A 57671-nucleotide genomic window follows, 5' to 3' on the forward strand; every position below is an offset into this window, starting at 1 on the left:
TGGCGTAGAACACCGCCTGCTAATAAGCGTCGGGGGTCTGCTGTATATTTCAGTTGTAAACTTCATAAATCAGATTGCAGTAAGCTCGTCCGATTCAGTTTTCCCAACCACATCAGAAACTGCCGTTTTCAAAGTTGACACAAAGCAGACCTGGTATCCTGTTTCACTTAACGTAGGCACCGGGGATATTGCTGTTACCTTTACGCCTGTGTATACATTGCCTGCTGATGCGATTATATCGGTTTTAGGCTTTTACGTGTTTTCTGACCTAACCAGCAACAAGTTCAGGTATGATAGTTTTAAGGTAGATGTGTTGCCTTACGTGCCCGAGGCTGCGCCCGACCTGACGCCGGTGGCGCTTATGCTTGATCCGGTTATCAACAACACCGCCACGACAGCAGAGGTAACTTATACCGCCCGCCTGCTTTCACCTGCCCCTGCCGATACCCAAATAAAGTTTATTCTTACCAACGCTCCAGAGGCTGAAATTATAGCAACTATACTGAAAGGAGAAACACAAGTGTCATTTAGTGTCATATTCCAGAAACTTGCCTCTGCGTTTGAGGCGATGTGCAAAGTGCTAGGCGTTCCTTACACAGTCAACGTTGGTACCGCAAAGACTGCTACTGTGGCCATCCCGCAAACATCTACTATTCCGCCGCCGCCAGCGCCGACAAACATCAGGATAGACACGACAGCAGGAACAATGGACTTTGATTACATTGCAGGAATTCTGGATTTTAGCCTATATGAGTACAACATAGCTGGCGGACCCTATATAACCCTTACTGAGAAGCCGATTACTTTCGACTATGACACTGATGTTGCGGCAAATAGCGTATTGCTGCGCTCTAAGGCCACAGATACCCGCCTGCCATCTGCTACAGCTACTAACCCGGTTGCGATACCTGCCAGAACAGTCACGGGTATCATTATCCCTGAAACAATAGAAGAAATACCGGAGGGCTCTTTGGAGTCGTTTTCAACACAAATTACTTATTCAAGAGGGGAGGCAGAAGTTATTACTTCCGAATCGGTTTTCAACATTGTTTCCAAACCTGCAGCAACAGTAGCGACTTTTAACGGCAATGTGCTCGCAATTGACAACAATGCCACGTCCGGCGATGGTGGGCAACTGGTCATACGTGCAGACTTTGGCACCTTTTGGACAACAAAACAATTAACAGTTATAGATTCTACTGTGCCAATGGCGACAATGGAAGTAGTGGGTGCTTATCTGATTGACGCTGATAATGAGAAGCGATTAAGGGAAATTCAGGAGGGCGACACGATCAACCTGGCAGAGCTTTCGACCAGAAACCTAAACATAGAGTTTGTTACCAATCCGGCGAAGGTAGGCAGCCTGAAAATACAAGCGACATCACTGGGCAAGAATGTAACTGAATCGGGTGCGCCTTATGCATTATTCGGAGACATAAAAGGTGACTATAACGTAGGAACAGTGCCTACAGGCGCACACGTTATTACGCTGACACCATATTCTTTATCTGGTAGTACAGGTACTGCCGGCACTTCTAAAACAATAAATTTTAGTGTTACGGATGTTCCTGTCACGCAGCCGAGCAGCCTAAAATTCATGCTGCCTGAAGCATACCTAAGAACACAATGGGCTACGACAGGCCTGCCAGAATGGGTGGCGGATAACAAGATACCTACATTTGTTTACGTGCCTAACGTAATGTCACCATCCAGTCCCTGGATAATCGAAGAAAGTACAGATCCGAACGATTTCACAAAAGGCTTTACAATTAGGGAGGATCGGATTGAAGCATGGTTTAAGGGCGATAACGGCAAGCGTTTACCCCTTTCCACCTCAACTGGGTATTGCCTGCTCGATCTGGAAGATACTTCACTGTATAAGTATATTACATTGCTGCGGGATAATGCACGGGGAACGCTAAAATTTAACTTTGCGCGGGACAGATTCAAGGCTGTAATGGAAGCGGTAAGGAGACTTCGCCCAAATGCGAAATTCGGGTGGTACGACATTCCGCGAAGGGTATACAGCCAGAACCAGATGAATGCGCATAATGGCACTACGCACGACAAATTTGATGAAATAATCGGAGCCGGGCACTTCACCACAACCAGCTGTTATCCCTTCCTGTCTGACGCGCAGAAGTATGCAGGGTTCAACCTGGATTACCTACGCCTGAACATGCGCGAGTTGCTCAAATACAAGGAAAGGCTGGGCGTAGAAGTAGGCGTGTACATGAATGAACGCTATCATCGCGATAATACCATAGCCAACGGCTACGGCTATGATCCGGGCATCTATGCGGCCACAGGCTTGAAAGTTAGCTATCGGTACCTGTGGCCACACTACGAATATTTCGAGGCGGCTTTTAACGAAATGGCGACCTACAAAAGTCCTGATAATGGGCTTTCAATAGACCTTTCGATGTGGTGGAGTTACAGCGATACCAACAGCAGGAAATCACGCTATTGGGGAGAGGGAGCCCATCTGCATGTGCCTAAAGCATCAGATTTTACAGATCCGAACAACACAGATACGCTGCCTGACAAGGTGCTGTTATCTCAAGCAGAGCACGATTCTCAATACTTTGAGCTTATTACGCGTTCGTTTGGTGCAACTGGTGTAAGCTATCTATAGTCAACAAACCATTCCGGCAGGCTACGGTTTGCCGGAATGCTAATTGAGGAAAACTAAGGCCATAAGCTGGAGTTTTTCTATATAAATAACATAGGTCATAGCAGGATAAAAGTGTTTTAATCGAGGACTGTATGAAAACAGGACGCAGAAATATATACTTCAGAACCTACATGCTGGTAGGGGTAATTATTGCCGTCTTCTTCCTGCATAATGCCCTTGAAAATAAGTACTACGACGTGCTTCACATTGAAAAAACCTTACACTTGCTGGGGCAGACATTCTATATCCGCGACATTTTTCCCTACTATGATGCGCCGGATAAGGGCTATTATGGTAACACGGTGCGCTATGACTTGCAGGAATACATGTATCGGATAAGCCAAAAAATAATTATGCTGACTGGCGCCTGCTGCATTTACCTGCTGGTGCAGGCCTTTAATGTGTTGGCGGCTGATTTGCCGGGCCGCACATTTATCCGGATGCCAAAGATTATGGTGTTGGTAGTAGGCTTGTTTGCCTATGACCTGGCAGATTTCATATTCACTGCCGGGCAGACACCCTGGGAGATAGAGGTGATTATCTTCTATACTATTTTATCTACTATCGTTCTAAGCGGCAAGAAATAAGATGCCTGATTTAAAAGACAAAGGGTTTGACCCACGTGCATGGCTGTTCACGCTATTACAAATTACTGCAGGCGTCTTTCTGATGAGCCTCTATAACTCGAACATCCAGTTTCAGAAAGACCAGACAGACATTAACGCAGGTGTCACAAAACTGCTATATGGGTTGCAAAATCAGATAGACAAACGCGAGGCGGCGGAACCCTATAAGCAACAGCAGTTGAAAGATATGCAGGAAACGCTTAAACAGCTTTCACGTGATGTGGCCCGGTTGAAGAAAAAACACAACATAGATGAATAGAAAATATGAGGCCCATGAATGAAAAGGCATTTTTTGCCCAAATACGCGAAACGCTATTCCACGGCAAGTTAACCCAAGGCGTAGTAGAGACAGTGCAGGCCTTCGCTAAAGCTTACACTACTTACGGGCGCGGGGATTACCGGGACCTGGCCTACATCCTGGCTACTGCATATCATGAAGTGTACCATGCTGCGCTGAACTCCGATTGGGCGCCAATACGTGAAGGTTTCGCTCAGACAAACGAAGGAGCAGTACGGGCAGTAACGAGCTTGTATGAGAAGGAAAGAATCAGCAAGAATTACGCTCTGCCTGATGCAAATGGGAATAGTTGGTACGGGCGCGGATTTGAGCAAGTAACGCATTATGCCAATTATCTTAAGATGGAAGCGGTTACGGGTTTACCCCTGACGAAAGACCCTGATTTACTGCTGCAGCGTCCTATAGCTGCACAGGTGATAGTGCAGGGGATGATGGGCGGTTATTATACCGGCAAGGCCTTGCGGCACTACATCACGAATGTAGATACAGACTTTGTGCAAGCCAGGAGGATTATCAATCCAGGCGATGCCAGGACATTCCAGAAAGTGGCGGCCACGGCAGATAAATTTTATGCAGCATTAATTCAGAAATAATATGAAAAAAGCATTTAAACACCTGCAGGTATGGTTGTACGGATTATGGCTAAGGCTAAAGCTGCCCATGGCAACAGGCTGGAAGCGCACCCTTATATTCTTTTCCTCCCTAACCTTTATCGGTTATCTACCTGATATACTTTCTTTCCTTCTGGATTTATCCGGCGGCATTGTCAGCGCTGCAGATCAGCTGACAATCATCAACCATCTTTTTTCCACAGAGATATTAGAGATTATATCGAAGGCCCGGGCGGTGGCATTGGGTGCAACAATTATCATCCCATTTATCGTCCGCAGTTACGAAAACCTGACAGACAGACTGGATGCATACCGCGAAAAGAAAGGCATAACCGTGCAGAGCACATTTGATGAAAAGCTTCAAAAGGCAAATAGAGAATCCTAACAACCAATATATGAGAAAGCTATTTATATTTTGCTGCATACTATTGCTGGCCAGCTCCTGCGCGCCATCTTTGGAAAAGGCCATCAGCACTGCTACGAAAACGCAGGCAAATGCCACTACTACCCAGAACGCTATTCACGCGGCCTGGCCATCCGTCACGGCAGACTTTGCGCACCGGGTATACGCGCCTAAAGCCGGAGAAACGATAAAAGGCAAGGAACAGGTGAGCGAGAAAACCACTACTGAGCCGCCGGTGACCGTGCCCTGTAAAGACGAACAAGGTCAGCCCGTGCAGCAGGTGGAGTGCCCGCCGGCAAAGGTTACCATCCGGACCGTCTACCGAACTGATACGCTCAGAGTAATAGATACTGCAGCGCAGGCACTGGCACAGATAGAGGTTGATACTTTGGAAGCAAAACTTATCCGCGCGCAAACGTTGCTGCAAAATGAAACGTCCGAAAAGTTAACCTATAAGGAGGAACGCAATAAAGCTTACGGGGCCTTAGCCATTATAGCCGCCATATTTGTAGGGGTTATGATACTGGTGTTCTTCAGAAAAATGCGAATTACCAGCCCTCTTTTTTGAGGATCTGTTAATGATCCATTACACACATATTTTTAAATGGCAGTTTGGCTAAGCAAACAGATTTTACTTACCTTAGCAACTATGCAGTTAGATAAGATCAAGTACGAAGTGTCCGCTGAAGTTACGTTCACAAAGGAGGAATTTGACCTGATATACACTGCCTTTGAAAATGGGAGCATAACGAATAAGGTAGATGCAGAGCATGGTGGCTGGATGTTTGGGATGAAAAACCGCGTAACAAGAGCGTTGGACAATGGCAGAGAACCAAGCGACTGCATATCATACGACAGGCTTCTGAGTATAGCAGAAGCGCTTGCGGCGCATCATTACTTCAATAAAGATGATATTGATTTCAGTTCGCCGGTGTACATCTTCAAGCACGCTCTGCTCGATAAGATTAAAAAAATACTCCACACCCTAGACGAAGCTTATAATAAGGTGAACGAAGTAGAGTAGCAAGGTTTCCACCGTTCATTTGCTTACCTCACCTGACCCTTAGCAGGTCTGAGAGCCGGGTGGTATAACAGGGCGAGAGCCGCTCCTGACGCAACTTCCACCGCTGCTCTGTTCCCTGCGCAGCGTACCCGACAGCACTATGGCCAAAGCGCTCCCTTAGGCCGTCTAGTGTCTGCATCAGCATGGCATGCTTCTCCCGGTCTACCGTGTCGAGCAGGCTCAGCTGCAAAGAACTTGATGGCACTAAGTCCAGGAGCAGTAGGCCTGTTTTGCGGTAGCGGAAGCCAGGACGATAAATCTCCCGCAAGGCTTTGAGAGCGTAGCGGATGAGTTCGGGCTCTGAGTCGGTGGGCGTATCGAAATAGACGGTGCGGCAGTTGGAGTAAAGTTCTCCCTCCGCGGCAAAGCGGCTGGTCATGCAAAACACCGTCATCGCTCCCGCCCTACTCTTCTGTTTCCTGAGCTTTGTTGCACACCGGACGACATGCGTCGAGAGCGCCTCTTCGATTTCCTCTACCTGCGTAATGGCCGCTCCAAAGGAGCGGGAGGTACAGATATTCTTCTTTGGCGGTGGCACCATCTCCAAGTCCTGGCAGGGCTCCCCCCTAAGCTCTTTCACCGTTCGCAACCCCACCACGGTCAGGTGCTTTTTGGCAAAGGCATCTGTCACGTTCCGTAAGTCCCAGGCCGTGTGCACCCTGTAGCTCTGAAGCTTTTTAGCATAGCGATGCCCGATGCCCCACACATCTCCGGCTTCTGTCCGCTTGAGCGCCTCCCGGATGTGGTACTCGTCCGTGAGTACCAGCGCTCCGTCCGCCCGCTTCGACTTCTTGGATATACGATTAGCTAACTTGGCCAGCGTCTTGGTGGGGCCAACACCAACTGCTACTGGGATACCCGTCCACAGCTTAACGGTTTCTTTGATGGTACGGGCATAGGCCACCAAGTCTGTCTTGTAGAAGTCCCCAAGGTCCAGGAAGCTCTCATCAATGGAGTACACCTCTACATGAGGACTGAACTGGGAAAGGGTTTCTACCACGCGCGCCGACATATCCCCATACAATTCATAGTTGCTGCTGAAGACCTGCACGTGGTGCTGTTCTATGAGTTTCTGTACTTCAAACAAAGGCTTGCCCATCGGCAAACCGATGGCCTTTGCTTCAGCTGAACGGGCGATAATACAGCCATCATTGTTGGAGAGCACCACCACCGGTACACCCTCCAGTGAGGGATTGAAGACACGCTCGCAGGAAGCATAGAAGTTGTTGCAGTCTACCAAGGCAAACAGGGACGTCATACTTTGCTAGGAGGTAAATGTTCTGACCGTACCGACCACCACGCCCCAAATCCTGCCGGCGTCCGCTTCGGTAATATGGATAGGCATATAATTGGGGTTCTCGGCCAGCAGGTAAGCTCCGTCCGTTTTGAGTTCGAATCGCTTGATGGTAAACTCTCCGTTCACGTAGGCCAGCACGATATCGCCGCTTTTAGCTTTCCGGGCTTTGTTCACGACCGCCAGGTCTCCCGGTGCAATATGGGCGCCAATCATACTGTCCCCTTCCACTTTGACCAGGAAGGTGGAAGTAGGATTAGAGGAAACGTAGTTGTTCAGGTCAATGCGGCCGGCAATGTAGTCATCCGCCGGGCTCGGGAAGCCAGCCCTGACGGTAGAACCAACCAGGGGGATAAAGATACTGCTCTCCAGCTCCAGGTGAAACCCCTCGGGCCAGGGCATAGGGTGTAGGGGTATAATGTTCGCTTCTTTCATAGTGCCTCCTTTTACGGCACCAAATTAAGCAGTGTCTATATATTTAGCTAAAATATTTAGTAAAACTATTTATTTTAGCTTTATCAACTGAGCAAACTCCCTTGCTCAGGTGCCGGTTCCAGTACTTCAGGAGAGTCATTGACAGGAGAATTGACCAGGTGTGACACGGGATAGGCTTTCATCTCTTCGCTGGGGTACGGGCGCAGGAGCGAGAGCAGGTACTCATCTGCCCGCTCGTCCGAGAGCCACAGGCCCTCTTCCTCCGGGTGCAGCAGCACGGGCATGCGGTCGTGGATAGGGCGCATGAGTTCGTTGGGCTCGGTGGTGATAAGGGTGTAGCTTCTGATAACTTCGCCTGTCTCTTTGTCGGCCCATTCATCCCACAGTCCTGCAAAGCAGAAAAGGCCTTCGTCTTTCAGGAGGAAACGGTACGGCGTTTTGCCGGCCGAGGAGCTACGCCACTCGTAGAAGCTATCGGCCGGTACCAGGCAGCGCTTGCTGTTTACCAGTTGCCGGAAGGCAGGCTTTTCCGTCAAAGTTTCGGCGCGGGCATTGATGGTTTTATGCTTGTAGTTCTTCTCCTTTGCCCAGTGGGGCAATAAGCCCCAAGAGAAGAACTGTAGCTCATCCGGTGCTTCGTTGGTGATAACGGGCAAAAGCTGCGAGGGGGCTACGTTGTAGCGATTATCTACTTCGGCGTTTTTTAGCAGCCTGGCAGCCCTGATGGAGCCTTTGCTTTCTTTTTTTTTGGAGATGATGGAATATCGGCCGCACATAATAAATAACTTTAAGGTTGTCCTATGCGCTCTCTACGCAAAAATCACAGCATAGGTACTGAAAGGCTTAACGTGTGGGCCCGGCATCCACCCCGCTCTCTAAGGTCTGCTGCAGCTGTGTAGACAGCGCTGAAAGCAAATCATAGCCGGTGGCACTTTCTATGGCATCTACAGAGGTACGGTACGTGCCCCAATCGGCGTTGACCGTGTTGTTGTTTGGTGTATCAACTGCTATGACGCGGGTACTGGTGTTGATGCGCTGCAGGTCGTTGTCTCCCTGCGGCAGCACCACCAGCACTTTCCAGATACGGGCGGGCACTGTTACGTTGCCGTTGTCGATGCTGGTAGCACGGCCGTTGCTGCCCGTGCCGCCTTCGCCATAACTGCCCATCACCACGTATACTTCCATCCCCTGCTCTACCAGCTCACGCGTGTACTCTTCGAGGTTGGCCCAGGTCTGCTGGTTGTTTTCAGGCGCCTGCGGAATCATGTTCGTCATCAGGAAGGTAGCCGCATTGTCCTCTTCTGAACTGGTCCTGTCAGCCGATGGTGTGTTGTGCCCACGGTCAAAGCCGCTGTTCCTGTAGCTGTTCGCTGTTACATGGTACCAGCTTTCGGGCAGCGCCGGATCAGGGCGGAAGTTGTCCTGCCTGTCGGCCGTGCCCAGCCAGTCGGGGCTCACATGCCAGCTCACCCAGTTGGGCGTGCCCCTGTCGCGGCTGTAGGAGAGCGCGTACTGGGGCTTGAGCATCAGGTAATTGCCGGCATTGCTTTCGCTGGTGGTGGCTCCGCTGGGGTTGCCCAGCAGCAGGTGTTCCTGCTCCGGTTTGGTTGACTGTTGCGGAGCTACATCGGTATCCTTACACCCGGCCAGGACCATGAAGAGAAACAGGAGGTATTTGTAATGGCGGTTTAACATGATGAGGCGATAGATTACTTATTCAGGAAGCAAAGCTAATAAGACCTCTATTATATATGTTACAATTTAGGAACTTTGAAATATTGGAGGAACCAAAGCGGAGAAATATGTTTTATATTTGCAGCAAGCCGGAAGGATTAAAAATGCATAAAACAAGGTTCAGTTTTCCGATTGTTTTCCTGGAAAAACAAAAAGCCGAACATTTTAACCTATATAAAACTGACAATTAATCACTTATAAAAGTACAAACACTTAGCCGAAACTAAGCCGTTATGAACAAACCCTACAACATTTTACTATACTACTGCTACACACCGATAGCAGATCCGGAAGCATTCCGCGAAGAACACCATTTGCTGTGCCTGGAGCTGAACCTGCTCGGCCGTATCATCGTGTCTAAAGAAGGCCTGAACGGCACGGTGTCCGGCTCTGCCGAAGATTGTGCCACTTACATGGCTACCATGAAAGCCGATCCGCGTTTTGCCAAGATCGATTTTAAGGTTGATGCCTCCGACATACATGCTTTTGCCAAGCTGCACGTACGCACCAAAGCCGAAATTGTACATTCCGGCATGCTGCACATCGACCCGAACCAGCGTACCGGCCAGCATCTTTCTCCGCAGGAATTTAAAGCCATGAAAGACCGCGAGGATGTGGTGGTGCTGGATGTGCGCTCTGATTACGAGTACAGCGTGGGCCGTTTTAAAAATGCGGTTACACTGGACATTGGTAACTTCCGCGAGTTTCCGGAGAAGGTAAATGAGCTGAAAGAGAAGTATAAAGACAAAAAGATACTGACCTACTGCACCGGCGGCATTAAATGCGAGAAAGCGAGCGCTTTTTTGCTGGAGCAGGGTTTCGAGAACGTGTACCAGTTGCACGGCGGCATTATTAAGTATGGCATGGAGGCTGGCGGTGAAGATTTTGAAGGCAAGTGCTATGTGTTCGATAACCGCGTGGCGGTAGATGTGAACAAAGTAAATCCGCAGGTGATTTCGGAGTGCTACGTGTGCGGCACCAAGAGCGACCGGATGGTAAACTGTGCCAATCCTGTTTGTAACCTGCATGTGCCTATCTGTGAGGCATGTGGCTGGGGTATGGATGGTGCCTGCTCTCCTGCATGTAAAGAGCACCCGGAAAAGCGCCCTTACAACGGCACCGGCTACTACCAGAAAGAGATGAACGGCTATAACCCGCTGAAAGGATTTAACCGGCCGAAGAAAGCGGATGTACAAGTATAAATAACTCATTTGCGATGTGTAAGAGAAACCCACCCCTAGCCCCTCCAAGGAGGGGAATTCCTGAAAGAGTGATTTAAATTCCCCTCCTTGGAGGGGTTAGGGGTGGGTAAGTACTCTTGTGAAGGTATCAGCACGTAAGTAAATCGCAACATAAGTTAAATAACTAAAGCTAAAGAAAAGCGTGTGCTCCGAAGCCACGCTTTTCTTATTTATACCTTTTGTTGTATATTCAAGCAATAAAAGCAGGTTGGCCATGAGTTATATAAACACCTTAATAAGGGTTTCCGATGATTGCCCGGTTCAGGTAAGTGAAATTCCTGTTGCTAAAAACAACAAGAAGCCGGCGCACCTGATTCAATACGAGTTGCTGACCAGCAACCCGTACAGGTTCGGGCACGAAGAACTGATATATGAGGTTTTTGTAAGGCAGAAAGAAATCCCGGCTGCTGTGCTGGAAACTGACGCTGCCAAAATAAAGGATGAATTGTTTTCGAAAGGACATCCATGTATGCGGGCATCGGCGCTGGTAAAAAAGTATGGCTTTGGGGCTCATTACAACGAAGAGGGCAAAATAGCCATTTACCCCGTGGAGTCTAAGGCGTATCAGTCTTTTATGGAAGACAAAGACATTAAAGTGATAGCAGGTATGCGAACAAAGAAAGTATAAATCAAGTGTTTGCACAAAGCTTTACATCAATCTGAATCTACTGACAAAGTATAGAAATTAACGAGAAATGGCCATCATCCCCGAATCAGAACTTATCCTTAATCCCAACGGAAGCATTTACCACCTGAACCTGCTGCCCGAGCATATTTCAGATACCATCATCACGGTAGGCGATCCGGATCGGGTAGCCAGGGTAAGCCAGTATTTCGATGAAATTGAGATAAAAGTGGCCAAGCGCGAGTTTATCACCCACACCGGCTACTACAAAGGCAAGCGCCTGACGGTGATTTCGACAGGTATGGGAACCGATAACATCGACATTCTGATGAATGAGCTGGACGCGCTGGTGAACATCGATTTCGTGTCGCGGGAGCCCAACGGGGAAAAGATAAAGCTGAGTATTGTGCGCGTGGGCACCTCTGGATCGCTGCAGGAAACGGTGCCACTGGGCAGTCACCTGGTTTCGCGTTGTGCCGTGGGCCTGGATTCGCTGATGGAATTTTACCCGCTGGAGCAAACGGACGAAGAGCAAAGTATAACCGGTGCCTTGCAGCAGGAACTGGGCCTCAGTTTCCGGCCATACTGCGTAAACGGCTCCCAAAGGCTGGCTAAGAAAGTGGCTTACGATATGATTCCGGGCAACACCCTGACCTGCCCCGGCTTTTATGCCCCACAGGGCCGCGTGCTGCGCGCCGGGTTGCGGAATTCAGATTTACTGCAAACGTACCACGATTTCCGCCTGAATGATTTCAGGTTCACTAATTTTGAGATGGAAACGGCCGGTTACTATGGTATGGGCCGCCTGCTAGGCCACGAGGTGCTGTCGCTGAACGCGATGGTAGCCAACCGCATCACGCAAACCTTTGCCGAAAACGCCGACGATGTGGTGGATGATTTGATTGTGAAGGTGCTGGAACGGATTTAAGGAACTCTATAGAACAAGAAATCCGCTACCTGCGAAACAGCTTCGCAGGTAGCGGATTTTTATACTTACAGGGCCTCTTGCTTAAAAAGATTATCTTTTTAGAAGAACTCAATACCTATAATGGAAATAATCGGAAGGGCGCAGGAGGCTTTTAATATGATGTAGTTCTCGTCGAGCGTCCATACGGTTGTATCTACGCGTTTGAGCTCGCCATCAGCTGTCATAAAAGTGATTTCTACCTTTCCGTGGTAGACGTTGCCCAGCGAGGCAGCGCGATTCAGGTCCCACATGCGTTTTTTGCGGGCTTCCGGGTCAGTTAATACATCTTCATGTCCGAAGCGGAAGGCCGGGATTTGCTCTTTCGCCACTATCGGTATAGAATTTACAATTGGGTTCATGTATGGTAAGCCTCTAAAGTTTAAACATCAGTATAAATATAGGGAATGTACGAAGTGATAGCTATTATTGTGCCGTAAATTTTACAGCTTCTGCAGAAAGGCCAGTGTATCTACGCCATCGGCATAATCCCACACCATCGGGTGCTGGGCCTGGCCAAAGGGGATGCTGCCCTCCAGCCAGCCATGGGCCGACACCACACACTGTGTTTTGTCTTTTACATCGTTCAGTTTCTGGCGCAGATCTGCCAGCGAACTGAAAGTGTCATAAAACAGTACCGAAATGGGAGATACCAGCGCCTCGCTTTGCTGCACCAGCATAAAACCACTGTCGAAATGCGGCACACGATTTACCAGCAATATAGATTTATTATAGTCGTAGTTGTTCTGGTATTTATGGTGGTCTAACAGGGAGGCATAGGTTGTATTTGCCTCAAAAAATTTATCAAACCTATACCCCTCCGGCACAAATACTTTGGATACATTGCGGCAACCCAGGCCATAGTAGCGAAAAATATCCTCACCCAGCGCCTTCAGATCATCCGCCTCTTCGTGGCCGGTAAGTACGCCTATACTTGTTCTGTTTTTGCGGATAATGTGCGGCCGCTTGCCAAAATAATATTCAAAATAACGGGCGGTATTATCCGAACCGGTGGCAATAATGGCATCGGCATCTTTCAGCAAATCCACGAACTCAAACTGGTTGGCGAAGGCGGGCTCTATGCTTATCAGCATGTTAGCCAGGCGCCGCATCAGTGGCTCATCGCTGGTGCTGGGTTTGGCCAGCAGGTAATGCCCGCTGAGCAGCACGGCCAGAAAATCGTGGAAGCCCACCATCGGAATATTGCCCGCCATCACCACGCCAACTTTTTTAGGTGTAACCTGTTTGAGGTGATAGGGGTAAAGCCATTCACGGAGGTATTGCTCCTGCAGCATTACAATAATGCCGTCAATAGCATTAGAGACATTGGCCTCATCGAACCACGGATTACGCGATAATGCAAGCTGCGCCCAAGCCTTCCGATCCGCCGGAGTAAGGCGCTGAAGTTGTTTGCCCAGTTCTACAAAAGCTTCAATCCTGTTCTCTAATGTCATGACAAATGATGTGGCGGTGTAAAAATAATTTGATAAGGATACTTAATGTTTCTAATTTTGTTTTTTAGAAGAAACAAGAAGTACAAAAGTATAAAAAATATACAGGAGATACGACTATGGCTATAATGATAACGGACGAATGTATAAACTGTGGCGCCTGCGAGCCCGAATGCCCCAATACCGCTATTTATGAAGGCGGTATGGAGTGGACGTGGGGCGGCGGCACGGACCTGAAAGAGGTGGAAATTGACGGGGGCGAGGTAATCCCCGGTGATGCGCCGCAAACCCCTATTTCAGATGAGTTTTACTACATCGTTTCAGATAAATGTACTGAGTGTATGGGTTTTCATGAGGAGCCGCAGTGCGCCGCCGTGTGCCCTGTGGATTGCTGCGTAGATGACCCCGATTACCGTGAAACAGAGGAGGAACTGCTGGCCAAAAAGGACTGGCTGCACCAGGCAAGCTAAGTATAAACAGGTATAACAGCTAACGAAAGCCTGCCTCACCGGCAGGCTTTTTTGTTGTGTGTACCTCTGATTTATATGATACACTTATATTTTCATGACGCCAGTTCCAAAGATTGAGAGGGCGTGCCAACGGTAACTAAGCTGGCACAAGCAATTAGCCCATGAAAGAAAGCACAGGAATCATTTAAATCAGAGGTACAGACAAAGGTCTTTTGTCTTTTATTATTTAATTTTGCCTTTTATCATCATCCCCCGTTTTAAAGTATAAAATGTCGATTTCAACGAAATATAATCCCAAAGAGGTAGAGCAGAAGTGGTACGACAGCTGGCTGCAGCATGGCTTTTTCCACTCAGAGCCCAATCCGCACAAAGAGCCGTACACCATCGTGATTCCGCCGCCTAACGTAACGGGCGTGCTGCACATGGGCCACATGCTCAACAACACCATTCAGGATGTGCTGATACGCCGGGCGCGGATGCAGGGCAAAGAAGCCTGCTGGGTACCCGGCACTGACCACGCCTCTATTGCCACCGAAGCAAAAGTAGTGGCCATGCTGAAGGAGCGCGGCATCAGTAAAGCCGATCTGACGCGGGATGAATTTCTGGCTTATGCCTGGGAGTGGAAAGACAAGTATGGCGGCATTATACTGGAGCAGCTCAAAAAGCTCGGCGCCTCCTGCGACTGGGAACGCACCCGCTTCACGATGGAAGATGATTTAAGCGAAGCCGTAATAGAAGTATTTGTTGACCTGTACCGCAAAGGCAACATTTACCGTGGTGTGCGCATGGTAAACTGGGACCCACAGGGCGGCACCGCACTCTCTGATGAAGAAGTGATTCCGAAAGAAACAATGGCCAAAATGTACCACCTGCAGTATGAGGTGGTGGAGGAGGGTGCATCATCGGAGCCAGCTTATATTACGGTAGCTACTTCGCGCCCCGAAACCATAATGGCTGACGTGGCCGTAGCAGTGAACCCGAACGACAAGCGCTACAAGCACCTGCATGGTAAACAGGTGCGTATCCCGCTGCTGGGCCGTGTTATCCCGGTTATCCAGGATGAATACGTTTCGATAGACTTTGGTACTGGCGCGCTAAAAGTAACGCCTGCCCATGACCTGAACGACTACGAACTGGGACAAAAGCACAAACTGCCTACTATAGATATTCTGAACAACGACGGCACGCTGAACGAGCAGGCACAACTATACGTGGGCCAGGATCGTTTTGCCGCCCGCCGCAATATTGTAAAGGATTTAGAGGTAGCCGGTTTACTCGTTAAAACAGAAGAGTACCAGAGCGTATTGCAAACCTCAGAGCGTACGGGGGCCGTTATCGAGCCACGGCTGTCGATGCAGTGGTTTTGCAAAATGGATGAGCTGGCTAGGCCCGCGCTGGACGCGGTGATGAACGACGACATCCGCCTTTATCCGCCTAAGTTTAAGAACATGTACCGCTCCTGGATGGAAAACATCCGCGACTGGTGCATTTCGCGGCAGCTGTGGTGGGGGCAGCGCATCCCGGCTTTTTACCTGCCTGATGGCTCTTTTGTGGTAGCGCCCAATGCAGAAGAGGCGCTGCAGCAGGCCCGCAAACAAAGCGACAACAACAACCTGCAGGCATCGGATCTGCGCCAGGACGAAGACGTGCTGGATACCTGGTTTTCGTCGTGGCTGTGGCCCATTTCGGTATTCAACGGCTTTAAAGATCCGGACAACAAGGATATTTGCTACTACTACCCGACCAATGATCTGGTAACGGCTCCGGAAATCCTGTTTTTCTGGGTAGCGCGCATGATTATGGCCGGGTATGAGTTCCGAAACGAAATGCCCTTCCGCAACGTGTACCTGACAGGTATTGTACGCGATGCGCAGGGCCGCAAAATGTCTAAATCGCTGGGCAACTCACCGGACCCGTTGGACCTGATAGAGCAGTATGGCGCCGACGGTGTGCGGGCAGGTATGCTGTTCAGCTCGCCGGCCGGCAACGATTTGCTGTTCGATGAAAAACTGGTAGAGCAGGGCCGTAACTTCAGCAATAAGATCTGGAATGCCTACCGGCTGATAAAAGGCTGGGAAGTAGATGAAACGCTGCCTTGCCCGAACGAAACTGCTATCAGGTGGTTTGAGTCACGCTTCAATGAGGCTTTTGCGCAGTTGGAGGACCATTTCAGCAAGTTCCGGATTTCGGATGCCTTGCTGGTGGTATACAAACTGGTTTGGGACGATTTCTGCTCCAGTTACCTGGAGATGATAAAACCCGCTTACCAGCAGCCAATCGACAGGCAAAGCATTGATGCAACCATAGGTTTTCTGGAAAACGTGCTGAAGGTGCTGCACCCGTTTATGCCCTTTATTACAGAGGAGATATGGCATGATTTGAAGGAGCGCAAGCCAAAAGAGTTCCTGATTATAGCGCCGTGGCCGAAGAAGGATAAATCAGACAAAAGCCTTGTTGTGGAGATGGAGCGCGTACTCAACGTGGTTGGTGCCATACGCAACATACGCAATGCTAAAAATATCCCAAGCAACAAGCCGCTCGATTTGGCTGTAAAGGTGGTGAGTGGCACTGTTTATGAACCGTTTTTAAGTATAATAGCCAAACTGGCCAACGTGGGCGACATCAGTTTTGTAGCTGAGACACAGGACGGCGCTATCAGTTTTGTGGAGGGTGGGGATGAGTTCTTTATACCCATGGAAGGCAACATCGATATGGCTGCCGAGCGTGAGCGCCTGACCAAAGAGCTGGAATACACCAAAGGCTTCCTAGTATCGGTACAGAAAAAGTTGAGCAACGAGCGCTTTGTGAACGGCGCCCCGGCAGCAGTAATCGCAGGTGAGCGCAAGAAGCAATCCGATGCCGAAGCCAAGATCTTCGCTATTGAGCAAAGCCTTGCCTCGTTGCAGTAGCGATATAGTTTCTGAAAACATTAATTCTAAACTCGGTAGGCTTTAAAACCTACCGGGTTTGTTTTGCTACTAATTTCAGCAAACCTATACTTAGGTGAAGTACAGGTTTAATTTCCCATTTATCCGGATGGCAGATAATGAGCCGGGCTTAAACGAACGTTCCTTGCTTAGATTCTTTTATTTCGTATTAAACCGCGCCTTATTCTACATAATTGCTGAGCAAATCCTTTATTTCCTTCTCTACCTGCGGCAGCACATCGCGCAAGCCTTCTTTTTTATCTGCATAACCAATTTGTACCTGGCGGTCGTTGATCCTGTATTCCAGCAAGCCCTGATCAGCCTCCGTCAGGTAGTATAGCTTTACGGGCGCTGAGGGGGCAGACACGGCATACGTGCGGAAGGTAAAATCATTCGTAATATGCTGCTGTGTGGGCGCACGGTTATCGAGGTAGCGCTGCGTTACAACCGTATCGAGGTGAATGGTGCTTTGGATCTGGTAAATTGCTTCAATCTGGCCATCCGGAAACGCCCATTTCTCAATCAGATGGTTTCCGTCTAGGCGGCTACTATAGGTGGCCTGCGAGAGATCGATGCTGGCAGCTACGCCAAAAAGCTGCAAATCGCTGGCTACTGTTTGCAGCGAAGGCGAGGGCGAGGCATTGTCGCTGATGTAAAAACGGCTGTCGTTTTGCAGTTTTTCCAGGTTCGCCACTATATCCTGCTGCAGCAGCAGCGAACTGGGAGCATTGAAAAAAAAGCTGGCAAAGAGCAGCGGAAGTATAGACTGGAGTATAAACATAATGTTGGGAATCGTGCTTTTATACTTGCTTTACTCAAAAGTCGTGCTAAAGGCTACAACTTAGAATTATCAATTACTGCCCAGGTAATATTGCCGTTGTTCACTTCATACTTTAGCAGCAAATAACCGCCGTTGTGGCCGTCCTCATAGTAAGCCAGCGCGTAGCGGTCGTTTAGTATGCGGCTGTCGCGGATGGCCATGCTGCCGCCCAGGCTGCCATCGGCAGGTATAAGCTGATCTTGTTTGCGGTTGAGGTCGTTCATCAGGTCTGTTTCGGGGTTTTGCAGGCCCTCCTGCTGCAATCGCTGTATGTCGCCCTGGCTTAGTGTGCCCAGTTCATCCACAAAAGCAGCGCCGCCCGGCGGTACCAGTCCTATAGTATCGGGTGGCAGCACCATGTCCTGCAGCGAGTCTGCGGTTGTTTGTTCCTGCGCCAGTTGATCGTCTATCTTTTCTACCTGGTTATCGGCGATGGCTAAACGGCTCTCTGCCTCGTGCTTCTGCCAGTAAAAGTATAGCGCCAGCAACAGGAAAATGGCGGCTAAAATCCAGGGGAGTAGTGTGTTTTTCATAGCTTAAGGTGGTTTATATTTTCTCCAAACGGATGTAAGGATTTGGAAATGTGAAGATGTAAAAATGCATGTTGATTATCAATCCCTGACAAGTATAAAGCCTGCCACAAGATTTGAAGCAGGCTTTATACTTGTCAGGAAAATGTGTTATGTATAGGTTAAGGAGGAAGATGAATTAAAAAGACATTCTTCTGTTTAGAAAAGTCTTGAACATCAGAGCTTCAAATTTATACATCTTCACATTTTCAAATCTATTTAGATGGTCTGGTTCACATCGAAATTCTCAAGGTAATCGGCTACACGGCGCACAAACATGCCACCCAGCGAACCGTCTACCACGCGGTGGTCGTAAGAGTGCGACAGAAACATGAAGTGTCGGATACCGATCAGGTCGCCTTCCAGGGTTTCAATCACAGCCGGTTTCTTCTTGATAGCGCCTAGCGCCAGAATAGCTACCTGCGGCTGCATGATAATCGGTGTACCCATTACGTTGCCGAAAGAACCCACATTAGATACCGTATACGTGCCACCAGATAAGTCGTCTGGTGTCAGTTTGTTGGTGCGCCCGCGGTTGGCCAAATCGTTTACTTGCTTGATGAGGCCGTTCAGGTTCATCATATCGGCTTTTTTGATGTTGGGTACAATCAGGTTACCGCTTGGCAGCGCCACGGCCATACCAATGTTGATGTCCTGGTGACGGATGATGTTGCTGCCATCCACTGATACGTTGATCATCGGGAAGTCTTTGATGGCCTTCACCACAGCTTCTATCATAATCGGCGTAAAGGTCAGGTTTTCGCCTTCGCGCTTCTTGTATACGGCCTTCCATTTGTTGCGCCAGTTTACGATATTGGTTACATCGGCCTCTACAAACGAAGTAACGTGTGGCGACACGCGCACGCTTTCCACCATACGGTCGGCTATCATTTTGCGCATGCGGTCCATCTCAATGATTTCCACGTTGCCACTGTACGAGCTGGCCGGCTTAGCCGCCGCCGGCGCCTGCTGCGTTTTTACGGATGGTTGTTGCACTTGCGGAGCCGGTGCGTTATTCACCTCTGCGGCCTGCTGTTGCGGCGCGCTGCTGCGGTTCCGGACATAAGCCAGTATATCCTTTTTAGATACACGGCCTTCGCTGCCTGTGCCGGGTATATACTCCAGTTCCTGCATCGGAATACCTTCTTCACGGGCTATGTTGAGCACCAGCGGTGAGTAGAAACGGCCGGTAGCAGGCTGGTCGAGCCTGGCGCTGGCTTCGGCTGCTGTGCCGGCACTTTGCAGTGCGGGAGCTTCCGGCGTAGCAGTTTCAGAAGCAGGAGCTTCAGCAGTAGCAGTTGAAGTTGCAGAACCAGTGTCTTCCCCATTCGTGGCGATGACGGCTATAGGGGCGCCAACGGCTACCACATCTCCTTCCTTCACGAGTATCTCCTTCAGTATACCGCCTTGTATGGCAGGCACTTCCGTATCTACTTTATCTGTAGCAACTTCCAGCACCGATTCGTCCTGCTCAATGGTGTCACCCACATTTTTGAGCCATTTCAGAACGGTACCTTCTATGATACTCTCGCCCATTTTGGGCATTACCATTTCTACAAGCGCCATGTTGTCGTTGTTCGTTTTTCGTTAATCGTTTTGGGAAAGACAAAGATTTTATACTTACCGGGTAACATTTTATCTGCACATCTCTTGCCCTTTGTCTGAATGTCCTTCTTCTAAAACTCAAACAAAGTTAATGATTTTAGCCTATTCCTCAACCGCCGCCGCCAAACTTTGCCGGATCAGGTTCAGCGTTGCCATAGCTGTGTACTCGATGTTCAGCAGCCTGTCTTTCCTAAAATTCAGCAGCCGGGTTTCTGTTTTATATTGGCTGGCGCAGGCAATCCAGATGGTGCCGACCGGCTTTTCGGGTGTGCCGCCGTCCGGGCCGGCAATGCCGCTGGTGGCCACACCAATATCTGTCCCAAACTTCCGTCGCACATTTTCGGCCATCTCGCGCACGGTGGCTTCACTTACGGCGCCATACAGCTGCAGGGTTTCCGGTTTTACGTGCAGCTCGCGCATTTTTACCTCATTGTGGTAGGCAATTACACTGCCCTGGTAGTAAGCTGAGCTGCCGGCTATACTTGTTATTTTGTGCGCCAGGTAACCGCCGGTACAGCTTTCAGCGGTGGAAATAGTAAGGCCTCTTTCTTTCAGGAGCTTGCCTACCGCTTCTTCCAGGGTTACTTCGCCGTACGCAAAAATATAGTTGGGGATGATGCCCGACAATTTATCTATTTTCTGTTGCAGTTCCTGTTCCAGCTGTCCGGCATCGTCGCCCTGGCCCGTCAGGCGCAGGCGCACGCCGCCCATACCCGGCAGGTAAGCAAGTTTGAGGTGCGGGGGCAGGCTGGTTTCCCATACTTCCAGTTTATCGGCCAGTATAGATTCGGCAATGCCCGTGGTCTGCACCACTTTGTGGATAATGGCCGGGGTTTTGAAGTATGCCTGGAGTTTGGGCAGTATGGTGTCCGTCATCATGCGCTTCATCTCAAAAGGCACACCCGGCATCGATACAAACACTTTTCCATCCTGCTCAAACCACATACCAGGCGCGGTGCCTAGCACGTTGCGGACAGGCGTACAGCTTTCCGGCAAAAAAGCCTGCTGCCGGTTCAGTTCCGTCAGTTCGCGGCTGTGGTTCCTGAAAATGGCCGCTATATCGGCCAGCGACGGCTCGTGGAGTTTCAGAGAAGTATGGAAATAACCGGTGAGCACATCTTTGGTCAGGTCGTCTTTGGTAGGGCCCAGGCCGCCGGTAATAAGTATAATGTCGGCGCGGGTTTTAGCTTCGTCCAGCGCCTGGATAATGTGCGCGGCGCTGTCGGAGATGGAAGTGATTTGCTTTACTTTTATACCTGTCTTCGTGAGTTCGGCGCCCATCCAGGCAGAGTTGGTGTCTACTATCTGGCCGTAAAGTATTTCGTCGCCGATGGTGATTATTTCAGCAATTATAGCTTTCATATATATTCTGGTCTGGTTTGTGCGTATTAACAAAATTGATTTAAGTATAAAGTACGTATCACGACACACGAGTCAGGTATCACGATTTTTCAGGTATAAGTAAACGGGCAAAATAAGCTATATACTTTAAACACTTCGTAATGATGAAGTATAAAATCCTGGTATTGTCGATTATCAAAGTATGAAACAATCCTGTGTCTGATGCTGATACTTGTGTCCTTTTAAAGATGTTCTAACGATATGAAAAAACAAGTTTACGTTCCGCTGATAACCCTTATACTTGGCACTACTGCCTGCACGGTAGCCGATGTGCAACGCACCATGGATGGCGTGCTGGCCGGCACAGCAGCAGGCGCACCTGTTACGCAAACCGAAGTAGCGATGGGCCTGAAGCAGGCGCTGGAAGTGGGTATTAAAAGCGGCGCCAGCCAGGCAGCGCAGACCGATGGGTACTATAAAAATCCGCTAATCCGTATTCCATTTCCGGAGGATGTGCAGCGTGTGGAAAATACGTTGCGCAAGATTGGTCTGGGCAACCAGGTAGATAAATTTATACTTACCCTGAACCGGGGCGCAGAAGATGCCGCCAAAAGTGCCGTTCCTATTTTTATGAGCGCCATTCGCCAAATGACCATTGCCGATGCCTGGTGCATACTTAGAGGCGACAAAGACGCTGCCACCCAATACCTGAAACGCACCACCTCACAGCAGCTCTACGATGCCTTTAATCCGGTGATGGTGCAGTCGCTGGATAAAACTAATGCTACCCGCTACTATACCGATATTGTAAGTGAGTATAACAAGATTCCGCTGGTGCAGAAAGTAAACCCCGATTTAGATGATTACGTTACCCGGAAAGCCATAGATGGCTTGTTTACGCTGGTGGCACAGGAAGAAGCCAACATCCGCGAGAATCCCGTTGCCCGCACCACGGAATTGCTGCGCAGGGTATTTTCAAAGCAAAGCGAATCCTGAGAGTTACATACCTTTACTAATAAAAGCCCCTGCTTTACTTAAAAATAAGGCAGGGGCTTTTTTTTGTGGAACATAAAGGCTTGAATAAAAGTACAATACAGCAATTTTTAGTCCGTGGGCCATTACAGTACAAGATATACTATGGAAAACAAACAAATAAAGTACAGCCCCATCACCAAAGAAAAAGACCTGGATGTTTTGATTGAGGAGATAGGAAATGCCCGGGTGGTGATGCTGGGTGAAGGATCGCATGGTACTTCGGAATATTATACCTGGCGCACCGCTATCTCCAGGCGCCTGATTGAGGAAAAAGGTTTTAATTTTATCTCGGTGGAGGGCGACTGGCCCGAATGTTACGCCCTGAACCGCCTGATTAAAGGCTACCAGAACGCAGGCAGCAAAATTGCGGATGTGTTGCAGGTATACCGCCGATGGCCTACCTGGATGTGGGCCAACTGGGAAGTGGCCGCCCTGATAGAGTGGATGCGCGAATACAACAACCTGCGCAATACACCGCAGAAGGCGGGATTTTACGGGCTGGATGTATACAGCCTCTGGGAATCGCTGGACCAGATTGTTGCTTACCTGGAGAAAACGGACGGACACGCGGCAGAAGCGGCGCGCACTGCTATTAATTGTTTCGAGCCTTTTAACCGTGATCCGCAGTCTTATGCCCGTGCTACCGCCTTTGTGCCCACCGACTGCGAGAAAGAAGTTGTAGAAATGCTGCAGCGCATATCAGGCCAGCGCACCTTTACCAACGACCCCGAGCAGGATTTTAACACCAGACAGAATGCGCTGGTGGCAGCCAATGCCGAAAAATACTACAGGGCCATGATACGCGGCGGAGCAGGTTCCTGGAACGTGCGCGACAGCCACATGATGGAAACGTTGGATCGCCTGCTGGATTTGCATGGGCCTGATTCAAAAGCGATAGTATGGGAGCATAACACGCACATCGGCGATGCCCGGGCCACCGATATGGCTGACGACGGCATGTATAACATCGGGCAACTGGCCCGCGAGAAGTATGGCATGGATCAGGTAAAACTTGTTGGGTTCGGCACTTACCAAGGCACGGTAATAGCCGGTAAATCGTGGGGCGCTCCGATGCAGAAAATGGATGTGCCGCCGGCTGTAGAAGGCAGCTGGGAAGCCATGCTGCACAACATCAATACCAACGACAAGATAATATTTACCCGGCACCTGCGCGAAATACCGGAACTGCAGCGGCGCATCGGGCACCGGGCCATTGGGGTGGTGTATGATCCTAAACTCGAGGCTTTTGGCAACTATGTGCCCACCGTTATTCCGGATCGGTATGATGCCTTCATATACTTCGACGAAACGGAAGCCGTACACCCCCTGCACCTGAAAACCCGCGGCAAAGAGCCGGAGCTATACCCCTGGAACTACTAGATAAGGAATTTAAAAGGTATGACTGTTCCGGATGATGGAGATTTGTTGAGCCGGTGCTTAGTATTTGTGAATGTATGAAAGATATGTACTGAATTATTTTCGGGTTATATTTACCTGCCTGATACCGGCTTTTAATCCAACTACTCAGTTATGTCTTTATCGCGTAAAAACAATTTCTTTTATACCTGCCTGTTCCTGGTTTTCCTGTTCTGCAGTACCGGTTGCAAAAAAGTTAATGAAGGCAATACACCCGAAATAGTAAGTCCGGCGCCCGGTAGGCCATCACAGGTTTCTTTCTGGCTTACTAACCCGGACAAATCGGCTTTGCTTACAGAACAAAGTGCAACCCTGAACTTTACGGCGGCGGCTGCCAGCCAGAATCCCATCATAGAGGTGGACACCACCCAAACGTTCCAGACGACAGATGGCTTTGGCTATACCTTAACAGGCGGGAGCGCTTATGTCCTCAACCGGATGCCGGCAGATGACAGGGCTGCCTTGTTAAACGAGCTTTTTGCTACAGATGATAAAAGTATTGGCGTCAGTTACCTGCGCATAAGTATAGGCGCTTCAGACCTGAATGGTTATGTTTATACTTATGATGACCTGTCGTCGGGAGAAACAGATCCGGAGATGCAGAAATTCAGCCTTTACCACGACAAAGCAGACCTGATTCCTGTGCTGAAAGAAATTCTGGCTCTCAACCCGGACATAAAGATTTTGGGTTCGCCCTGGACGGCGCCGGAATGGATGAAGACAAACCACAGCTATATTGGTGGCAGCCTGAAGCCGGAATATTATGATGCCTATGCTAAATATTTTGTGAAGTATATACAGGCGATGCAGGCCGAAGGTATCCGGATTGATGCCGTTACGCTGCAAAATGAACCGCTAAACCCTAACAATAACCCAAGCATGCTGATGTCGGCAGCAGAGCAGGCTGCCTTTATCAAGCAGAGTGTAGGGCCGGCATTTAAGGCAGCTAACCTCGATACCAAAATCATTTTATATGATCACAATGCGGACAGGGTAGACTATCCGATTACGGTTTTGGATGATCCGGAAGCCAGGCAGTATGTAAATGGATCTGCTTTCCATTTATACGGCGGCAGTATTGATGCGCTGTCGCAGGTGCACGAAGCGTATCCTGACAAAAGCATCTATTTTACCGAGCAGTGGATAGGCGCGCCAGGCAATTTCAGTGCAGATTTATTGTGGCATGTGAAGAACCTGATCATTGGCGCTACCCGGAACTGGAGCCGTAACGTGCTGGAATGGAACCTGGCAGCTAATCCTGATCTGGGGCCTCATACGGATGGCGGCTGCACGCAATGCCTGCCTGCGGTTACGGTTAATAACGATGGTAGTATAATTCGCAACCCGGCATACTACATTATAGCACATGCTTCTAAGTTTGTGCGGCCCGGTGCTGTGCGGATAGCTACTAACATACCTGCGGCTTTGCCCAATGTAGCTTTCAGGAATCCCGATGGCAGCAAGGTACTTATCGTGCTCAATGACGGTACAACGCCCCGGACTTTCGATATAGGCTACCGCGGCCAAGTAGTTACATCTACACTAAAAGGCGGTGCAGTTGGTACTTACGTCTGGTAAGAAGGCGTTGGAAGGGCTTGCTGTATGTTTTAAATGAAGTGTAGTATATCCTAAAAGGAACAGCCGCTGCAAAACATTTGCAGCGGCTGTTCCTTTTAGGAAGTATTAAAAATTACTTCTCAATCATTTTATATACGCGCACATAGTCCACTTCCATTGCTTGTGGAAATACACTAGGGTCAACACCCTGTGCACCACCCCAGTCGCCGCCTACGGCTAAGTTCATCAGCAGGTGGAACTTCTTGTCGAAAGGCCACACGCTGGAGCCTTTGCCTTCGTTAACAAATGTTAATACCAGCTGATCATCGATATAACCTTTGATAGCATAAGGCGTCCAATCTACACGGTACACGTGAAATTCTGTGCTGGCTGTTGGTATTACTTTGCTGTTGCCTCTCTGTGTGTTTAAGCCATGGTTGTAAGCTTCGGTATGCACAGTAATATGTACGTTGTTTTGGTCATACCCCACATGTTCCATAATGTCGATTTCACCGGATTTAGGCCAGCCGCCATAAGCCCAGTCAGTTGGCAGCATCCAGATGGCAGGCCAGGTGCCCTTGCCCGTCGGCAGCTTGGCTTTTACTTCAAACCTGCCGTAAAGGAAGTCGCCTTTGCCTTTGGTCACCAGCCTGGCAGAGGAATACTCTCGTCCGTTTATATTTTCTTTGCGGGCTGTTATAGATAGCTTTCCGTTGGCTACACTTGCATTTTTTTCGCTGTCGGTGTAGTACTCCAACTCATTGTTGCCCCAGCCGTCTCCGCCTATGTCATACCCCCATTTTGCTGGGTTGGGTACGCCGGTATAATCAAACTCGTCTGCCCAGACCGGCGTGGTTTCAAATGTCCAGTTCTTATCTACAGGCGGTCCCTGCGGTTTGGGAGTAGGAGCAGGAGGTAGTTCGGGCTCCCCGTTGCCTGCGCAGGAGGCGAAAGTAAGCATAGGAACAAGCATGGCCGCTACAACAAGCGACATGTGTATTTTACTGGTTCTGATTAAATCCATGATGATGGTGTTAGATTTAACCGGCAACAGGCTTCATGCTAGATAACGTTCCTGAAGTGTTGCCGGGAGTTAAGAAAAGGGATAAACAAAAAAGCCAGAGCCTGCTCAGGCCCTGGCTTTTTTGTAAGTTGTTATTCTTCTAATCTGAAATCATCGAGAAAGAAAATACCGGGAATAAAGTTTCCTTCGCCACCTACCTGGATAACAATTCTGTCCAGGTCTTTTCTGTTGATGACATCGGCAGCACTAAAGTCAAAGGTCAGTTCTACCCATCTGTCCAACTGGTCAACCTGCTGTTTAATTTCTACCTGATTTACCCAAGGCTGAGCCGAAGTGCCATCCTGCAGTTTTATAGATACTTGTTTCAGCAGATTCTTGTTGGCCCAGTCTTCGCCCAAAGCAGTCGTAAAATCGTTGTAGCTGGGCACGTATACTTTAATTTTGAAAGTATGGCGCTGTGTAAGGTCGAATTTGTAAGCAAAATCGGCAAACATGTTGGCAAACTCAAATGGCTGTCCTTCCTGCTTCACATACATGGCCACTTTGGCAGAAGTATTGATGGGAACCGGCGCAGGATTATCGTAATTTTCTTCTAAAGTCAGGGCCTCTTTCTTCCAGGTTACATTTCCCTCTTCATCGAAGTTGTCGTAGATGTCTTCCATCTTGTATGGCTTCGGTTCAACGGGTCTGCTGTAACCTTTGGGCACCAGGCGCAACCACCAGCCATTGGCTGCGTTGGCGGCATCAGTTGTTTTAAGGTATAGCTCATTTTCTGTCAGCTTCAGAATTTCGTAGCGTGAGGCGCCAGTGTAATAAGCGATAAAACCGTCTTTAGAAATATCCAGGTACTTCTTGCCATTTTCCTCCACAATGCTCCAGGTCATGTCTGTTGGCGGAGTGTAGGATAAAGTATAATCGGCACTCTGTGCTGTTCCACCTAAGCCTGCTGCGTTCGAGCCATTTACAAACGTATCGCCGTTGTTGTTGTAAGTATAAGCAAAGCCATTCAGGTTAAAGGTCATCTCATCATCGTAAATGCCTTCAGCTGCTTTATCGTTTGCCGGCGCAGACCACCATTCAGGCGTTGCAGCGGCAATAGGGCCTACTCCCATGTGGCCGGGATAATCTTTTTCTACCACCCACGTTTTGCCATCTGCATCTGCAGCACCACCTGTTAAGAAGTTGTAATCCTCCCTGTTCAGCATCGATACGTCGGTGTTTTCTATGTGTATCGTTTTGGTGTTCGTAGCATAACCACCATCGGTAAAGATGGTGAGTTTAATGGTATAATCACCTGCAACAGCATAAGAGCCGGTTACCTGTTCGCCTACTGCTGTTGCGCCATTGCCCAGGTCCCACATGGCTTTCATGGTGCCAGGCGTTTGATTGGTGAAGTTAAAGACATTGGGATTATCGGCACTGGGGGTAGCGGTGAACTGTACCATTTCCGAAGTAGGTGCCGGGCCAAGCTCGGCATCCGAATCATCAGGGCTACAAGCGGTTGCAAAACCGATAAATAGCGCCATATAGAAGTAGCTGGAAATATTTCTTATAAACTTCATAAATTCTTTATTAAGATTAATAGCCTGGATTTTGAACAAGCTTTGTATTGTTTAACTCTACCAGCGGGATAGGCAATATTTCGTGCTTGCCGGCTACAAAGCCCATAGGAGCCAGTACGGTTGAGGCTCTGCCTGTGCGTACAAGGTCATACCAGCGATGCCCTTCTGTTGCCAGCTCTAGACGCCTTTCTTTGTAGACATTATCCAGCGTGGCCGCTACCGGCGCGAGGCCAACACGGGCGCGAACGGCATTCAGTAAAGCAGCTGCTCTTTCCAGGTTACCTCCGCTTTGTATCAGCGCCTCTGCTTCCATCAGGTAAGTATCGGCCAGGCGAATCTCAATGTAATCGTTCGGGTAGTTTAAGACTGCATCGCCGCCGCCTGTGCTCAGCCATTTTGTTTTGGGGGCATACTTCTCAATAAAGTATCCTGTATTCTGATAACCCTTTTCGTAAGTGGCGCTGCCCGCTTCTGCTATACTATCGATGTTGGCAACAGTAAACTTGTAGCGCGGATCCGGTTTAATTGCATTTACCAGGTCAAGTGTAAGTGGGTTAAAGCCCCATCCAGCCTCATAAATCGGGCCTGCATAGCCCCTGGGGCCAAACATTTGTACCCCTACATTACCTTCGAAGTTGGGCCAGCTGCCCCAGCCGCCATTGGCTACAGAAGTATGAACAATCTCGAGGATGGACTCGCTGTTGAACTTATTATCAGGGCTGAAAATAGCGCCATAGTTATCCAGCAGTTTATAACCATACTGACTTGTGGCGCCAGGCTCTCCGTTTACGTCTTTGAGCTGGTTTGCAGCATCAGCCCATTTCTCCTCGTAAAGGTATACTTTCCCCAGCAGGGCTTTTCCAGTACCCTGCGTTGCACGTCCGCCTTCGGTTGCGGCCGGAACAGTGGTCGGCAGATCAGGTATGGCTTCAGTTAAATCCTTTTCGATTTGCGCATATACCTCCTCCGGGCTAGCCTGGGTTACGTTGTAGATCTCCTCTGTGGAGAGCGGCGCTGTAAAGAGCGGTACATTCTTGAACAGGCGCACCAAGTCAAAGTAATAATATGCCCGCAGGAACTTTGCTTCGGCTATATACCTTGCTGTGGTGGCTTCGTCTAAGCCGGGAATTCCGGCCTGAAGCTTTGCAAGCAGCGTGTTTGCCCTTGAAACGCCGGTGAAGTTCCTGTCCCAGAATTCTTCCTGCGGGCCCACGGCAGGGTCTAATGTATAGTTATTCCATACCTGCCAGGTATTCATGTCTGATGAGCTTCCGCCACCTGCATAGGCATCATCAGAAGCAGCATTAATTGCACCAACGTTGTGGTAAGTAGTTCCTGCTTCCCAGCCTAGGGGATCATAAGCAGCTACAAGGCCGGCAAATGCCTCTTCCGGATTCTTATAATAAGTCGATTCTAAAACAGTGCCCCGTGGGTCTACTTCCAGATAATCTTTGTCGCAGGAGCTCAGTAATGGGAGCCCGAGCGCGAAAATTGCTAAATATTTGATGTATCTACTTTTCATTTCACAAAGTTTAAAATATTAAAATCCAACATTTACGCCTAACAGGAACGAGCGCGACTGTGGGTAAAATGCACGGTCGATGCCAAGGCTGCCGCCGCCAATTTCAGGGTCATATCCGGTATATTCTGTAAACGTTATCAGGTTATTGCTGCTGGCATAAACGCGCAGCCGCTGCATGTGCATCCTGTCTGTAAGTGCCTGTGGCAAAGTATAACCCAACTGAAGCGTCTTGATTCTGAAATAGTCGCCGTCTTCGAGGTAAAAATCAGAAGGATTGGTAAAGTTATCGTTCGTATCGTCGGTAGTAAGCCTTGGGAAGGTATTAGAGGTACCTTCGCCAGTCCAGCGGTTTAGGGCTGCTCTCTGGAAGTTGGCAGAAGGTATATCCAGACGGCGTAATCCCTGGAAGATTTTGTTGCCGGCTACACCTTGCCCGAATACCAGGAGGTCAAAGCTCTTCCAGGAGGCGTTCAGTGTAATGCCATAGGTCCAGTCCGGAAGCGGGCTGCCAAGGTAAGTACGGTCGCTGGCATCAATGGTGCCGTCGTTGTTCATGTCGGCCCATCGGAAATCACCGGGTTTGGCATCTGGCTGAATTACTTTTCCTTCGCTGTTGGTATAGTTTGCTATGTCTTCCTGGTTCTGGAAAATACCAAGTGTCTTAAAACCATAGAAAGCGCCAACCGGCTGCCCTACAGCTGTACGGGTAAGCGGGTAAGCAATATTCTGAACACCGGCACCTCCATCTAAGAATTCTTTACCTTCGCCCAGGTAAGTAACTTCGTTTTGCAGGTAGGCCACGTTACCGTTTATACGGAAATTAATTTCACCAATTTGCTTGCCATAACCCAGTTCCAGTTCCACGCCCTGGTTTTTCATATCGGCCACGTTGCCAAAGGGCTGTCCTGTTGCTCCTACGTAACCGGGTAGCTGGATTGGCTGCAAAATGCCTGTGGTTACTTTGTTGTACCAGTCGAAAGTCAGATTGAAGTCCTGAAAAATGGTTGCCTCAAAGCCAAAGTTGGTCTGGCTCGTTTCCTCCCATTTCAGATCCGGGTTTGCCGGCGCATTGGGGCTGTAGCCTATGTAATAATAGTCGTTACCGAAAGTATAGTTTCTGCCGGAGCCTACAGTAGATACATACCTGAAGTTATCGATGGCATCGTTACCAACCACACCGTAGGAACCACGAATTTTCAGGAAATTAACTACCTCGTTAGATGGCCAGAAGTTTTCGCGTGAGGCTACCCAACCCACAGAAGCAGAAGGGAAATAACCATACTTGTTATTGGCGCCAAATCTGGAGGAGCCGTCGCGTCTGATAATACCGGTGAACAGGTATTTCTCATCGTAATCATAGGTAACACGGCCAAACAGAGAGCTGATGGTGTGTTCTATACCTTCGTAGGCATCAGCAACTCTGTTAGCTGTCGGAACTTTTAAGTTAAAAGAAGCTTCCTCAAAGCTGTTAGCCGGTATATTCGTGAAAGAGATGTTAATACCACTGGTATTACCGTCTTTATAAGCACCCTGGCCCAGCAGAACAGTGAAATTATGCTTGTTAATAGAACGGGTATAGGAAGCAATGTTCTCGATGTTATAATCGAAACCCATGTTTCTGTCGCGGTTAAAGGCCGTTTGCACGCTTGAGGAGGCTGCATTCAGGTAATAAACCGGCCGGAAACTTTCGCCACCCCAGTAAGCCAGCTTGGCGCCAAGGGTTGATCGGAATTTCAGTCCCGTTATTGGTTCTACCTCTGCAAAAACATTACCTACAAAGTTGTCTGACCAGCCATAGTTGCCCAGTTGCGTCTGGATATAAGCCAATGGGTTTGTCATTTCCTGCTGCACTGTTGTAGAAATACCGTAGGGGTAACCCTGTGCATTTCTGATAACCGGCTGGCTATTATATACGCTTCCCGGATCTTCCAGTATAGCCGGGTCTGTGATGAGCGCAGGCGTAACCGGATCTAGGTTGATGGCTGAGCTTAGCGGGCCGCCAAACTCGCTGTTTGTGTTCAGGCCGCCCTGGCTTTTGATGTGAGAATAGCCCAGATTTTGCCCTACTGTAATCCACTTCGCTAATTTATGGGTTGAGTTCAGGCGAATATTATACCTTTTATAGTTGGATATCTGAGGAGCTACGATGCCTTCCTGATCCAGATAGCCGAAAGAAGTATAGAAAGTGGATTTGTCGTTGCCGCCGCTTATACTTAGTTCGTGGTTCTGGATGCGGGCGTCTTCTTCAAAAACAATGTCCTGCCAGTCGGTGCCCTCGCCTAACGAACGGGGATCAGGATATATGATAGGGCCACCATTGGCTATGGAAGCCTCGTTCCGCAGTGTGGCATACTCCGTTGCATTCAGCAAATCCAGTTTGCGTACGGGCGCCTGCGTGCCATAGTAAGCGTTATAGTTTACGCGTATGCCGCCTTCCTGACCTTTCTTGGTTGTTACCAGAATTACGCCGGCAGCGCCACGTGTGCCATATATAGCTGCCGATGCCGCATCTTTTAGCACCTCGATAGAGGCAATATCCGCCTGGTTCAGGTAATCAATTCCGCCATTTATAATAACGCCATCCACTACGTACAGCGGGTCGTTGCTATTCAGCGTCGTAATGCCTCTGACACGCACTGTTGCAGAAGCGCCCGGCGCGCCGGAACTGCTAACAACCGTTACGCCAGAGGTTCTTCCCTGCAAGGCCTGCTCTACGCGGGTTACCTGCTGGTTCTCGATATCGCTGGCTGTAACGTTGGATATGGCTCCGGTGACCACACTTTTCTTCTGTGTACCATAACCTACCACCACTACTTCTTCCAAGGCTTTGGCGTCTGTTTGCAGCGTGATGTTGATGACAGAGCGGTCGTTAATCGGTACTTCCTGTGTTAAGAAACCGATATAAGAAACCACCAGCGTACCGCCTTCATCCGGAACGGTAATGGAATACGCTCCATTAACATTGGTGATGGCGCCGGTTGTAGAGCCTTTCAGGGCAACGCTTGCTCCAATTAAAGGCTCTCCCTGCTCAGAAGTGACTTTTCCTGTAACCGTAACAGCATATCTGCTGTGAATGGATAAAGGGAGCGGATTTGCCTGGGCAACTGTACTATAGCAACTCGCTGCTATAGTACAGTTCATGGCTAAGTATAAAAATTTCTTCATAAGTATTGTACTGGATTATAATTATAATAGTGGAAAGTGATACTGTAGTTAAGGTTGGATATTTGTAATTTCTGAAGAGAAAGCTCTTATACATTTAGCGCATAAGAAGAGAATCCGGACTATAAAACAATATAGCTGCGCATGATAAAAAGATATTTGCATGTATAAGACTTGATGTAGTCGCCCGATATACGGCTAACTAAAATTAAAACGTAATAGGTTTAAAATTAATGTTAGAAGGAGCTAAAAAATCTCTTTTCAGCTGTTAAATTCTGCGTTTGTTATTTCTAGTGTAAGTGAGTGCGTACTTTAACCTTTATGGAGCGCAAATATCCGCTTTTTTTGTGGCTTTTGCTACAGGTTTCTATGTTAAACTTTTAATAAAACTTTATAAAATCAGCAGGCAGCCTAACCGGAAATAATAGTAGGAGATAGGGTAGTAGGTTCCGGCCTCGTATGCTGAAAATTATAGGGGTAGGTTAATGGCTAAACCCGATCGGTTATGACAAGGCGGACGTGGAAAAAAGCTGATTGGTAAATATAAATTCAGCTCGAAAGAACTATATAACTCAAGTTGCGAGTTAGTCGATGATTTGATTTAAGGTATAGGCGAAGATAAAGAGTATTAGTTTTAGGATAAAGCCTTGTGGTGTGACGGCGTGTATTTTCTTTGGGAAGAAACTGGTAATGCCACTGAAGGTCGTCTCGATGCGCTTTCGGTAGTGATCTTTGAGAAAAACTATGTGCAATTCATCCGCTCTCTTGCTGTTTGATTTGCGGCAACAGCGCAGTTCAATCTGCTCACATGCTTCCAGCAGGTCCTCCACCTCATAGCAGGTGTAGGCGGCATCGGCGTAGAGCTGGCTGCCGGCAGGTAAGTCCAGGGGCATGGCCTTGAAGGCGGTGATGTCGACGAAGGCGCCGGCATGGATGTAGAACTGGACGGGCAGCCCCTGATCAGTGGTAATGACCTGAACGCGGAAGCCGTAGAAGTAGCACCGCTTGCTGACGCATTTGCCCCGGTAGGCTTCTCCTTGCAGCAGGTGCGAGCGGGCAATGCGGATGTTGTCGCACACGGACACGGGGAAGGAGTCGATTAGGTAGCGGCAAGAGGTGTTGAGCTGCTTGATGCTTCGGCCCATGGTGCTCTTTCATATAGCAGCAGGCGGAGTGGAGGTTGCCGTGGAAGTAGCGGGCCGAGAGCAGGGCGGTGGTGAGCAGCTCAGCATCGCTTATTTTACAAGGAGCATCATCTTTTCTGCCGATAGCAAGAAAGAAATCGTCTATAAAGCAGTATATGGTAATGGTCTGTTCTGTCATGGCTGTTGCATTTTAAGAGTTCGCAAACTTTAAAACGCATGGCGGCCACTGGCAGAACAGATTTTTTGTTGTAAACCGCCTGGTGTATCACGCAACTTGAGTTATATAAGGAATGTAGTGCAGGTAACAGGTAGTGAAATAAAATGGCACCACATAAGCCAAAAAGGCTGCCCCTTTAAACCAGGACAGCCTTTTTATACTTGGATTGTGCAGCAGCCTTATTTCATATTATGGTATACTGCCTGCACATCATCGTCTTCCTCAAATCGCTCTATCAGGCCCATCACTTCCTCTTCCTGTTCTTCTGTCAGTTCGGTGGTGGTAGTAGGTATGCGCTGCAGATCTGCACTGATTACGTTCAGGCCTTTCTCTTCCAGCGCTTTTTGCATGGCACCGAAATCAGTGAAAGCGGTTTCGATAATAATTTCACCTTCGTGCTCGTAAATATCCTGAGCGCCGAAATCTATCAGGTCCAGCTCTAGTTCTTCTACATCCAAGCCTTCGGCATCAACTTTAAAAATGCCCCTGCGCTCGAACATAAAGTCCAGGGAACCGGTTTTGCCCAGCGAGCCGCCGCCTTTAGAGAAGTGCATGCGTACGTTGGCCACAGTGCGGTTCAGGTTATCGGTGGCGCATTCTATTACTACGGCAATGCCATGCGGGCCATACCCTTCATACACAATTTCCTCGTAGTCTTTCTCTTCTTTGGAGGAGGCGCGTTTGATGGCCGCTTCAATACGGTCTTTGGGCATGTTTACGCCTTTCGCATTCTGAATAGCGGTGCGGAGGCGGGAGTTGGTATCAGGACTGGGGCCGCTTTCCTTTACAGCCATTACAATTTCTTTGCCCAGGCGCGTAAAGGCCTTCGACATTTTGTCCCAACGTTTAAATTTACGGGCTTTTCTAAATTCAAATGCGCGTCCCATAGTGTCTGGTTAAGTAGGTATACTGCAAAGTTAGGCAGCTTACGCGTAAATTGGTAGTGCGGGTGGCAAATTCGTTTTTTGTTGATCGTTATTCGTTTATCGTTGGGTCGGGGCTAATGTAGCTGTAACAGACACGCGCGGGAGTTGCGCTCAAAAATAAAACGAAGCCTCCAGCCACTTGCCAATGAAAAATGAACAACTACTTCCTTGCTGTTGGATGAAAATCCGTAATGTGCAGGTGGTGCTGGCAGAAGCTGTATTCGTGGGCGATGTTGGAGCCAACGATGATAAGTCGGCTTTCGTTATGCTGGGTTACATGTTCCTGGTACCAGGAAATGCCTTCCTGATCCAGATTGGTGGTAGGCTCGTCGAGCAGCAGGAGGGGGGTATCAGAGTAGATGGCCAGCCCCAACTTGAGGCGCTGTTTCATGCCGGAAGAAAAATCCTTGACATACTTGTTTCTGGCGCGCTGCAAACCCATCCGGTCTATCAGCTGAACCTGCGACAGGTTGTGGCGCAGCGGTTTAAAACGGGTGTGAAAATTCAGCATTTCGGCCAGGGTAAACTCCTCCACCAGTTCTAAGTATGGCGCCGTGAGCGAAAGCTGTTGGTATACTTTGTCCTGTTCTATAATTTTGCTGCCCGAAGTATAAGTAATTGTTCCTTCGCTGTGCAGATTATAGCCTGCTACCACTGTAAGCAACGTTGATTTGCCGGAGCCATTGTGCCCCAATATGGCATAAGAGCTGCCGGGCTCAAACGTATAGGTCAGGTTCCGGAAGATCCACTCGTAATTATAGCGTTTACCTAAGTTCGTTAGGTTAATTTGCATCTTTGCTGAAATAGCTCCTGATAATACCACGGCCCGAACTGCGCAGGAAGTTGGTCACTTCGTCGCGCTCGCGGCTAGGCGGCAGATCCAGTTCAATGGTGTCGAGGGCCTGGGTATTGTTGAGGCCGCTCATAAACAGGATACGGTATATTTGCTGGATTTCGTTGATTTGCTCACTGCCAAAGCCTCTGCGGCGCATCCCCACTGAGTTTACACCGGCGTAGGAGAGTGGTTCGCGGGCGGCTTTCACAAATGGCGGCACATCTTTGAGCACATGTGAGCCGCCGGAGATAAAAGCATGTGCACCTATCTTCACAAACTGGTGCACGGCGCTTGTTGCACTTATAATAGCATAATCGCCTATTTCTACATGGCCTGCCATCTGCACCGCATTACCGATGATGCAGCTGTTGCCAACCGTGCAATCGTGTGCTACGTGGGCGTAGGCCATCACCAGGCAGTTACTGCCTATCACAGTCTTCATCTTGTCGATGGTGCCGCGGCTCACGGTTACGAACTCACGGATAACGGTATTATCGCCTACATAAGTGGTAGTTACCTCACCGGCAAATTTCAAATCCTGCGGTACAGAGGAAACAACGGCTCCCGGAAAAATTTTGCAGTTCCGGCCGATGCGCGCACCTTCCATGATCACGGCGTTAGAACCTATCCAGGTACCTTCTCCGATCTCAACATTCTTGTGTATGGTAACAAATGGTTCTACAACCACATTCTGGGCGATTTTTGCCTCCGGGTGGATGTATGCTAATGGTTGGTTCATGCGTCTTTTTTTACGATGCTGGCCGACATTTCCGCTTCCATCACCAGCTGGCCGGCCACAAAAGCCTGGCCGCTCATTTTAGCAATACCGCGCTTTACGGGTGCCAGCAGTTCACATTTAAAAATGATGGTATCGCCCGGCACCACCTTGCGTTTGAAACGGCATTTATCGATACCCAGGAAATAAGTCCAGTAATCCTCCGGGTTCTCTACGGTGTTCAGCACCAGAATGCCGCCGGTTTGTGCCATGGCCTCAATCTGGATGATGCCGGGCAGCACGGGATTGCCCGGAAAATGGCCTTGAAAGAAGGGCTCATTCATGGTTATGTTTTTAACACCCGTAACGGTGGTTTCGTCCAGGTGGATGATTTTATCTATCAGCAGGAATGGATACCGGTGCGGCAGTGTGGCCGCAATCTGGTTAATATCCATTACCGGCGGCTTTTTAGGATCATAGGTCGGCACATTTTTAATGGCGGCCTCCTGGATCAGCTTTTTCACCTTTCGGGCAAAAGCCACGTTGGCGGCATGGCCAGGGCGGGCAGCCAGGATCTGGCCTTTAATCGGGCGTCCGATGAGGGCTAAATCACCAATCAGATCGAGTAGTTTGTGACGTGCCGGTTCGTTTTTAAAGCGCAGTTCTGTGTTGTTGAGTACGCCTTCTTCTTTTATTTCTACTTTCGGTTTCTGCAGCAGCTCCGACAAGTGTGCCAGTTCTTCTTCCTGCACTACGCGGTCTACAATTACGATAGCATTGTCCAGGTCACCGCCTTTTATCAGGTTTTGCTTATACAATGCCTCCAGCTCGTGCAAAAACACAAAAGTACGGCAGGGGGCAATCTCATCTACAAACTGGTTGATATTGGTAATGGAAGCATGCTGGCTGCCTAACACCGGCGAATTATAGTCAACCATGGCTGTGAGGCGGTAGTCGTCGAGGGGCAGGCCGGCAATCTCCACGCCACGGCTCTCGTCTATGTAGCTGATGCCTTTGGGTATCTCGAAGTAGTTGCGCAGCGCATTCTGCTCCTGCAGGCCCACGCTTTGCAGCGCCTTCACGAACTCGATGGAAGAACCGTCCATAATGGGAGGTTCGGGGCCGTCAAGCTCAATCAATACATTATCGATTTGCAGGCCTACCAAAGCGGCCAGCGTATGCTCCACGGTGTTTACGCGGGCGCCGTTCTGCTCCAGCGTTGTGCCGCGCGAGAGATCCACCACATTGTCTACATCGGCTGCCACTACCGGCTGGCCAGGCAGATCGATGCGCTGAAATTTATATCCATGATTGGCAGCGGCGGGCTTAAACGTCATGTTCGAGGCCACTCCTGTATGCAATCCAATGCCCGATATGGTAACCGGAGCTTTTATGGTATGCTGTTTATCGTTCATTCACGTATTGTGTAGTCGTGTTAAGAGCTTTTGGATAGCAACAGCGGCCAGCCTTGTTCTGCTACTGTTGTTGCCTGCTGGCTACCAGGCAGGTGGTCCTTTGCGCCTGCAAACATAAGGTTTTTATACTTGGCGCGGGCACTTTTATTTTTGCGTTGCCGCCGCAGGCAAGTATAAGGTTTTATCAGGTAATTAGATGTTAGACATTGGATATCAGACCTGTATCTCTCTAACTTATACTTTTTCTTTAAGCATTTCCAGGTCGCGTTGTAGTTCCGGCAATTTACGGAAAACGGTCATGGCGCGCAGGTTTTGCTTGTAATCAAAGGCCGGCGAGCCCTGTATGATAGTACCTGTTTCCTTCACCGATTTAGAAACACCCGACTGCGCTCCGACTGTTGTTTTATCGGCAAGGCTGATGTGCCCCACAATGCCTGCCTGCCCGGCAATAACGCAATAGTCGCCGAGTTTAGCGGAGCCGGAGATACCTGCCTGCGCAGCTATAACCGTGTGCTGGCCTACCTCTACGTTGTGCGCTAACTGTACCAGGTTGTCAATTTTGCTGCCCCGGCGGATAATGGTAGAACCCATCGTGGCGCAGTCGATAGTTGTATTAGCGCCTATCGACACATCATCCTCCAGCACCACGTTGCCAATCTGCGGAATGGCTTTGTAGCTGCCATCCGGCTGTGGCGCGAAGCCAAAGCCGTCGCTGCCCAGCACCGCCCCGGCATGAATGGTGCAGCTGCTACCTACAACGGTGTTGGTATATAGTTTGGCGCCTGCAAAAATGGTGGTATTGTCGCCGATTTGCACATTGTCGCCAATGTATACCTGCGGAAAAATACGCACGTTCTCACCAATTGTACAATTCTGGCCGATATACGAAAAGGCGCCACGATAATGCCCTGCTCCAATCTGGCTGCCAGCGCCTATGTAAGCTGGCTCCTCTACGCCAACTTTAGATGCAATCAGGGCCGTCTGATAATAGTGCAGCAGCACCGAAAAACTGGTATAGGGATCTGCAACCCGGATAAGTGCAGCAGCAACCGGCTTTTTGAGCTCAAGTTTGTCTGAAACAATTACTGCACTGGCGCCTGAAGTATAAAGAAAAGGTTCGTATTTGGGATTGGACAGAAATGCAAGAGCACCTGTCCGGGCCTCCTCTATTTTAGCTAAAGTGCTGACCCTGACAGAATTGTTTCCCTCTACAGTGCCCTGTAGCAGGTCCGCTATCTGTTGAACAGTGAATTCCATCTTGTAAAATTAGAGCAAAAACTTAAAAGTGCTAATGCTATGAGGATGCAAACATACTAAAAAGTTACCTGACTAGGATTGCCAATCAGGATTTTTGGGATTCCGCGGATTGTATGATTTCTGAAGCTGTTAAAATATTGCGCCTGATACTTTAACAGCTTCAGGCAAATTTGTTTGGTATACTTCCAAATTATATAAGGCTATCTGGTATGGAAGCTGGTCATATAATCTCACAATTTTAAATAATCCCGGTCAGGGTGCAGGTCATCAGTGTGCTACCTCTTTGGGGTAACATACATAATACTTTTCCACCTTGTTGCTCAGCGCCCTGATGTTGGGCAAATCCGACGCCTCGGCCACATCAACTACATAACCGGTTTTAGTCAGGATTTCGATCGATTCGCCCTCCACCTGGTAAGCGTTGTTGCTAATTTTGCCGGATATCATCAGGTATTTTATATCTTCTTCCTGAATTTTAAAATGCTCCTGCACCAGTTCGCTGATGCCCAGCAGCAAATCCTCTTCAATGGGTTTGGTAGCGATAACGACTTTAAACAGGCGACGGTTCAGGATACTGTTAGCCAGGTACGAAAGTATAAAATCAGGGTGCGAGGCCCACTGCTTAATGCCGCTCCATATGTCGTGGTCGTCCAGGCGCACGAAGCGTTCCAGAATGCTGTTGTCGCGCTCAAAATCTGATATAGTCAGGTCGGAGGACAGGAAAAATTTAAGACAGGGGCTGGCCGGCACATCTATACCTTGCTGCAGTAACTGGCGCGCCCGCTGCACTACGCGCAGCACCATGTTCTCGGCACTGATAACGGTTTTGTGCAGGTATACCTGCCAGTACATCAGGCGGCGGCTTACCAGGAAATTTTCTATACTATAAATAGCCTTCTCCTCTACTACCAGCTTGTCATTGGCTACGTCCAGCATCTTAATAATGCGATCAGCACCAATTTTGCCTTCATACACGCCGGTATAAAAGCTGTCGCGGTTCAGGTAATCGAGTCGATCTACATCCAACTGGCTCGAAACGAGCTGGTGAAAGAAGTTTCGGGCGTACGTGCCTTTAAATATGTTTATCGCCAGTGCTAATTTCCCGCCGAATGCTTCGTTGAGCATGTGCATGATGTGGAGCGAAAGCTGCTCGTGGTGCACATTTTTGAAAATGGCGGTTTCCAGCGCATGGGAGAAAGGACCGTGGCCGATGTCGTGCAGCAGGATGGCAATCAGCGATGCCTCCAGTTCGGTGTCAGAAATTTCGTTATTTTTACTTTTCAGCGTGTTCAGGGCCGTTTCCATCAGATGCATGGCCCCCAGCGCATGATGAAAACGCGTGTGGAGCGCACCCGGATATACCATTTCGGTCAGGCCTAGCTGCTTGATGCGGCGCAGGCGCTGGAAGTATGGATGCTCTATTATATCAAAAACCAGGTCAGACGGAACGGTGATAAAGCCGTAAACAGGGTCGTTGAAGATCTTTTTCTTGTTCACCTATTTAATTGCTAAACTGTTAAATGGCTTAATTGTTGAGTTGATAAAGGGCTGACTGGTTTTACCCGTTATCCCAATTTCTGTTATTTCTCCTTTCCTGCTATTTCAGCAGGAGGAAAATTTGTCTGCAATTCGTGTAGTGTATTTTGAAGTAGTCTGTAACAGATTTCCTGCCATGTTCGAAATAACCATCAGGCCAGGCGTGGCTATCATACGATACCTGTACAAACCGGATAACCCATTTTAGCATGAAACTATTTAACAGTTTAACCATGCAGCCGTTAAACCATACCACAGTTTAATCATCGAATATAAACTATACATCGCCTGAAGACGTGTATTTAAATACGCTACTAAAACAAAATTAAACTATGCAAAGATACAGTATTTTATGGGCCGACGACGAAATAGACCTGCTCAAGCCGCACATTCTTTTCCTGCAGGACAGAGGGTATGACATTACGCCTGTAAACAGCGGCGCCGATGCCATCGAGAAGTTTCAGGACCAGACTTTCGATATCGTTTTCCTGGATGAGAACATGCCCGGCATCAGCGGCCTGGAAACGCTGAATGAGCTGAAAACTATCCGCCCGGCTGTGCCCGTGATTATGATTACCAAGAGCGAGGAAGAGCATATTATGGAGGAGGCTATCGGCTCCAAGATCTCCGATTATCTCATCAAACCACTCAACCCAAATCAGATTCTGCTTTCTGTTAAGAAACTGCTCGATAACAAGCGGCTGGTATCAGAAAAAACCAACATGAGCTACCAGCGCGATTTCCGGCAGCTGGGCATGGCTTTTGGCGAGCGTCTGAGCCCGCTGGAGTGGGCCGACATCTATAAGAAGCTGGTATATTGGGAGCTGGAGATAGATGAAACAGAGAATAAAAGTATGGCCGATGTAATAAACATGCAGAAGGATGAGGCGAACTCAAACTTTGCCAGGTTTATCATGGAGAACTACGAGGACTGGATAAACAAGGAGGACGATGAGGCGCCGCTGATGTCGCATGAACTCTTTAAGCAGCGTGTGTTCCCGATAATGAAAGAGTCGGACCAGCCCGTATACTTTCTGCTGATAGACAACCTGCGTTATGACCAATGGAAAGTGCTGGAGCCGCTTATTTCGGATTACTTCACTGTAGATCAGGAGGAAATGTTTTATTCCATACTTCCGACTACCACCGCTTACGCCCGTAACGCTATTTTTTCAGGAATGCTGCCCACCGAGATAGCTAAAAAGTACCCGAACTTATGGGTAGCCGACGAGGACGAGGAAGGTAAAAACCTGCACGAAGCAGAATTTCTGGACATACAGCTGCAGCAAAACCGCATAACGGGCAAGCACAGTTACCACAAAATAACGAACGTAGCTGCCGGCCGGGATTTGCTCAGTAAATTCAGCAACCTGGACAGCAACAGGCTGAATGTGATTGTCTATAACTTCGTGGATATGCTTTCACACGCCCGCACCGACAGCAACATGGTGCGCGAGTTAGCACCGGACGAATCGGCCTACCGATCTATCACCAAGTCCTGGTTCCTGCACTCGCCGCTGTTTGATACGCTGAAGCTGATTGCCGAGAAAAAGGGCCGCCTCATCATCACCACCGACCACGGCACCATCCGGGTAAAAAGGCCTTTCAAGATCATTGGCGACCGCAACACCAACACCAACCTGCGGTATAAACACGGCAAAAACCTGGGGTACACCGACAAAGATGTGTTCACGGTAAAAAAGCCGGAACGATTTTTCTTGCCAAAAGCCAACGTTTCCACTACGTTTGTATTCGCGATAGAAGATTACTTCTTTGCTTATCCAAACAACTATAACTACTACGTAAACTACTACAAAGATACCTTTCAGCACGGAGGGGTGTCGCTGGAGGAGGTTATTATACCGTTTATCACGCTTTCACCGAAGAATGCATAACACAGGAGTTCAAAAAGCAAGTATAAAGATGTCGTCGTTGGCTGATTTGCCGGCGGCGGCATCAGTGCTTTTAGAGGCTATTGCGCAGGAACCTGTTATACTTTTTGAAGGGCCGATGGGTGCAGGCAAAACCACACTCATCAAAGAGCTTTGCCGGCAGCTAGGGGTGCGGGAAAACGTGAGCAGTCCTACGTTTGCGCTCGTAAATGAGTATGAAAGCGGGGAAGGGAACCTTATTTATCATTTTGATTTTTATAGGATAGCAGAGGAGCGGGAAGCGCTGGACATAGGCGCCTTGGAATATTTCGACTCGGGCAGGCTATGCCTGATAGAATGGCCCTCCCGTATACCTGATTTATTGCCGGAGCATTACTTGCTTGTACAGTTGCAGCCGGATACAGACGACGCGGCGCGAACCATGACCATAAACCAAGTATAGCAACTAGAGTATGACGCAGAAACTCGCCGTAAGTATGGGGAAGGTTGCCGCAAGTGTTGCTCTTTATCCCAAAGAGTCGATGCTGGCTGTGGAAGAGCGCAGCCGTAATCTGTTTATCGGCATTCCCAAGGAGTCGTCGTTCCAGGAGAACCGCATTGGCCTGACGCCTGACGCCGTGAAACAGCTTACCGACCACGGCCATCGCATCCGGATAGAAGCCGGCGCCGGAAGCCCTTCCAAATATTCGGATCATGAATATTCAGAAGCCGGCGCGCAGATTGTGTATGCCGTTAATGAAGTATACGAAGCTGACATCATCCTGAAGATTGCACCCCCTACCTATGATGAGATCAGGTATCTGCGCCCTGGCCAGACACTTATTTCAGCCCTGCAGTTCGGCACCCTCACTTCAGACTATATAAATGCATTGCTGGCCAAAAAGATCAACGCGCTTTCTTTTGAGCTGATCCGGGATAAATCGGAGGCAAAGCCGGTGGTACGCGCCATGAGCGAGATCGCCGGCAGCACCGTGATGCTAATTGCTGCCGAGTACCTGAGCAGCAGCAACGATGGCAGAGGTGTGATTTTGGGTGGCATTACGGGCGTGCCGCCAAGCAAAGTAGTTATACTGGGCGCAGGCACTGTGGCCGAATACGCCGCGCGGGCAGCCCTGGGCCTGGGAGCAGAGGTAAAGGTTTTCGACAACCATATTTACAAGCTGCGCCGCCTCAAACATAACATCGGCACACAGCTCTTTACCTCCACGCTCGACAAAGCTGTACTCTACAACGAGGTAAAGCAGGCTGATGTAGTGATTGGTGCTTTGGTGGCCCACGAAGGCCGGATTCCATGTATGGTGGAAGAGGGCGTGGTAGCTCAGATGAATCCAGGCTCCATTATTATAGATGTATGCATTGACCAGGGAGGCTGCTTTGAAACTTCTGAAGTTACTTCGCACAGCCGCCCGATTTACCGCAAGTATGATATCATCCATTACTGCGTGCCTAACATTCCGTCGCGCGTGCCCCGCACAGCCTCACAAGCACTAAGCAATATCTTTACGCCGATTTTCACAGAGATTTCGAAGTATGGCGGCATCAACGAGGTACTGTTCATGAACGAGCATTACCGCTCAGGCGTCTATATCTACAGGGGCAGCCTTACCAATTCTCATATCGCCAAGCGCTTTGGTATGCGTTATAAAGAACTGGGGCTGATGATAGCAGTGCGAAACTAGCAGGAACTAAGTCGTGTCAGTCCTTACAGCACCTGTCCGCTAAGCAGCAGCACTTTCCAAGCTTCGGGCACCTGATCATCTTCCAGCAGTTTTTTACTGAGTGCTTCCAGTTCCCGGCGCAATATGGCGGGTTCATTTTTATACTTGTTCAGGGTATAAGCGACCAGCGGATGTTGCCGGAATGCTGTTACTTCTTCCTCGGACGGAATGGTTTGGGTATTTCCGAGACGAGCCAGGTTGTTGCCTGTCAGAAGGTTGCTCCCGCGGATAAATGCAGGAAGGTGGTCTATGCCCATGCCTTTGCTGCGGGTGGGCTTCGGCAATTCAAAAATAGCGTCGCTGCTGGCACGAAGGTAGTAATCGCCACCCATCCGGGCTACGGCATCCAGCTTGTATGGATCTATTCTGCCGCTTTCATCAAGTATGGTTTCATCCAGGTGTATCAGCAGCACCTCGCAAATAACCAGATTGCCGGCCCCGCCGGCTGCGCCCAGGGGCACCACCTCGTTTACTTTGCACTCGAAAGCCACCGAAGCCTCTTGCACTCGTGGCGGCCTTACCAACGTCGATGCCACAGGCGTAAGACCGGATTTGGTAAACTCGTCTATATCCGGAGCATACTCAGTGCTGGCCAGCGACATTTGCTCTACTATACTATAGTTCGCAATGTTAATAACAACTTCCCTGATAGCCAGTATATTTTCGAGAGTATGTTTCGGGGTGTTATCGCGCATGCGGCGTAAAGGCGAGAAAACAAGTATGGGCGGCATGGAACTGAACATGTTGAAAAAGCTGAAGGGGCTCAGATTTACATGGCTCTCCAAACTGACCGTACTTGCAAAAGCGATCGGCCTCGGCACTACTGCTCCCGCCATCAGGGCATATACATCTGATGCCTTTTCCTTCGTTGGATCTATAGTTTTGATGCGCATGGCAGGCTGCTGTTTGTTGCTTCACTATAAAGACTACTGGCATTGCATGAATAAAAGTAATAAATCCTTTGAACTTACTTTTTGCTTCTGCTTAAAACAAGAAAGTGAATTTGGGAGCATGATACAAGAGCAGGTGATGTGTATAAAGCAGTATTTATTAAAATTTTATTTAAAAATGTAACGGAAGGCGTATAAAACGCGTCAGAGCGTGAACCAAGTTTGAGTGCAAAGACTTATGTATATCAGGCATGCAGCCCGGGTAACATTGGCAGGCTGGGTGCTGCTAATCAGAAATGCTTTAGGTTGGTTAAAATTTGGCGAATGCAGATGGTTTAATACGAAGGTTAATTATTAGCCTTATATTTGCGCTTACAAAATAAATAAAATGGGCTTACGGAGTGCTGGCGCTGTTTTGTGTTATTTTATCAATAATTTTGACATTATATATATACCTTTTAATGAATTTTACGTAACTACTCTCATGGCTGCCAAAACATATGTTTTTTACGATGTATATAAGGCGGGCCGGAGTATAAGCTACTTAATTCTAAAATAAGAAACCTAAACACCCGAAATGAAAATTAATTTACTGTATGCCTTAGGCATGCTACTGTTTGTGTCCTGTACTTCGCCTAAAAATCTGGCATACTTTAGCGATTTGCCGGAGAATTCTACGTATTCTGAAAAGATAACGAACGAAACAGAACCAAAGATTCAGCCCGATGATTTGTTAAGTATTACAGTAACAAGTTTAAACCCTGAAGCGAATGCGCTATTTAATAAAGGAGTGCTTCTCTCTGGTAATAATTCGGCAAGCGGTTCCAACCGGATTAGTGATGAAGGTTACCTGGTAAACAGCGACGGGGAAATTGAATTCCCTGTGTTGGGTAAAGTGAAACTGGGCGGTTTAACCAAGGAGGAAGCAAGAACTAAACTTGTTAAGGAATTGAATAAATATTTAAAAGATCCTGCAGTAAACATCCGCTTCCTGAATTTCAGAGTAACAGTGATTGGTGAAGTTAATGACCCTGCTACATTTACCATTCCTTCCGAGAAGATTAATATCCTGGAAGCATTGGGCCTGGCAGGCGATATGACACTATATGGAAAGAGAGAGAATGTGTTGTTGATACGTGAGGAAAACGGAATACGGAAAATGACGCGTATTAACTTAAATTCTAAAGACGCGTTTAATTCTCCTTATTTTTATTTGCAGCAGAATGATGTGGTTTACGTAGAACCGAATAAGGTACGGCAGGTGCAGGCTACTACCAACACGCGTAATATTACGCTCTTGTTTTCAGTGATATCTGTAACCACACTTATTATATCAAGATTAATCAGATAAATAGCTATCAATATGAGTATGCGTGATAAAGAAATGCTTCTGCAGGAGCCGGAGCAAATAAACCTGAAAAGTGTCCTTGTAAAGTACCTGCGATACTGGTATTTATTCGTGGCTGGCATTGTTTTGTTCCTGGGCATTGCCTTCCTGTATCTGCGATACACAACACCAGAGTACCTGATAAGCAGCATGATCCTTATCAAGGATGATGCAAAAAGCCCGGAGCTATCTGGCAGCGGTGCCCTGGACAGTGAATTCAATATCTTTCAACCCTCTAAAAACCTGAGCAACGAGGTAGAGGTGCTAAGGTCTAAGAGCCTGATGCAGCGTGTATTGTCTGAACTGGCACTAACCACAAGCTACCTGATAGAGGGAGATGTAAAGTATTCTGAAATCTATGGGGAGGATGTGCCGGTGAAGGTAATTGCCAAAGAACTAAATGAAGAAGCATATGAGGAGGATCTGACGCTCTATCTTAAGGATAGGAATAGTTTTAAACTGCAGGACGAAACAGGTATAAAAACTTACCAGTACGGGCAGCAGATAAACAAACCGTACGGCTCTTTTACAGTAGCTGCTGTACCGGGCGCATCTGACAGATATCAGAAGATTACGATTAAGTTTAATAATGTTAAAAGGCTTGCTGACTCTTACAGAGCCCGTTTAACAATAGAGCCTACCAGTAAGGATGCCAGTGTGCTGGCTGTTAACTTAACTGATGCTATTCCGGAGAGGGGTAAAGATGTTATAAACAAGCTAATAGAAGATTACAACAGAGAGGCTATGGAGGATAAAAACCTGGTAGCTTCCAGCACGATTAAATTTGTAAACGAGCGTTTGGGGTACCTGACAGACGAGCTGTCGGATGTAGAGAAAAGCGTGGAGAGTTATAAGCGTAAAAATGATGTAACAGATGTAAGTTCTGAGGCACAGATTTACCTGCAGAAAGAGAGCGATTACAACAGGCAACTGGCGGAATGGGATATTCAGCTGGAGGTGCTCAATTCAATTGAAAAGTACCTGAGCAGGAATCAGAACCAGTACGAGTTAGTGCCAAGCGGACTGAGTATTGATGATCCAACACTCCAGGGGCTAATTTCACAGTTTAATGAATTGCAGCTCGAACGCAAACGCACTTTGCGTACGCTTCAGCCTGCCAACCCGCTGGTGTTGAACATGGATGAGCAGCTCGGAAACCTAAGAGAAAACATTCTGGAGAACCTGCAGAACATTAAAAAAAGCCTGGAAATTACCCGTGAAAATCTGATGGCCAGTTCTGAAAAATACCAGTCCAGAATTCAGCAGGTGCCTGTGATGGAACGGGAATTACTGGAAATAAACAGGCAACAAAGTATAAAGGAAGGCCTTTATTTATACCTGCTGCAAAAGAGAGAAGAAGCTGCTATGTCGCTGGGAGCCACTGTGGCTAACGCGCGCGTAATAGACTCTGCTGTTTCCAGCGAGCAACCTGTTGAACCCAAGAAAGTATTAGTATACTTATTCGCTGTATTGCTTGGTCTTGGTTGTCCTTTCGCTTTCATCTTTATAAAAGATATGCTGAACGACAAAGTGCAGACGCTGCAAGATGTTGAGAAGGCTACTGCAACACCAGTATTGGGCGAAATTGCTCACAAGAAAACTGACAATGCACTGGTGGTAACAGCAGATAGCAGGGTTCCTGTGGCAGAGCAGTTCCGGCTTATCCGGGCCAACCTGCAATTTGCCACATTAGGCAAAGAGAACAAGGTTGTGCTTATCTCCTCAAGTATGAGTGGCGAGGGTAAAACTTTCTTTAGCTTAAACCTGGCGGCCAGCCTGGTGCTGGCAGGCAAGCGCGTGGTGTTGCTGGACTTTGACTTTAGAAAGCCAGGCTTATTGAGAAGCTTGGGCTTAGCTGACGAAGAGGAGGGTATTACCAGCTACCTGTTTTCCAAGGCGGTTTCTATACATGATATTATCATACCTTCTCAAGCCATGCCGGACTTGTTTGTGATAGGTGCAGGCCCCGTGCCGCCTAATCCGTCTGAGTTGATGTTACTTCCGAAGGTTGGCAAACTCATCCAGGAACTGAAAGAGGTATTCGATTATGTTATTATTGATACCTCTCCGGTAGGCCAGGTAGCAGATGCGCTGGCATTAGCCCCTTATGCTGATGCGACCATCTATATGGTTAGGAATAACTATACCTACAAAGCCCAATTGGATATTATTGACGACATCCATAAGAACAGAAAGTTTAATCAGCCAATGATCGTTATTAATGATGCTCAGAAAGAGGCTGGTCATGCATATGGATATGGGTATACCTATGGCACCAGTCCGAAGGATAATAAAGGTAAGATCAAGCAAGGAGCCTAAAAGAATTAAAGCCATTTAATATTCCTCCATATACCTATTAATAGGTGAGTTTTGTAGTACTATAAGAATATGAGCGTGCAGAATAGCTGTGCTAACTCATGTTCTTATAAATGCTACCCTTTGTAATCTTTTCTGTGTGATTAATATTTAATGAAATCTCAAAAGCTTAAGGGAAAAGCAATAAGTGGCATTTTCTGGAATTTTGTTCAGCTGGGAGTAAATAAATTCTTTGGCTTTGCTATTAAACTGGTATTAGCCAAGTTATTGTTTCCTGAACAATTTGGTCTAGTAGGGATGGCTGTCGTTTTTACCAGTTTTATCCAAGTGTTTAACGATTTAGGAATTGGGGCTGCCCTTGTTCAGCGAAAAGAAGAAAATTTAAGAGAGGCTCATTACCACACAGCTTTTTGGACCGGGGTTGTATGGTCGATAGGAATTTATTTAATAATAGCTTTTATTGTTTCGCCACTGGCAGCTATTTTCTATAAAGAACCAATGCTCCGCAGCATTATTCCGGTGCTAAGTATTGGTGTTTTATCCAGCCCTGTAAATCTGGTACATCGGGCACAGCTAACCAAATGGATGGACTTTAAAAAGCTGGCCTTCATTAGCAATGCATCTACCGTCTTTTCTGGCGTATTAGCACTAAGTCTAGCTTTTTTGGGGGCCGGTGTTTGGGCCTTGGTATTTAACTCCGTAGCTACATTCTTGGTAGCCATGCCTCTATATTTCAGAGCGACAAAATGGACGCCAAAGTTAATTTGGGAAAAGCAGGCATTTCAGGATGTTTTTGGCTTTGGTGTTTATACTACCGGCACCAACTTCATCAATACTTTAGTTTCTAACATAGATTATTTGTTAATCGGTAAACTGCTAAGTGCAGCGGCTCTGGGGGCATACACTTTGGCATTTGTGTTTACAGATACATTCAGGGACCAGTTTACATATCTTATTAATAAGGTGATGTATCCTATATACGGGCAAAAACAGGATGACCTTATTTCTTTGAGAAGCTATTATCTAAAGGTTGTAAAGTATAATAGTATTGCTATTTACCCGATGATGGTTTTTTTAATTGTGCTCGGAGAGCCATTTATCATGTATATTTATGGAGCAAAATGGGTAGACTCTATATTGCCTTTAAGAATACTGGCTTTATCAGTTATGATACATTTACTGGCTAACAGCCATCTGACCTTAATCAGGGGGCTGGGTCATGCAAAATTAGGAATGAGAGTACAGCTTATAAAGTCTGTTTTATACGTGCCAACAATTACACTTGGAATTTATCAGTTCGGGATTGTAGGAGCAGCATGGGCATATGTTTTCAATAAAGTATTGGAAGTATTTATTGCACAATATTTCCTGAAAAGATTAGTAAATGTTTCATTTGTAGATTTGTTCACGAGCATGAAAGCGCCATTAACGGCAACGGCGGTATCTTTACTTATAACCTCTTTACTTTATGATATAGGGTTACATTATATTCTTTGTGCAATAGTATTGTCTTTAAGCTACGTTGCTGTTATTTGGTTGATGATGAAAACTGAGATCATGATGCAAATCCATGAGTTCAGAGAGAGCAGGAAGAAGAAAGTGGCTTTACTTTAAAATAGTAGATCAGAATTGAATAGGCACCGATGCAAGGCAATAATATAATTTTAGTAACAGTAATAATTCCCTGCTACAATTGTGAAAAACTGGTTGGCAGAGCAATACGCAGTGTTTTAGAGCAGACTCACCCGAACATAGAATTACTGTTAATAGATAATAACTCTACAGATAATACGATTAATGTTCTGAGACAGTATGAGCGGGAGCATCCTGAAACAATCGCAGTCTTTTCCGAAAAAAAGAAAGGCGCTTGTGCCGCCCGGAATAATGGGCTGAAGAGGGCGCAGGGCCAGTGGATCCAGTTTCTGGATGCCGACGACGAACTGCTTCCTCAGAAAATAGAAAAGCAGTTAGAAATAGTAATGTCTCTTAACCCTGATGTGGTTATAGACGATTACCGTAAAGTCAAAGATCTAAATGGCAGGATTATAACGCAGAATATGGTTGCCGAAGATGATCCCTGGACTGGGTTAATTAATTCAAGGTTGGGTATTACCAGCTCAAATTTGTGGAAAAAAGAGCTGCTTCTTAAACACGAGGGTTGGGACGAAGAACTTACCTCATCCCAGGAGTATAACCTGCTATTTAAATTGCTGAAGTTTAAAGCAAAAGTAATTATTACTCATCAGATTCAGACGATTGTTTATACGCAACCTGATTCAGTTTCCCGAACTACCAATAACACGAAGGCTTTGGAACTGATTATGAACAGATATAATTTAAGATCCAGAATTTATAATTTCTTGTTTGAAAATAAGCTTCTTCAACCAAATTACAAGCGGGATATTTCCCTGTATCTATATTATCATTTGCTCCTGATAAGTGAATTTAACATGCCCTATTTTAAAGAGCAAATCAGGAATAACGATTTTGAAGAAGTCAGCTTGCTGGATAAAATGAGATTATTTACAGACTTTTTAAAAAATAGCAGTAAAAGAAAATTTGGACGCTCCAATTTAATTGTTAAGTCAATTGAGTTTCAATTCTTCTTCTTTAAAAATATCTCTTTACTAATTAATTAATATAATAAGTGGTATGATTAGTTATCATGTATCCTCAGGTATATACTAAGATATAATTGTGAGATTTACCCTTCCGTCCTGTATCCTGAGCGAAGTGTATAATGTAGATTATAACACATCTATTGGATAAACAAAAGAAGGCCAAATATTTAAATTAAGAATTAGCTTTATTTAATTCTGATAGTAATAGGCAGTTCTTCTATAAAGTAAATTTGCAAAATTAATGCGCACTTCATCAAAGCTTTAAATTTTTCTCCGTGTTACTATCTGGCAGAGTTAATGGCTTAAGTGATGCATTGATATGAGAATTTCCTATAATATTTACTTCCCAATACCTTTTAAATAATTTTTATGACGTCTAAACCTTTCATATCTATAATAGTACCGACATACCACGATTGGGAAAGGCTACAGCTGTGTATACAGGCATTGGATAAACAAACATATCCGAAAGAACTTTATGAGGTGATCATTGTGAATAATGATTCTAATGATCTTGTGCCTGACCAATATTATTTGCCCAGGAATTTTGTCATTTTGAGTGAAGGCAAGCCAGGATCATATGCAGCACGAAATAAAGGTATAGATTTAGCGAAAGGAGATATATACGGTTTTACTGATTCCGATTGTATACCTCATCCGAATTGGATTGAAAATGCTGTGAAGATTTTAGAAAAGGGCAATATAGATAGAATTGGGGGAGATATCGAATTGTTTTACCAGGACGATTCTAATAGAACCTGGGTAGAACTTTATGAGGTCGCATATGGATTCAATCAGAAAAGAATGGTTGAAGTAAATAAAGGTGCAGTAACTGCTAATTTATTTGTGAAAAAGGAGCTGTTTGATAAGGTTGGTAAGTTCGATTGTAGTAAAAAGTCAGGAGAAGATATTCGATGGAACAGGAGAGCAAACTCCTTTGGGTATAATTTGATATTTGCAAAAGATGTTAAAATTGATCACCCCGCCAGAAGTACATTTAAAGCATTAAAAAATAAGAAGTTAAGAGAACTGGGTGGGGTACTAAAATTTGATTTGAACCGGCAGAACATTTTAAAAAATGTTTCTTACCTGCCTTTCCTTTTCTACATCTCTTTCTTTCATAAAACGTATCGCCTTTTTACAACTAAAATGAAACTTTCTAAGATAGAAAAAGCTAAGGTTGTTTTAATAAATATTTATTTATTTAAACTCTATTTCTTTGAGTTCTTTAGATTAATGTTTGGTGGTGAAAGGCTGAGATAGAGAAACGTTCTTTAAAGTTTTAAATCAGGGTGGCAGATGAGCTTCTTTATTTTAGAGATTCTGAATTCATTTCCAATATGGAATCGTGTTTGACCTAGTAGATTTCACAAGTTCATGCCAAGAGGTACAAAACTAAATGGTTTAAATACTGTTCGATGAACTTTATGAAATAAGACTGCAATTTAAATTAACTAATTTTAGAGAGTTTGCTTTTTATAATTTTAATTAAATGAGAGTATTAAGAGTTGTTAACAGTAATGATGGAGGGGGCGTATTTACCTGCGAAAAGCAGTTTATAGAAGAACTAAAAAATAGAGATATTGTAGTTGATGCTGTTATACTAGGTGATGGATTAAGAGTAGATGAATATACAAGTTTGTGTAACATAACTTATAGGATCCCGGCTTTAGAAGCTTCTTATGGTGGCGCAATTCTAAAAATACTGTTTTCTATATTTCAGACCTTATTTTTCGGATCTAAATATAGCCGTATACTCGAGAAACAAATAGACGATGCAATTAAATACGATGCAATAATTTATCAAAGACCAGTTTTTATACACTTGGTTGGTAAATTATCTAATAGATTAAAAGCCAAGGCCTTGTGGCATTTGCCAAACGTGGCGAGAACATCCTTTTCAAAAAATTACTATAATTATTTCTGTAGAAAATACAATATAATTCAGGTTGCAAACAGCCATTTTACAAAAAGCACATTAGGTGTGCAATGCAGATATGTTGTATATCCTGGATTTGATGAGAAGCGTGTAAGTAAAAGCGCCCCAATTTTTAGAAATCAACTAAAATTAAGTGCAGGAACTCCGGTGTATGGTATTGCAGCAAGGATGCATGAAGATAAAGCACAGGATTTAGTAGTGGAGGCCTTTGTTAACTCTAAAGTTTCTGCTTATGGGGGGCACTTATTAGTTGCAGGTGGGCCGTTGGATTCAGATTATGCGCAAAGAGTCAAGGAAAAAGCTGGGCCATTATTAAGCAAACAAATCCATTTTTTAGGCGAAATCAGTAGCATGTCCGAATTTTATTCGAGTGTTGATGTCGTTATCAATGGACGTAGAAATGTAGAACCTTTTGGTATAACCATAGCCGAAGCAATGGGGGCAGGAAAGCCTGTTATAGCTTATAAATTGGGTGGGCCTTCTGAAATGATTATTAACAGTGTCAATGGCTGGCTGGTGGATAGCTCAACCACCAAAAGCTACGAAGATGCATTTAACCTGTCTATAACGGATAAAAGCAAATGGCTTGAAATGGGGCAGTTTGCGAAAGAAAATTCTTATAAGTTTTCTGTTAAAGAAAATGTAAGCACCCTAATAAGCATCATAAAGAACCACTAACCGTAGCAATGGTTAACATATGACTTATTAGTTTTTATTTATTGTACTTTTAGACCTTAGAAAGTGGGGCATTGCTTAATTATGCATATAGATACCATACATTCATGGAGTATTAATTCAAGTAGATATTTGGAAGTTTTGGGAGAGGCTAACAGGAAAGGACAAATACTTATTAATTAAAATGAACTCAGGAATTAAATTAAGATTATACTTTAAATTTAAAGAAAATTATACTTCTATAAAGGTTAAAATCAAGTATACATATTTTCGTTAAATCAATTTTGGAATTTGATTTCTCCTTAATCTAAGATTCAATTAATTGCTATTGAGCTGGCAAGGTTGGGAAATGATAATTTTATGATTTATTCTCGAATTCACGTTATTAAATAGTAAATCATTTCCAGATAAATGATTTACATATCTACATGTTTTTATGATTTACAGATTTAATCGATTTAATGGCTTGTATATTTTAGTACTTCTGGTAGGCTATATAATAATGAGCTTACTGCCAGGACTGGTGGGAACAAATAGTAGAATGATTACAGTGCCGTTTAGAGGATTAGTACTTCTGTGGTCATTATACATCTTAATTAGAGGAATAATATGGAAGGGACATAATACTATTCCTGCTTGGCAATGGGTGCTATTTATTGCTTTCTGGGTAATCTATGTTTTTCGAATTATCTACGATCTTTACTATGTTGGTATTAGAGCTACTGTCTTTCCGAGTACTCTTGACTATTTATTAAATGCAGTAGGTGTATGTTTACTCCCTGCCGGTGCTATCAGATATGCAGACAATGTTGATTATCAATGGGTGCTTAAATATTTTTTCAATTTATTATTAATAGCCTTACTTTTCTCTCTTCTATTAAACTTATCAAACCCCCTTGAAGAGGAGGTTGCGCATCAGGGCCAATATAGTGGAAGCTCTGCAATGAATACCATATCTTACGGACATTATGGTGTTACATTCTCTTTATTATCTATGTTCTTGTTCAATAAGAGCGGAGAGTTTTATAAGAAACTATTCTATGTCGCTTGCTTCTTCTTTGGCCTCTTTATTATGTATTTAGCGGGTAGTAGAAGTCCTTTGGTAGCTTTGATAGTATGTTTATTGTTTTTTCAGGTTAATAACACAGGTTTATTCAAAGGATTATTGTTCATCTTGCTGTTAACTGTACCTTTAATAATCTTTAGCAATCAAATTATTGAGTTTCTTTCAGGGTTTGGTGGAAGCTTTATTACTAGGGTTTTAGCTACCATTAAAACCGGCAATTCTTCTGGAAGGGATGTTTTATATGCTGAGGCTTATAATCAGTTCTTAGATTCACCTATATTCGGCAGTGCTTTTTTACTTCAAGGTGGGGTAGGTAATGGATTCTACCCGCATAATATTTTTCTTGAAGCTTTTATGGCAACTGGTGTTATTGGTGGTCTGATTTTTATATCGTGGGTATTTCAATGCTTGCGGATTTCATATAAGCTGATTTCTGCGTCTAATCAAAATGCATGGGCAGGAGTTCTCTTTCTGCAATATTTAATTTACGCTATGTTCTCCCAGGCAATCTTTAGTAATGCGGAATTCTGGTATTTGTCCGTTATCATATGGAGTATAACTTATTCATCTGTGAAGCAGAAACAGATAGAATTATATGTAACCTCAAAAAGTATAACAAAACAACTTGTTTAATTAAAACCAATAAATTTATGGATCAGAAGAAAGCTTTACATATTAATAGCTACTTTCTATCTAACAAAATACATTATAATTTTTTTAAAGAGATTATTAAGTATAGGCAGGATAAATTTTTAATACCCGTTTATAAGCATTTCAAAGAAAATCATATTGAAGGTATGGACATAGATTATGTGTTCTCCGGGATTGATAAAAAGGTTTTTTTTACAAAGGTATTTAGAGTTTTATATTTAATTTATAAAAAGAAATTAAATAGGGATGCCGACTATATACATGGTCATACCTTAATAAGTGATGGTATACCTGCCTATCTCTTAAGCCGCATAATAAAGAAAGAATTTGTAGTATCAGTTAGAAGCACTGACGTTGATTACTTTATAGCTAGAAGTTCTGTTTTTAGGTCCATTGCTAAAAAGATACTCACAAATGCCAGTATGGTGTTTCTAGTGTCTCCATCGCATGAACAGCGAATAAAGAATTTGTATCCAGAATTAGTAAACAAAAAATTCTTCTTGCTACCTAATGGTATAGATAATTTCTGGATAAAAAACTTAAATGAAGGGAAGCTAGAGAAAGCAACATTTGAAACGGTAAATATTCTCTTTGTTGGACAGATTATAAAGCGGAAGAGGCTTGATCTGCTAATCGACTTTATCCAAAAATTTGATGACAGAAGGTACAATCTAACCATAGTTGGGAAGAACAGCCTTGAGCTTGATTTTGATGAGATTTCAAGGTCTATAAATAACGGTAACTCTGTAAACTATATTGGTGAAGTAAAGGATTCAAATGAGCTTTTACAAATATATCGCAAAAATGATATATTTGTGCTTCTTTCTTATTCAGAAACTTTTGGAGTAGTCTACATAGAAGCACTATCACAAAAGTTACCAATAATATATACAAGAGGAGATGGTATAGATGGTTATTTTGAAGAGGGAGAAGTTGGGTATTCTTGTGATCATGAATCATTGGATGAATTAAAAGAGAAAGTAGATTTAACATTATCTCAATATAAGAGAATAAGTATGAATACAACAAAGAAAGCTAAACTCTTTGAGTGGGATCATCTTGTAAAGCAATACATGAACAACATTAATACTTCATTATAGCCTGATTTAACTGTCTGCCTGTTACACATTTTCATAGTCGTGTCGAATCCAGCAGCGAAATGGCCCGGAATAAAATTGCCTTGATCTTATAAAGGCGTACTATTTGTTGATGGGTGCAATGTTTGAGCCTGCGAAGAACCCAGCAGCTTTTAAGGCTCATATTCTCGATTGAATATTTGCTGTAATCTAAACCCCTGAGAGTTCCTTAGGTATCTTAAGGTAAAAGATTCATGTCTAATACTCCTAGTAATAGCATAGCTCACAAGCACTTCCCTTTATATTCATGCCGATTTGAGTATTCTACTCCCTTGCTTTGGCAGTAACCTTGGTCAATTTCACGATTCATTCAATTACCAACTGCTAATCTTTCATATAAATGCTGTAGCAAAAGTTTCGTCCGGGATTAGGCACATCCCGGACGAAATTTTTGCTACAGCATTTTGCTGATGATCGGACAGAGAAGAAATAAGTTTATTTAAGCTCCAGGATAAGGAAAGATTTATTTGAATTTACTGAGCCAAGCTGGTAGCGTACAGGAACTTTCAGGAGCTTTATATTCCAACAATTTATAGAGTCGCATTTAGTTTTATAGCAAGTAATGCTGCCCAATCGCTTATTGAGCCGCTGACAAGTCCCGGGGCCACCAAGATAAAGGTGGCGTTATCCATTATTTATACTTCTCTATAGTCTTTCTACAAAGTCAATTCCCTTTCTTTCCATCGATACTGATATACACCCAACAGGGTTTAGGATGCCAGCAAGGGTATTACGCCATCTTAAAAATATTATACCTAAAGGGGAAAGCCTGCTATCTGTTGGCAGGTACTAGGCACAAAGCTACTCTATGATTTTCCCTCCATACCAAAAAGTGAGGTGTGTCGAAAATTGTAATAGTAAAAATAGGGGAGTAGAAATAAAAGGATTGTAATTTAAACTGCGTT

47 protein-coding genes and 1 pseudogene (1 of these 48 only partly in view) are annotated in these 57671 nt (G+C 46.4%); 26 read left to right on the forward strand and 22 right to left on the reverse strand.

Annotation, left to right across the window (positions count from 1 at the left end; genetic code table 11):
• The 7 genes from I2I11_RS04235 to I2I11_RS04265 all read left to right on the forward strand — a co-directional run.
• Positions 1-2635 carry the 3' portion of a hypothetical protein gene (locus I2I11_RS04235; RefSeq protein ID WP_196266384.1) on the forward strand. It extends 386 nt beyond the left edge of the window, so 2635 of the gene's 3021 nt are visible here — the last part of the coding sequence; the start codon falls outside the window, past its left edge; its stop codon occupies positions 2633-2635.
• Positions 2636-2766: 131 nt separating this feature from the next.
• Positions 2767-3261, forward strand: coding sequence for a hypothetical protein (locus tag I2I11_RS04240; RefSeq protein ID WP_196266385.1), 495 nt, complete (start codon positions 2767-2769; stop codon positions 3259-3261).
• Position 3262: 1 nt separating this feature from the next.
• Positions 3263-3559, forward strand: coding sequence for a hypothetical protein (locus I2I11_RS04245; RefSeq protein WP_196266386.1), 297 nt, complete (start codon positions 3263-3265; stop codon positions 3557-3559).
• A gap of 14 nt (positions 3560-3573) precedes the next feature.
• Entirely contained in the window at positions 3574-4191 is a 618-nt protein-coding gene (locus I2I11_RS04250; RefSeq protein ID WP_196266387.1) for a hypothetical protein, read from the forward strand.
• 1 nt (position 4192) lies between these two features.
• Positions 4193-4594, forward strand: coding sequence for a hypothetical protein (locus I2I11_RS04255; protein WP_196266388.1), 402 nt, complete (start codon positions 4193-4195; stop codon positions 4592-4594).
• Between the two features lie 10 nt (positions 4595-4604).
• Complete coding sequence (locus tag I2I11_RS04260; protein WP_196266389.1) at positions 4605-5180, forward strand: hypothetical protein; 576 nt, start codon at positions 4605-4607, stop codon at positions 5178-5180.
• Between the two features lie 81 nt (positions 5181-5261).
• Positions 5262-5636, forward strand: a complete 375-nt coding sequence (locus tag I2I11_RS04265; RefSeq protein WP_196266390.1) for a hypothetical protein — start codon at positions 5262-5264, stop codon at positions 5634-5636.
• Between the two features lie 28 nt (positions 5637-5664).
• Here the strand turns inward: I2I11_RS04265 and I2I11_RS04270 are convergent, their stop codons facing one another.
• From I2I11_RS04270 to I2I11_RS04285, 4 genes are all read right to left on the reverse strand, one after another.
• Complete coding sequence (locus I2I11_RS04270; RefSeq protein ID WP_196266391.1) at positions 5665-6933, reverse strand: Y-family DNA polymerase; 1269 nt, start codon at positions 6931-6933, stop codon at positions 5665-5667.
• 6 nt (positions 6934-6939) lie between these two features.
• Entirely contained in the window at positions 6940-7404 is a 465-nt protein-coding gene (locus I2I11_RS04275) for a LexA family protein (protein ID WP_230679870.1), read from the reverse strand.
• A gap of 83 nt (positions 7405-7487) precedes the next feature.
• Complete coding sequence (locus I2I11_RS04280; RefSeq protein WP_196266392.1) at positions 7488-8180, reverse strand: SOS response-associated peptidase; 693 nt, start codon at positions 8178-8180, stop codon at positions 7488-7490.
• Between the two features lie 67 nt (positions 8181-8247).
• Positions 8248-9099, reverse strand: a complete 852-nt coding sequence (locus tag I2I11_RS04285) for a DNA/RNA non-specific endonuclease (protein WP_196266393.1) — start codon at positions 9097-9099, stop codon at positions 8248-8250.
• Positions 9100-9371: 272 nt separating this feature from the next.
• Between I2I11_RS04285 and trhO the strand changes: the two genes are divergently transcribed.
• The 3 genes from trhO (at position 9372) to I2I11_RS04300 (ending at position 11932) form a co-directional block, all read left to right on the forward strand.
• Positions 9372-10340, forward strand: a complete 969-nt coding sequence (gene trhO, locus I2I11_RS04290) for an oxygen-dependent tRNA uridine(34) hydroxylase TrhO (RefSeq protein WP_196266394.1) — start codon at positions 9372-9374, stop codon at positions 10338-10340.
• Between the two features lie 253 nt (positions 10341-10593).
• The gene (locus I2I11_RS04295) at positions 10594-11007 is read left to right on the forward strand and encodes a DUF6157 family protein (protein WP_196266395.1); all 414 of its coding nucleotides are present in this window, start codon (positions 10594-10596) and stop codon (positions 11005-11007) included.
• Between the two features lie 67 nt (positions 11008-11074).
• The gene (locus I2I11_RS04300) at positions 11075-11932 is read left to right on the forward strand and encodes a nucleoside phosphorylase (protein ID WP_196266396.1); all 858 of its coding nucleotides are present in this window, start codon (positions 11075-11077) and stop codon (positions 11930-11932) included.
• Positions 11933-12030: 98 nt separating this feature from the next.
• On the opposite strand, the gene I2I11_RS04305 is transcribed toward I2I11_RS04300, so the two are convergent.
• Both I2I11_RS04305 and I2I11_RS04310 read right to left on the reverse strand, forming a co-directional pair.
• Complete coding sequence (locus I2I11_RS04305; RefSeq protein WP_196266397.1) at positions 12031-12330, reverse strand: hypothetical protein; 300 nt, start codon at positions 12328-12330, stop codon at positions 12031-12033.
• Between the two features lie 81 nt (positions 12331-12411).
• Positions 12412-13422 carry an acyl-CoA reductase gene (locus I2I11_RS04310; protein ID WP_196266398.1) on the reverse strand — a complete coding sequence of 337 codons (1011 nt, stop codon included), beginning with the start codon at positions 13420-13422 and terminating at the stop codon, positions 12412-12414.
• Between the two features lie 116 nt (positions 13423-13538).
• Between I2I11_RS04310 and I2I11_RS04315 the strand changes: the two genes are divergently transcribed.
• Both I2I11_RS04315 and I2I11_RS04320 read left to right on the forward strand, forming a co-directional pair.
• Positions 13539-13889: a 4Fe-4S binding protein gene (locus tag I2I11_RS04315; protein ID WP_196266399.1), complete on the forward strand. Its 351-nt coding sequence runs from the start codon at positions 13539-13541 to the stop codon at positions 13887-13889.
• A 269-nt stretch (positions 13890-14158) separates the two neighbouring features.
• Positions 14159-16798 carry a valine--tRNA ligase gene (locus I2I11_RS04320; protein ID WP_196266400.1) on the forward strand — a complete coding sequence of 880 codons (2640 nt, stop codon included), beginning with the start codon at positions 14159-14161 and terminating at the stop codon, positions 16796-16798.
• 199 nt (positions 16799-16997) lie between these two features.
• Here I2I11_RS04320 and I2I11_RS04325 read toward each other — a convergent pair whose 3' ends face one another.
• The 4 genes from I2I11_RS04325 to I2I11_RS04340 form a co-directional block, all read right to left on the reverse strand.
• On the reverse strand, positions 16998-17597 hold the full coding sequence (locus I2I11_RS04325; RefSeq protein ID WP_196266401.1) for a hypothetical protein: 600 nt from the start codon (positions 17595-17597) through the stop codon (positions 16998-17000).
• A gap of 53 nt (positions 17598-17650) precedes the next feature.
• Positions 17651-18169, reverse strand: a complete 519-nt coding sequence (locus I2I11_RS04330) for a hypothetical protein (RefSeq protein WP_196266402.1) — start codon at positions 18167-18169, stop codon at positions 17651-17653.
• A 255-nt stretch (positions 18170-18424) separates the two neighbouring features.
• Entirely contained in the window at positions 18425-19771 is a 1347-nt protein-coding gene (locus tag I2I11_RS04335; protein ID WP_196266403.1) for a dihydrolipoamide acetyltransferase family protein, read from the reverse strand.
• A 141-nt stretch (positions 19772-19912) separates the two neighbouring features.
• The gene (locus tag I2I11_RS04340) at positions 19913-21172 is read right to left on the reverse strand and encodes a competence/damage-inducible protein A (protein ID WP_196266404.1); all 1260 of its coding nucleotides are present in this window, start codon (positions 21170-21172) and stop codon (positions 19913-19915) included.
• Positions 21173-21412: 240 nt separating this feature from the next.
• Here I2I11_RS04340 and I2I11_RS04345 point away from each other — a divergent pair, with 240 nt between their 5' ends.
• From I2I11_RS04345 to I2I11_RS04355, 3 genes are all read left to right on the forward strand, one after another.
• Complete coding sequence (locus I2I11_RS04345; RefSeq protein WP_196266405.1) at positions 21413-22147, forward strand: DUF4197 domain-containing protein; 735 nt, start codon at positions 21413-21415, stop codon at positions 22145-22147.
• A gap of 141 nt (positions 22148-22288) precedes the next feature.
• Entirely contained in the window at positions 22289-23566 is a 1278-nt protein-coding gene (locus I2I11_RS04350; RefSeq protein ID WP_196266406.1) for an erythromycin esterase family protein, read from the forward strand.
• Between the two features lie 150 nt (positions 23567-23716).
• Complete coding sequence (locus I2I11_RS04355) at positions 23717-25180, forward strand: glycoside hydrolase family 30 protein (RefSeq protein WP_196266407.1); 1464 nt, start codon at positions 23717-23719, stop codon at positions 25178-25180.
• A 112-nt stretch (positions 25181-25292) separates the two neighbouring features.
• Here I2I11_RS04355 and I2I11_RS04360 read toward each other — a convergent pair whose 3' ends face one another.
• The 11 genes and pseudogenes from I2I11_RS04360 to I2I11_RS04410 form a co-directional block, all read right to left on the reverse strand.
• Positions 25293-26183 carry a glycoside hydrolase family 16 protein gene (locus tag I2I11_RS04360; RefSeq protein WP_230679871.1) on the reverse strand — a complete coding sequence of 297 codons (891 nt, stop codon included), beginning with the start codon at positions 26181-26183 and terminating at the stop codon, positions 25293-25295.
• Between the two features lie 131 nt (positions 26184-26314).
• A complete protein-coding gene (locus I2I11_RS04365) occupies positions 26315-27745 on the reverse strand; it encodes a PKD domain-containing protein (protein ID WP_196266408.1) in 1431 nt (476 codons plus the stop codon).
• Positions 27746-27761: 16 nt separating this feature from the next.
• Positions 27762-29267, reverse strand: a complete 1506-nt coding sequence (locus I2I11_RS04370; RefSeq protein WP_196266409.1) for a RagB/SusD family nutrient uptake outer membrane protein — start codon at positions 29265-29267, stop codon at positions 27762-27764.
• Between the two features lie 18 nt (positions 29268-29285).
• Positions 29286-32432, reverse strand: a complete 3147-nt coding sequence (locus tag I2I11_RS04375; protein ID WP_230679872.1) for a SusC/RagA family TonB-linked outer membrane protein — start codon at positions 32430-32432, stop codon at positions 29286-29288.
• A gap of 581 nt (positions 32433-33013) precedes the next feature.
• Positions 33014-33752, reverse strand: a pseudogene (locus I2I11_RS04380) (IS982 family transposase).
• 218 nt (positions 33753-33970) lie between these two features.
• Entirely contained in the window at positions 33971-34678 is a 708-nt protein-coding gene (locus I2I11_RS04385) for a YebC/PmpR family DNA-binding transcriptional regulator (protein ID WP_196266410.1), read from the reverse strand.
• Positions 34679-34877: 199 nt separating this feature from the next.
• Positions 34878-35510: an ABC transporter ATP-binding protein gene (locus I2I11_RS04390; protein WP_196266411.1), complete on the reverse strand. Its 633-nt coding sequence runs from the start codon at positions 35508-35510 to the stop codon at positions 34878-34880.
• On the reverse strand, positions 35500-36291 hold the full coding sequence (gene lpxA / locus I2I11_RS04395; RefSeq protein ID WP_196266412.1) for an acyl-ACP--UDP-N-acetylglucosamine O-acyltransferase: 792 nt from the start codon (positions 36289-36291) through the stop codon (positions 35500-35502). Before lpxA ends, I2I11_RS04390 begins: the two co-directional genes overlap by 11 nt.
• The gene (locus tag I2I11_RS04400; protein ID WP_196266413.1) at positions 36288-37682 is read right to left on the reverse strand and encodes a bifunctional UDP-3-O-[3-hydroxymyristoyl] N-acetylglucosamine deacetylase/3-hydroxyacyl-ACP dehydratase; all 1395 of its coding nucleotides are present in this window, start codon (positions 37680-37682) and stop codon (positions 36288-36290) included. The genes lpxA and I2I11_RS04400 overlap by 4 nt, the downstream gene beginning before the upstream one ends.
• 234 nt (positions 37683-37916) lie before the next feature.
• Positions 37917-38939: a UDP-3-O-(3-hydroxymyristoyl)glucosamine N-acyltransferase gene (gene lpxD / locus I2I11_RS04405; RefSeq protein WP_196266414.1), complete on the reverse strand. Its 1023-nt coding sequence runs from the start codon at positions 38937-38939 to the stop codon at positions 37917-37919.
• A 267-nt stretch (positions 38940-39206) separates the two neighbouring features.
• Positions 39207-40436, reverse strand: a complete 1230-nt coding sequence (locus tag I2I11_RS04410; RefSeq protein WP_196266415.1) for an HD domain-containing protein — start codon at positions 40434-40436, stop codon at positions 39207-39209.
• Between the two features lie 371 nt (positions 40437-40807).
• Between I2I11_RS04410 and porX the strand changes: the two genes are divergently transcribed.
• Genes porX through I2I11_RS04425 form a run of 3 tightly spaced genes read left to right on the forward strand, consistent with a single transcriptional unit; the run spans position 40808 to position 44046 of the window.
• Positions 40808-42370 (forward strand): T9SS response regulator signal transducer PorX, encoded by a 1563-nt coding sequence (gene porX / locus I2I11_RS04415; protein WP_196266416.1) that lies wholly within the window; start codon positions 40808-40810, stop codon positions 42368-42370.
• The gene (gene tsaE, locus I2I11_RS04420) at positions 42363-42809 is read left to right on the forward strand and encodes a tRNA (adenosine(37)-N6)-threonylcarbamoyltransferase complex ATPase subunit type 1 TsaE (protein ID WP_370582910.1); all 447 of its coding nucleotides are present in this window, start codon (positions 42363-42365) and stop codon (positions 42807-42809) included. The genes porX and tsaE overlap by 8 nt, the downstream gene beginning before the upstream one ends.
• Positions 42810-42819: 10 nt before the next feature.
• Complete coding sequence (locus tag I2I11_RS04425) at positions 42820-44046, forward strand: alanine dehydrogenase (protein WP_196266417.1); 1227 nt, start codon at positions 42820-42822, stop codon at positions 44044-44046.
• 23 nt (positions 44047-44069) lie between these two features.
• Here the strand turns inward: I2I11_RS04425 and I2I11_RS04430 are convergent, their stop codons facing one another.
• Positions 44070-44978, reverse strand: coding sequence for a flavin reductase family protein (locus I2I11_RS04430; RefSeq protein WP_196266418.1), 909 nt, complete (start codon positions 44976-44978; stop codon positions 44070-44072).
• A 574-nt stretch (positions 44979-45552) separates the two neighbouring features.
• On the opposite strand from I2I11_RS04430, the gene I2I11_RS04435 reads away from it, so the two are divergent.
• From I2I11_RS04435 to I2I11_RS04470, 8 genes are all read left to right on the forward strand, one after another.
• The gene (locus tag I2I11_RS04435; protein WP_196266419.1) at positions 45553-46326 is read left to right on the forward strand and encodes a polysaccharide biosynthesis/export family protein; all 774 of its coding nucleotides are present in this window, start codon (positions 45553-45555) and stop codon (positions 46324-46326) included.
• 18 nt (positions 46327-46344) lie between these two features.
• The gene (locus tag I2I11_RS04440; protein ID WP_196266420.1) at positions 46345-48681 is read left to right on the forward strand and encodes a GumC family protein; all 2337 of its coding nucleotides are present in this window, start codon (positions 46345-46347) and stop codon (positions 48679-48681) included.
• Positions 48682-48831: 150 nt separating this feature from the next.
• Positions 48832-50292 (forward strand): lipopolysaccharide biosynthesis protein, encoded by a 1461-nt coding sequence (locus I2I11_RS04445; RefSeq protein WP_196266421.1) that lies wholly within the window; start codon positions 48832-48834, stop codon positions 50290-50292.
• A gap of 29 nt (positions 50293-50321) precedes the next feature.
• On the forward strand, positions 50322-51317 hold the full coding sequence (locus I2I11_RS04450) for a glycosyltransferase family 2 protein (RefSeq protein WP_196266422.1): 996 nt from the start codon (positions 50322-50324) through the stop codon (positions 51315-51317).
• A 351-nt stretch (positions 51318-51668) separates the two neighbouring features.
• Complete coding sequence (locus I2I11_RS04455; protein ID WP_196266423.1) at positions 51669-52562, forward strand: glycosyltransferase family 2 protein; 894 nt, start codon at positions 51669-51671, stop codon at positions 52560-52562.
• 229 nt (positions 52563-52791) lie between these two features.
• Positions 52792-53916, forward strand: a complete 1125-nt coding sequence (locus I2I11_RS04460; RefSeq protein ID WP_196266424.1) for a glycosyltransferase family 4 protein — start codon at positions 52792-52794, stop codon at positions 53914-53916.
• A gap of 433 nt (positions 53917-54349) precedes the next feature.
• Entirely contained in the window at positions 54350-55612 is a 1263-nt protein-coding gene (locus I2I11_RS04465) for an O-antigen ligase family protein (protein WP_196266425.1), read from the forward strand.
• A gap of 17 nt (positions 55613-55629) precedes the next feature.
• On the forward strand, positions 55630-56730 hold the full coding sequence (locus I2I11_RS04470; protein ID WP_196266426.1) for a glycosyltransferase: 1101 nt from the start codon (positions 55630-55632) through the stop codon (positions 56728-56730).
• The last annotated feature ends 941 nt before the right edge of the window (positions 56731-57671 follow it).

Origin of the sequence: Pontibacter rufus (genome assembly GCF_015694705.1) — a bacterium.
In the GTDB taxonomy this organism is placed as follows: Bacteria; Bacteroidota; Bacteroidia; order Cytophagales; family Hymenobacteraceae; genus Pontibacter; species Pontibacter rufus.

Coding starts and splice junctions, on each gene's coding strand:
- I2I11_RS04240 (WP_196266385.1), top strand. CDS start 2,767: ATGAAAACAGGACGCAGAAATATATACTTCAGAACCTACATGCTGGTA.
- I2I11_RS04245 (WP_196266386.1), top strand. CDS start 3,263: ATGCCTGATTTAAAAGACAAAGGGTTTGACCCACGTGCATGGCTGTTC.
- I2I11_RS04250 (WP_196266387.1), top strand. CDS start 3,574: ATGAATGAAAAGGCATTTTTTGCCCAAATACGCGAAACGCTATTCCAC.
- I2I11_RS04255 (WP_196266388.1), top strand. CDS start 4,193: ATGAAAAAAGCATTTAAACACCTGCAGGTATGGTTGTACGGATTATGG.
- I2I11_RS04260 (WP_196266389.1), top strand. CDS start 4,605: ATGAGAAAGCTATTTATATTTTGCTGCATACTATTGCTGGCCAGCTCC.
- I2I11_RS04265 (WP_196266390.1), top strand. CDS start 5,262: ATGCAGTTAGATAAGATCAAGTACGAAGTGTCCGCTGAAGTTACGTTC.
- I2I11_RS04270 (WP_196266391.1), bottom strand. CDS start 6,933: ATGACGTCCCTGTTTGCCTTGGTAGACTGCAACAACTTCTATGCTTCC.
- I2I11_RS04275 (WP_230679870.1), bottom strand. CDS start 7,404: ATGAAAGAAGCGAACATTATACCCCTACACCCTATGCCCTGGCCCGAG.
- I2I11_RS04280 (WP_196266392.1), bottom strand. CDS start 8,180: ATGTGCGGCCGATATTCCATCATCTCCAAAAAAAAAGAAAGCAAAGGC.
- I2I11_RS04285 (WP_196266393.1), bottom strand. CDS start 9,099: ATGTTAAACCGCCATTACAAATACCTCCTGTTTCTCTTCATGGTCCTG.
- trhO (WP_196266394.1), top strand. CDS start 9,372: ATGAACAAACCCTACAACATTTTACTATACTACTGCTACACACCGATA.
- I2I11_RS04295 (WP_196266395.1), top strand. CDS start 10,594: ATGAGTTATATAAACACCTTAATAAGGGTTTCCGATGATTGCCCGGTT.
- I2I11_RS04300 (WP_196266396.1), top strand. CDS start 11,075: ATGGCCATCATCCCCGAATCAGAACTTATCCTTAATCCCAACGGAAGC.
- I2I11_RS04305 (WP_196266397.1), bottom strand. CDS start 12,330: ATGAACCCAATTGTAAATTCTATACCGATAGTGGCGAAAGAGCAAATC.
- I2I11_RS04310 (WP_196266398.1), bottom strand. CDS start 13,422: ATGACATTAGAGAACAGGATTGAAGCTTTTGTAGAACTGGGCAAACAA.
- I2I11_RS04315 (WP_196266399.1), top strand. CDS start 13,539: ATGGCTATAATGATAACGGACGAATGTATAAACTGTGGCGCCTGCGAG.
- I2I11_RS04320 (WP_196266400.1), top strand. CDS start 14,159: ATGTCGATTTCAACGAAATATAATCCCAAAGAGGTAGAGCAGAAGTGG.
- I2I11_RS04325 (WP_196266401.1), bottom strand. CDS start 17,597: ATGTTTATACTCCAGTCTATACTTCCGCTGCTCTTTGCCAGCTTTTTT.
- I2I11_RS04330 (WP_196266402.1), bottom strand. CDS start 18,169: ATGAAAAACACACTACTCCCCTGGATTTTAGCCGCCATTTTCCTGTTG.
- I2I11_RS04335 (WP_196266403.1), bottom strand. CDS start 19,771: ATGGCGCTTGTAGAAATGGTAATGCCCAAAATGGGCGAGAGTATCATA.
- I2I11_RS04340 (WP_196266404.1), bottom strand. CDS start 21,172: ATGAAAGCTATAATTGCTGAAATAATCACCATCGGCGACGAAATACTT.
- I2I11_RS04345 (WP_196266405.1), top strand. CDS start 21,413: ATGAAAAAACAAGTTTACGTTCCGCTGATAACCCTTATACTTGGCACT.
- I2I11_RS04350 (WP_196266406.1), top strand. CDS start 22,289: ATGGAAAACAAACAAATAAAGTACAGCCCCATCACCAAAGAAAAAGAC.
- I2I11_RS04355 (WP_196266407.1), top strand. CDS start 23,717: ATGTCTTTATCGCGTAAAAACAATTTCTTTTATACCTGCCTGTTCCTG.
- I2I11_RS04360 (WP_230679871.1), bottom strand. CDS start 26,183: ATGGATTTAATCAGAACCAGTAAAATACACATGTCGCTTGTTGTAGCG.
- I2I11_RS04365 (WP_196266408.1), bottom strand. CDS start 27,745: ATGAAGTTTATAAGAAATATTTCCAGCTACTTCTATATGGCGCTATTT.
- I2I11_RS04370 (WP_196266409.1), bottom strand. CDS start 29,267: ATGAAAAGTAGATACATCAAATATTTAGCAATTTTCGCGCTCGGGCTC.
- I2I11_RS04375 (WP_230679872.1), bottom strand. CDS start 32,432: ATGAAGAAATTTTTATACTTAGCCATGAACTGTACTATAGCAGCGAGT.
- I2I11_RS04385 (WP_196266410.1), bottom strand. CDS start 34,678: ATGGGACGCGCATTTGAATTTAGAAAAGCCCGTAAATTTAAACGTTGG.
- I2I11_RS04390 (WP_196266411.1), bottom strand. CDS start 35,510: ATGCAAATTAACCTAACGAACTTAGGTAAACGCTATAATTACGAGTGG.
- lpxA (WP_196266412.1), bottom strand. CDS start 36,291: ATGAACCAACCATTAGCATACATCCACCCGGAGGCAAAAATCGCCCAG.
- I2I11_RS04400 (WP_196266413.1), bottom strand. CDS start 37,682: ATGAACGATAAACAGCATACCATAAAAGCTCCGGTTACCATATCGGGC.
- lpxD (WP_196266414.1), bottom strand. CDS start 38,939: ATGGAATTCACTGTTCAACAGATAGCGGACCTGCTACAGGGCACTGTA.
- porX (WP_196266416.1), top strand. CDS start 40,808: ATGCAAAGATACAGTATTTTATGGGCCGACGACGAAATAGACCTGCTC.
- tsaE (WP_370582910.1), top strand. CDS start 42,363: ATGCATAACACAGGAGTTCAAAAAGCAAGTATAAAGATGTCGTCGTTG.
- I2I11_RS04425 (WP_196266417.1), top strand. CDS start 42,820: ATGACGCAGAAACTCGCCGTAAGTATGGGGAAGGTTGCCGCAAGTGTT.
- I2I11_RS04430 (WP_196266418.1), bottom strand. CDS start 44,978: ATGCGCATCAAAACTATAGATCCAACGAAGGAAAAGGCATCAGATGTA.
- I2I11_RS04435 (WP_196266419.1), top strand. CDS start 45,553: ATGAAAATTAATTTACTGTATGCCTTAGGCATGCTACTGTTTGTGTCC.
- I2I11_RS04440 (WP_196266420.1), top strand. CDS start 46,345: ATGCGTGATAAAGAAATGCTTCTGCAGGAGCCGGAGCAAATAAACCTG.
- I2I11_RS04445 (WP_196266421.1), top strand. CDS start 48,832: ATGAAATCTCAAAAGCTTAAGGGAAAAGCAATAAGTGGCATTTTCTGG.
- I2I11_RS04450 (WP_196266422.1), top strand. CDS start 50,322: ATGCAAGGCAATAATATAATTTTAGTAACAGTAATAATTCCCTGCTAC.
- I2I11_RS04455 (WP_196266423.1), top strand. CDS start 51,669: ATGACGTCTAAACCTTTCATATCTATAATAGTACCGACATACCACGAT.
- I2I11_RS04460 (WP_196266424.1), top strand. CDS start 52,792: ATGAGAGTATTAAGAGTTGTTAACAGTAATGATGGAGGGGGCGTATTT.
- I2I11_RS04465 (WP_196266425.1), top strand. CDS start 54,350: ATGATTTACAGATTTAATCGATTTAATGGCTTGTATATTTTAGTACTT.
- I2I11_RS04470 (WP_196266426.1), top strand. CDS start 55,630: ATGGATCAGAAGAAAGCTTTACATATTAATAGCTACTTTCTATCTAAC.